This window comes from Bacillus sp. G402, from assembly GCF_051172515.1.
GTDB lineage: Bacteria > Bacillota > Bacilli > Bacillales > Bacillaceae > Bacillus > Bacillus altitudinis.
This window is the reverse complement of record NZ_JBPIZC010000001.1, coordinates 1,429,816-1,487,486: the sequence shown is the minus strand read 5'-3', so window position 1 is coordinate 1,487,486 and position 57,671 is coordinate 1,429,816. Positions and strand designations below refer to the sequence as shown.

The 57,671-nt window shown below is 41.1% G+C and carries 52 protein-coding genes (2 of these 52 only partly in view); 35 read left to right on the top strand and 17 right to left on the bottom strand.

Annotation, left to right across the window (positions count from 1 at the left end; genetic code table 11):
• Together serC and ACSBQP_RS07780 are read right to left on the bottom strand one after the other, a co-directional pair.
• Positions 1-498, bottom strand: partial view of a 3-phosphoserine/phosphohydroxythreonine transaminase gene (gene serC, locus ACSBQP_RS07785; RefSeq protein ID WP_435028301.1) — the start only. Its footprint begins 582 nt before the window's first position; 498 of the gene's 1,080 nt are visible here — the first part of the coding sequence; the start codon lies at positions 496-498; its stop codon lies off the left edge, out of view.
• 158 nt (positions 499-656) lie between these two features.
• On the bottom strand, positions 657-1,085 hold the full coding sequence (locus ACSBQP_RS07780) for an HIT family protein (protein ID WP_008348883.1): 429 nt from the start codon (positions 1,083-1,085) through the stop codon (positions 657-659).
• Between the two features lie 487 nt (positions 1,086-1,572).
• Here ACSBQP_RS07780 and ACSBQP_RS07775 point away from each other — a divergent pair, with 487 nt between their 5' ends.
• From ACSBQP_RS07775 to ACSBQP_RS07765, 3 genes are read left to right on the top strand one after another with little or no spacing between them, the layout of a single operon-like run.
• The gene (locus tag ACSBQP_RS07775; RefSeq protein ID WP_074042126.1) at positions 1,573-2,313 is read left to right on the top strand and encodes an ABC transporter ATP-binding protein; all 741 of its coding nucleotides are present in this window, start codon (positions 1,573-1,575) and stop codon (positions 2,311-2,313) included.
• Entirely contained in the window at positions 2,306-3,526 is a 1,221-nt protein-coding gene (locus ACSBQP_RS07770; RefSeq protein WP_113747676.1) for an ABC transporter permease, read from the top strand. Before ACSBQP_RS07775 ends, ACSBQP_RS07770 begins: the two co-directional genes overlap by 8 nt.
• A 46-nt stretch (positions 3,527-3,572) precedes the next feature.
• The gene (locus tag ACSBQP_RS07765; protein WP_024719995.1) at positions 3,573-4,280 is read left to right on the top strand and encodes an EcsC family protein; all 708 of its coding nucleotides are present in this window, start codon (positions 3,573-3,575) and stop codon (positions 4,278-4,280) included.
• Between the two features lie 29 nt (positions 4,281-4,309).
• Here ACSBQP_RS07765 and ACSBQP_RS07760 read toward each other — a convergent pair whose 3' ends face one another.
• Positions 4,310-5,497: a M20 family metallopeptidase gene (locus ACSBQP_RS07760; RefSeq protein ID WP_008348870.1), complete on the bottom strand. Its 1,188-nt coding sequence runs from the start codon at positions 5,495-5,497 to the stop codon at positions 4,310-4,312.
• A gap of 80 nt (positions 5,498-5,577) precedes the next feature.
• Between ACSBQP_RS07760 and ACSBQP_RS07755 the strand changes: the two genes are divergently transcribed.
• Entirely contained in the window at positions 5,578-5,934 is a 357-nt protein-coding gene (locus tag ACSBQP_RS07755; protein ID WP_017360309.1) for a hypothetical protein, read from the top strand.
• Between the two features lie 57 nt (positions 5,935-5,991).
• On the opposite strand, the gene ACSBQP_RS07750 is transcribed toward ACSBQP_RS07755, so the two are convergent.
• Positions 5,992-6,477, bottom strand: a complete 486-nt coding sequence (locus tag ACSBQP_RS07750; RefSeq protein ID WP_007497177.1) for an antibiotic biosynthesis monooxygenase family protein — start codon at positions 6,475-6,477, stop codon at positions 5,992-5,994.
• A gap of 127 nt (positions 6,478-6,604) precedes the next feature.
• Between ACSBQP_RS07750 and ACSBQP_RS07745 the strand changes: the two genes are divergently transcribed.
• From ACSBQP_RS07745 to ACSBQP_RS07715, 7 genes are all read left to right on the top strand, one after another.
• Positions 6,605-8,740: a transglycosylase domain-containing protein gene (locus ACSBQP_RS07745; protein ID WP_017360307.1), complete on the top strand. Its 2,136-nt coding sequence runs from the start codon at positions 6,605-6,607 to the stop codon at positions 8,738-8,740.
• Between the two features lie 124 nt (positions 8,741-8,864).
• Positions 8,865-9,923: a uroporphyrinogen decarboxylase gene (gene hemE / locus ACSBQP_RS07740; protein WP_342498915.1), complete on the top strand. Its 1,059-nt coding sequence runs from the start codon at positions 8,865-8,867 to the stop codon at positions 9,921-9,923.
• A 32-nt stretch (positions 9,924-9,955) separates the two neighbouring features.
• Positions 9,956-10,894, top strand: coding sequence for a ferrochelatase (gene hemH / locus ACSBQP_RS07735; RefSeq protein ID WP_035703469.1), 939 nt, complete (start codon positions 9,956-9,958; stop codon positions 10,892-10,894).
• Between the two features lie 22 nt (positions 10,895-10,916).
• Complete coding sequence (gene hemY / locus ACSBQP_RS07730; RefSeq protein ID WP_008348859.1) at positions 10,917-12,329, top strand: protoporphyrinogen oxidase; 1,413 nt, start codon at positions 10,917-10,919, stop codon at positions 12,327-12,329.
• Positions 12,330-12,504: 175 nt separating this feature from the next.
• Entirely contained in the window at positions 12,505-13,083 is a 579-nt protein-coding gene (locus tag ACSBQP_RS07725; RefSeq protein WP_026050070.1) for a TetR/AcrR family transcriptional regulator, read from the top strand.
• 70 nt (positions 13,084-13,153) lie between these two features.
• On the top strand, positions 13,154-15,463 hold the full coding sequence (locus tag ACSBQP_RS07720) for a YhgE/Pip family protein (RefSeq protein WP_435028300.1): 2,310 nt from the start codon (positions 13,154-13,156) through the stop codon (positions 15,461-15,463).
• Between the two features lie 347 nt (positions 15,464-15,810).
• Positions 15,811-16,860: a M42 family metallopeptidase gene (locus ACSBQP_RS07715; RefSeq protein ID WP_435028299.1), complete on the top strand. Its 1,050-nt coding sequence runs from the start codon at positions 15,811-15,813 to the stop codon at positions 16,858-16,860.
• A 32-nt stretch (positions 16,861-16,892) separates the two neighbouring features.
• Here the strand turns inward: ACSBQP_RS07715 and ACSBQP_RS07710 are convergent, their stop codons facing one another.
• The gene (locus tag ACSBQP_RS07710; protein ID WP_008348850.1) at positions 16,893-18,182 is read right to left on the bottom strand and encodes a cation:dicarboxylate symporter family transporter; all 1,290 of its coding nucleotides are present in this window, start codon (positions 18,180-18,182) and stop codon (positions 16,893-16,895) included.
• A gap of 339 nt (positions 18,183-18,521) precedes the next feature.
• On the bottom strand, positions 18,522-18,659 hold the full coding sequence (yhfH, locus tag ACSBQP_RS07705; RefSeq protein WP_008359029.1) for a protein YhfH: 138 nt from the start codon (positions 18,657-18,659) through the stop codon (positions 18,522-18,524).
• 155 nt (positions 18,660-18,814) lie between these two features.
• On the opposite strand from yhfH, the gene ACSBQP_RS07700 reads away from it, so the two are divergent.
• From ACSBQP_RS07700 to ACSBQP_RS07690, 3 genes are all read left to right on the top strand, one after another.
• Positions 18,815-19,558, top strand: coding sequence for an MBL fold metallo-hydrolase (locus ACSBQP_RS07700; RefSeq protein ID WP_048002572.1), 744 nt, complete (start codon positions 18,815-18,817; stop codon positions 19,556-19,558).
• A 2-nt stretch (positions 19,559-19,560) separates the two neighbouring features.
• Positions 19,561-20,550, top strand: coding sequence for a lipoate--protein ligase LplJ (gene lplJ / locus ACSBQP_RS07695; RefSeq protein WP_035392513.1), 990 nt, complete (start codon positions 19,561-19,563; stop codon positions 20,548-20,550).
• Between the two features lie 172 nt (positions 20,551-20,722).
• Positions 20,723-22,276, top strand: coding sequence for a fatty acid--CoA ligase family protein (locus tag ACSBQP_RS07690; protein ID WP_255233729.1), 1,554 nt, complete (start codon positions 20,723-20,725; stop codon positions 22,274-22,276).
• Between the two features lie 210 nt (positions 22,277-22,486).
• On the opposite strand, the gene ACSBQP_RS07685 is transcribed toward ACSBQP_RS07690, so the two are convergent.
• A complete protein-coding gene (locus ACSBQP_RS07685; protein WP_008348821.1) occupies positions 22,487-22,903 on the bottom strand; it encodes a hypothetical protein in 417 nt (138 codons plus the stop codon).
• Positions 22,904-23,080: 177 nt separating this feature from the next.
• On the opposite strand from ACSBQP_RS07685, the gene ACSBQP_RS07680 reads away from it, so the two are divergent.
• A complete protein-coding gene (locus tag ACSBQP_RS07680) occupies positions 23,081-24,364 on the top strand; it encodes a M48 family metallopeptidase (RefSeq protein WP_025207046.1) in 1,284 nt (427 codons plus the stop codon).
• A 46-nt stretch (positions 24,365-24,410) separates the two neighbouring features.
• Here ACSBQP_RS07680 and ACSBQP_RS07675 read toward each other — a convergent pair whose 3' ends face one another.
• The 4 genes from ACSBQP_RS07675 to ACSBQP_RS07660 all read right to left on the bottom strand — a co-directional run bounded on the left by ACSBQP_RS07675 (position 24,411) and on the right by ACSBQP_RS07660 (position 29,508).
• Positions 24,411-25,556, bottom strand: a complete 1,146-nt coding sequence (locus ACSBQP_RS07675; RefSeq protein WP_026050071.1) for a serine alkaline protease SapB — start codon at positions 25,554-25,556, stop codon at positions 24,411-24,413.
• Positions 25,557-25,942: 386 nt separating this feature from the next.
• Positions 25,943-26,527, bottom strand: coding sequence for a histidine phosphatase family protein (locus tag ACSBQP_RS07670; protein ID WP_017360298.1), 585 nt, complete (start codon positions 26,525-26,527; stop codon positions 25,943-25,945).
• A gap of 61 nt (positions 26,528-26,588) precedes the next feature.
• Positions 26,589-27,950 (bottom strand): globin-coupled sensor protein, encoded by a 1,362-nt coding sequence (locus ACSBQP_RS07665; protein ID WP_370539267.1) that lies wholly within the window; start codon positions 27,948-27,950, stop codon positions 26,589-26,591.
• A gap of 25 nt (positions 27,951-27,975) precedes the next feature.
• Positions 27,976-29,508, bottom strand: a complete 1,533-nt coding sequence (locus ACSBQP_RS07660) for an FAD-dependent oxidoreductase (protein WP_065460080.1) — start codon at positions 29,506-29,508, stop codon at positions 27,976-27,978.
• Between the two features lie 142 nt (positions 29,509-29,650).
• Here ACSBQP_RS07660 and ACSBQP_RS07655 point away from each other — a divergent pair, with 142 nt between their 5' ends.
• On the top strand, positions 29,651-30,511 hold the full coding sequence (locus tag ACSBQP_RS07655) for an SDR family oxidoreductase (protein WP_046343106.1): 861 nt from the start codon (positions 29,651-29,653) through the stop codon (positions 30,509-30,511).
• 58 nt (positions 30,512-30,569) lie between these two features.
• Here the strand turns inward: ACSBQP_RS07655 and ACSBQP_RS07650 are convergent, their stop codons facing one another.
• Positions 30,570-30,806 (bottom strand): IDEAL domain-containing protein, encoded by a 237-nt coding sequence (locus ACSBQP_RS07650; RefSeq protein WP_008348804.1) that lies wholly within the window; start codon positions 30,804-30,806, stop codon positions 30,570-30,572.
• 289 nt (positions 30,807-31,095) lie between these two features.
• Here ACSBQP_RS07650 and ACSBQP_RS07645 point away from each other — a divergent pair, with 289 nt between their 5' ends.
• The 3 genes from ACSBQP_RS07645 (at position 31,096) to ACSBQP_RS07635 (ending at position 33,708) form a co-directional block, all read left to right on the top strand.
• On the top strand, positions 31,096-31,674 hold the full coding sequence (locus ACSBQP_RS07645) for a competence protein ComK (protein WP_017366958.1): 579 nt from the start codon (positions 31,096-31,098) through the stop codon (positions 31,672-31,674).
• Positions 31,675-31,817: 143 nt separating this feature from the next.
• Complete coding sequence (locus ACSBQP_RS07640) at positions 31,818-32,924, top strand: D-TA family PLP-dependent enzyme (RefSeq protein WP_065460082.1); 1,107 nt, start codon at positions 31,818-31,820, stop codon at positions 32,922-32,924.
• 301 nt (positions 32,925-33,225) lie between these two features.
• Complete coding sequence (locus ACSBQP_RS07635) at positions 33,226-33,708, top strand: hypothetical protein (protein WP_017366960.1); 483 nt, start codon at positions 33,226-33,228, stop codon at positions 33,706-33,708.
• Positions 33,709-33,738: 30 nt separating this feature from the next.
• Here ACSBQP_RS07635 and ACSBQP_RS07630 read toward each other — a convergent pair whose 3' ends face one another.
• Positions 33,739-35,178, bottom strand: a complete 1,440-nt coding sequence (locus tag ACSBQP_RS07630; RefSeq protein ID WP_255233732.1) for a PLP-dependent aminotransferase family protein — start codon at positions 35,176-35,178, stop codon at positions 33,739-33,741.
• 143 nt (positions 35,179-35,321) lie between these two features.
• Here ACSBQP_RS07630 and ACSBQP_RS07625 point away from each other — a divergent pair, with 143 nt between their 5' ends.
• The 7 genes from ACSBQP_RS07625 (at position 35,322) to ACSBQP_RS07595 (ending at position 41,696) form a co-directional block, all read left to right on the top strand.
• Positions 35,322-36,491, top strand: coding sequence for an MFS transporter (locus ACSBQP_RS07625; protein ID WP_025207100.1), 1,170 nt, complete (start codon positions 35,322-35,324; stop codon positions 36,489-36,491).
• Between the two features lie 62 nt (positions 36,492-36,553).
• Complete coding sequence (locus ACSBQP_RS07620; RefSeq protein ID WP_017360231.1) at positions 36,554-36,832, top strand: barstar family protein; 279 nt, start codon at positions 36,554-36,556, stop codon at positions 36,830-36,832.
• A gap of 158 nt (positions 36,833-36,990) precedes the next feature.
• Positions 36,991-37,941, top strand: a complete 951-nt coding sequence (locus tag ACSBQP_RS07615; RefSeq protein WP_435028298.1) for an ABC transporter permease — start codon at positions 36,991-36,993, stop codon at positions 37,939-37,941.
• Complete coding sequence (locus ACSBQP_RS07610) at positions 37,934-38,884, top strand: iron chelate uptake ABC transporter family permease subunit (protein WP_019743340.1); 951 nt, start codon at positions 37,934-37,936, stop codon at positions 38,882-38,884. The genes ACSBQP_RS07615 and ACSBQP_RS07610 overlap by 8 nt, the downstream gene beginning before the upstream one ends.
• Entirely contained in the window at positions 38,875-39,633 is a 759-nt protein-coding gene (locus tag ACSBQP_RS07605; RefSeq protein ID WP_057079732.1) for an iron ABC transporter ATP-binding protein, read from the top strand. The genes ACSBQP_RS07610 and ACSBQP_RS07605 overlap by 10 nt, the downstream gene beginning before the upstream one ends.
• A gap of 22 nt (positions 39,634-39,655) precedes the next feature.
• Positions 39,656-40,600, top strand: a complete 945-nt coding sequence (locus tag ACSBQP_RS07600; protein ID WP_058213981.1) for a siderophore ABC transporter substrate-binding protein — start codon at positions 39,656-39,658, stop codon at positions 40,598-40,600.
• Between the two features lie 139 nt (positions 40,601-40,739).
• Positions 40,740-41,696 (top strand): LCP family protein, encoded by a 957-nt coding sequence (locus ACSBQP_RS07595; protein ID WP_007499147.1) that lies wholly within the window; start codon positions 40,740-40,742, stop codon positions 41,694-41,696.
• Positions 41,697-41,730: 34 nt separating this feature from the next.
• On the opposite strand, the gene ACSBQP_RS07590 is transcribed toward ACSBQP_RS07595, so the two are convergent.
• Both ACSBQP_RS07590 and ACSBQP_RS07585 read right to left on the bottom strand, forming a co-directional pair.
• Positions 41,731-42,165, bottom strand: coding sequence for a hypothetical protein (locus ACSBQP_RS07590; RefSeq protein ID WP_035700181.1), 435 nt, complete (start codon positions 42,163-42,165; stop codon positions 41,731-41,733).
• A gap of 85 nt (positions 42,166-42,250) precedes the next feature.
• Positions 42,251-42,613, bottom strand: a complete 363-nt coding sequence (locus ACSBQP_RS07585) for a hypothetical protein (protein WP_008348633.1) — start codon at positions 42,611-42,613, stop codon at positions 42,251-42,253.
• Positions 42,614-42,773: 160 nt separating this feature from the next.
• Here ACSBQP_RS07585 and ACSBQP_RS07580 point away from each other — a divergent pair, with 160 nt between their 5' ends.
• Both ACSBQP_RS07580 and lepB read left to right on the top strand, forming a co-directional pair.
• Positions 42,774-43,391 carry a TVP38/TMEM64 family protein gene (locus ACSBQP_RS07580; RefSeq protein WP_081298145.1) on the top strand — a complete coding sequence of 206 codons (618 nt, stop codon included), beginning with the start codon at positions 42,774-42,776 and terminating at the stop codon, positions 43,389-43,391.
• The gene (gene lepB, locus ACSBQP_RS07575; RefSeq protein ID WP_007499139.1) at positions 43,391-43,903 is read left to right on the top strand and encodes a signal peptidase I; all 513 of its coding nucleotides are present in this window, start codon (positions 43,391-43,393) and stop codon (positions 43,901-43,903) included. The genes ACSBQP_RS07580 and lepB overlap by 1 nt, the downstream gene beginning before the upstream one ends.
• Before the next feature lie 35 nt (positions 43,904-43,938).
• On the opposite strand, the gene ACSBQP_RS07570 is transcribed toward lepB, so the two are convergent.
• Positions 43,939-45,081, bottom strand: a complete 1,143-nt coding sequence (locus ACSBQP_RS07570) for an AbrB family transcriptional regulator (RefSeq protein WP_019743342.1) — start codon at positions 45,079-45,081, stop codon at positions 43,939-43,941.
• A gap of 276 nt (positions 45,082-45,357) precedes the next feature.
• Here ACSBQP_RS07570 and ACSBQP_RS07565 point away from each other — a divergent pair, with 276 nt between their 5' ends.
• From ACSBQP_RS07565 to ACSBQP_RS07555, 3 genes are read left to right on the top strand one after another with little or no spacing between them, the layout of a single operon-like run.
• The gene (locus tag ACSBQP_RS07565; protein WP_007499135.1) at positions 45,358-45,780 is read left to right on the top strand and encodes a BlaI/MecI/CopY family transcriptional regulator; all 423 of its coding nucleotides are present in this window, start codon (positions 45,358-45,360) and stop codon (positions 45,778-45,780) included.
• A complete protein-coding gene (locus tag ACSBQP_RS07560) occupies positions 45,773-46,612 on the top strand; it encodes a M56 family metallopeptidase (protein ID WP_017360221.1) in 840 nt (279 codons plus the stop codon). Before ACSBQP_RS07565 ends, ACSBQP_RS07560 begins: the two co-directional genes overlap by 8 nt.
• Before the next feature lie 57 nt (positions 46,613-46,669).
• Entirely contained in the window at positions 46,670-47,080 is a 411-nt protein-coding gene (locus ACSBQP_RS07555; protein WP_008348626.1) for a DoxX family protein, read from the top strand.
• 190 nt (positions 47,081-47,270) lie between these two features.
• Here the strand turns inward: ACSBQP_RS07555 and ACSBQP_RS07550 are convergent, their stop codons facing one another.
• Positions 47,271-47,717 carry a ferritin-like domain-containing protein gene (locus tag ACSBQP_RS07550; RefSeq protein WP_007499129.1) on the bottom strand — a complete coding sequence of 149 codons (447 nt, stop codon included), beginning with the start codon at positions 47,715-47,717 and terminating at the stop codon, positions 47,271-47,273.
• A gap of 166 nt (positions 47,718-47,883) precedes the next feature.
• Between ACSBQP_RS07550 and addB the strand changes: the two genes are divergently transcribed.
• The 4 genes in view from addB to sbcC are tightly spaced (at most 25 nt apart) and all read left to right on the top strand, a layout consistent with a single transcriptional unit that may run on beyond the window.
• Positions 47,884-51,393 (top strand): helicase-exonuclease AddAB subunit AddB, encoded by a 3,510-nt coding sequence (gene addB, locus ACSBQP_RS07545; protein WP_435028297.1) that lies wholly within the window; start codon positions 47,884-47,886, stop codon positions 51,391-51,393.
• On the top strand, positions 51,371-55,075 hold the full coding sequence (gene addA / locus ACSBQP_RS07540) for a helicase-exonuclease AddAB subunit AddA (RefSeq protein ID WP_435028296.1): 3,705 nt from the start codon (positions 51,371-51,373) through the stop codon (positions 55,073-55,075). The genes addB and addA overlap by 23 nt, the downstream gene beginning before the upstream one ends.
• Positions 55,076-55,100: 25 nt before the next feature.
• Positions 55,101-56,276, top strand: a complete 1,176-nt coding sequence (sbcD, locus tag ACSBQP_RS07535) for an exonuclease subunit SbcD (protein WP_060780952.1) — start codon at positions 55,101-55,103, stop codon at positions 56,274-56,276.
• Positions 56,273-57,671 carry the 5' end (the start) of an exonuclease subunit SbcC gene (gene sbcC, locus ACSBQP_RS07530; protein ID WP_435028295.1) on the top strand. Its footprint extends 1,997 nt past the window's final position, so only the first 1,399 of its 3,396 coding nucleotides appear in the window; the start codon lies at positions 56,273-56,275; the stop codon falls past the right edge of the window. Before sbcD ends, sbcC begins: the two co-directional genes overlap by 4 nt.

The window sequence follows — 57,671 nt, the reverse complement described above, 5'->3', positions numbered from 1 at the left end:
CGGGAGTGACGTGTTCGGGAACGTTTTCCACTGAGTACCGAAAATGGTATTGTTCGATGTGATGTGCAAGTAAGCACCGTCAGTTAAAACGGAAGCATCTACATCTGGAATATACGAATAGTTGTCGTCTTCACTTGAGGCAAACACTGATGTTTCACCAAACCCTTTTGCTTCTGACAAGGCTTTCTCTGACCAAGCACCTGTTTGGATGAAATGAGCCGTTTCGCCTTCATGTAAGAAGTTCATCGGAATCATTGCAAATTGAAGACTTGCCCCGCCTTGTAAAAAGAGGACCTCATAATCTTCTGGAATGTCCATCAATTCTACCAAGAGTGCTTTCGCTTTATTGTGGACTTCTTCATACTCACCGCTGCGATGAGAAAGTTCCATCACAGACATCCCGGTTTGTTTAAAATCAACAAGTTCTTCCTGTGCTTTTTGAAGCACTTCTAGCGGCAGCGCCGCCGGACCAGCATTAAAATTCGTCGTTCGCTTCATCACAATCTCTCCCTATTTCTCGCGTTAATGGATCAAAAGATAAAACCATCCTATCACAAATTTGAAGCATTTGGACAAAAAATTTGAATCGTCCTAAATATCTTACGATTCAGAGGATAAGCACAGAAAAGAAGTGGGAAAAAGAAAAACCTCATCAATTAAGATGAGGTAAGGCGCGTATGGATGGCAGAAGAAATGTCTTTTAAATCCTCTGATGTATATTGATCTTGGTGAGATTTCCATACGGCACCAAAGCCGTCGCCTTTACCATAACGTGGAATGATGTGCATATGGTAATGGAACACAGATTGCCCGGCTTTTTCACCGTTGTTGTTCAGAAGGTTTAAACCAATTGGTTCAAATTCTTGCTTAATCGCTCTAGCAATTTTCGGAATCGCTTGGAAGTAATGATTAGACACTTCTGGTGTCATGTCATAAATGTTTTCTTTATGTATTTTCGGGATTACAAGGGTATGTCCTTTTGTTACTTGGCTGATATCAAGAAAAGCTAATACATGCTCGTCTTCATATACTTTTGCACATGGAATGTCTCCATCAATGATCTTGCAAAAAATGCAGTCGCTCACGCCATGTCACTCCTCATTATTTTTCCTTTATCGTATCACAAAAAGAAGCAAAAAAGAAAACAGGACAAGCGAACTCCTTTGGTCGCTCATCCTGCTCCTGCAGAAGAAATGCTGATGCTTTCATTTGATATGCCTTTTGAATTCTCTATTTACTGAAATAAAGAATTCATATGCCTGCTATTTCTGCCGTAAACACCTCATTTGACGTTTTGGTTCGTCGTATACATATTTGTATAGGACACAAAAATCAAGAATCAGTGAAGCAAAACAGAAGCTAAGGTTTTTAGATGAAAAACCAATTTGTCATGCGGTTATTGCCTTTAACAAACACCTCATTTACGTATTGGTCATCAAGTTCATTTCTTCTACATACATTATGATGACCAGTATGCCGATGTTTTATTCATGAGTTGTCTATAGGTAAACATTTCAAATTGTCTTTCGTTTTTGGTACTATAAAGGAAAAAAGAAAGAAAGGAACGAACTGATGTCCCTTCTAACTGTAAAAGATGTAACGGGTGGATATACAAAGAATCCCGTTCTGAAAAATATTTCATTTGAATTAGAAAGAAACCAAATCGTTGGTCTCATTGGCTTAAACGGGGCGGGAAAAAGTACAACCATTCGTCATATTATTGGATTAATGAAACCTCATAAAGGGGTCATTGAGCTGAACGGACGAACCCTTCAAGAAGATCAAGAGTCGTATCGTTCACAATTTACGTTTATTCCAGAGACACCTGTCTTATATGAAGAATTAACGTTAAAAGAGCATTTAGAGCTGACAGCGATGGCTTACGGCCTTTCAAAAGAACAATTAGAAGAACGTCTGCCGTCTTTGCTGAAGGAATTCCGAATGGAGAAGCGATTGAAATGGTTCCCTGCTCATTTTTCTAAAGGGATGAAGCAGAAGGTGATGATTATGTGTGCGTTTCTTGTGGAGCCAGAGTTGTATATTATCGATGAGCCGTTTTTAGGGCTTGATCCGCTTGCGATCAACGCACTATTAGAACGTATGAATGCGGCGAAACAAAATGGCGCAAGTGTTCTGATGTCAACGCATATTTTAGCCACAGCGGAACGTTATTGTGATTCCTTTATTATTTTGCATGAAGGGGAAATTAGAGCGAAAGGAACACTGACAGAACTAAGAGAGCAGTTCAACATGAGAGATGCGACACTCGATGATCTTTATTTGGAATTAACAAAGGAAGAAAGCTATGAGTAAAACAACGCAAACCATTTGGAAATCACGATTAGAAGAACACGTGCAAGAAACAAGAAAATATTTAAAATATATGTTCAACGATCATCTTGTGATTGTGCTCATTTTTTTCCTTGCAGGCGGGGCGAGCTGGTACAGTAATTGGCTGAAGCATATTCCAGCTCACTTCCCATCCTATTGGGTGATGGCAGTTGTTTTCTCATTGGTACTGACTAGTTCTTACGTGCGAACGTTGATCAAAGAGGCAGATCTTGTGTTTATGCTTCCTTTGGAAGCTAAGATGGACCCTTATTTAAAACAAGCGTTTAACTTTAGCTTCATTTCTCAGTTATTTCCTTTGATTGCCGTGTCCATTATTGCACTTCCGCTATATTCGGCTGTCTCCACAGGCGATCTGATACTATATGTGCTCATTTTGGCGCAAATGATCTTAATAAAAGGTCTGAATACAGCGATTCAGTGGAGAATCACTTATTTTCAAGGGAAACATGTGAGATGGATTGATGCAGTGATTCGTTTTCTGCTCAATACAATGTTAATGTATACCGTTTTACAAGCAGCTTATGCCATTGCCATCGTCTTTTATCTTTTATATGCTGTCTATCTCATTTATCTAACAAATGCAGTAAAAAAACAGCCTTTTCAATGGGAATTGCATATTTCTGATGAGTTAAAACGAAAACAGCGTTTTTACCGCTTGGCAAACTTATTTACGGATGTCCCTCATTTAAAGAAACAAGTGAAAAGAAGGGCGTATATGGACTGGGTCTTGCAGTTTGTCCCTTATGAACAGCGTAAAGCTTTTTCTTATATGTATGTGAGGGCGTTTTTACGTTCAAATGACTATTTTGGTCTTGTGTTTAGGTTAACGGTCGTGTTTGTGCTCATCCTCTTGTATACAGGTGCAGCAGGCTGGGTGGGGGCATTACTTGTCTTGTTTACAGTCTTTATCACAGGTGTACAGCTTGTCCCGTTAACAAAGCACTTTGCTCATCTGTCGTTACAGGCACTTTATCCTGTGTCTCAGCAAGAAAAAGATCGAAGCTTTTTTGTTCTCGTACGAAATGTACTCATCATCCAGTCAATTGTACTGAGCTCCGCCGTTTTCCCAGCAGGTGGATGGAAGGGAAGCGGACTTGCTCTTCTCATTTCATTGGTATTTGTGCTTGTCCTATTCAAGCCTTACGTACAAAGCAGATTAAAAAAGATGAGATAAGCATTTTTTACAGCGTGTGTATGATGTCACCAAGGAGGGAACTGGGATGAATGCAGCTGAACGGGAACTGTATGAAGAGGCCATTTTTTTTCAAATGCGTTTTTTAAGAAAACCATCCAAGATCGAGCGGTTTTCAAAAGGTGTTCAGCAGCAAGTGAATCGCCGAATCCCTGCTCGATTTCATCAAGTCATCACAAGTGCGGTGAAAACAATGGTTGAATCCACCGTATCAGGAAGCCATTTTACTTCATTTACAGTCATTGATGAACAATTGTCTATTGTAGAGCGAAATGAGCTGGCAAAGGAAAAGGTGACATATTATCAAAAGGCCGCTGCGATTGAAGGAATTGGCACAGGTGCGGGTGGATTGTTTCTCGGAATGGCGGATTTCCCTCTCCTTTTAAGTATCAAGATGAAATGTCTTTATGAGCTTGCCTGTATATATGGATTTGATTTGTCTCAAAAAGAGGAAAGGCTCTTTTTGCTTTGTATTTTTCAACTCGCCTTTTCAAGCAGTGCACATCGTCAAAAAATGATGAAACTCATTGAAGAATGGGAAACAACCCGGGAAGAAATGGATTGGTATAGCTTTCAGCAGGAATATCGAGATTATATTGACCTTGTGAAGCTGTTTCAATTAATGCCTGTGGTCGGTGCCGCTGTTGGTGGGGTGGCAAATCATCAGCTGACTGGACAGCTTGGTGAAGTCGCACGCCATGTGTTTCACTTGAGAGTGTTGAAAGAATCGAAATAGAAAAGCCGCTGTTGGGCAGCGGCTTTTTTTCATTCATCGTAGGAAAGGACGGCATGAGCGAGTACCTTTGCTGCGACAGGCATTGCGTTTTCGTTAATATCAAATTTCGGATGGTGATGTGGATACACATCTTGGCTGTTTTCTGGCATAGCGCCTGTATAGAAGAAAGTACCAGGAACATGCTGAAGGTAGTAAGCAAAGTCTTCTCCGCCCATTTGGGTTTCGGCTTCTTTTACTTCTGTGACTCCTTCTGTCTGTTTGGCTATTTCTGCTATATATTCAGTTGGTGCAGGGTGATTTTTGACTGCAGGATAGCCTCTTACATATTCATAAGTATAAGAGGCATCGTGCATGTGGCAGACACCTTTCACCACCTGTTCAATTTCACGTTCAATGATATGGCGTGCACTCTCTTCAAAGGAACGTGCAGTACCTGTCAGCACGGCCGAATCTGCAATGACGTTAAAGGCATTTTCAGCGACAAATCCCCCTACAGATACCACCGCAGAATCAATCGGGTTGACTTTTCGGGCCACGACCTGCTGAAGATTGGCTACAATTTGTGAACCGATGAGTACGGCATCTTTCGTCAGATGCGGCTGTGCGCCATGTCCGCCTTTCCCTTGCACTTGAATAGAGAAACGATCGGCGGCTGCCATAAAGTTCCCGCTTTTATAAAGAACAGTGCCGCATGGCTCTGAGGACCAAAGGTGGGTGCCGAAAATGACGTCAACACCGTCTAAACAGCCATCTTCAATCATTGGTTTCGCACCGCCGGGGGCATATTCTTCAGCGTGTTGATGAATGAGGACGATTTTTCCTTTTAATTGATCTCGGTGCTCATGTAAGATCTTCGCTAAGACGAGAAGTGTTGCTGTGTGGCCATCGTGACCGCATGCGTGCATGACGCCAGGTTTTGTTGAACGGTAAGGTACATCCTTTTCATCATGAATGGGAAGTGCATCAAAATCAGCTCTCAGTGCAATGGTCGGTCCAGGGGAAGCTCCTTCAATAAAAGCGAGTACACCATGTCCGCCTACATGTGTACGTGTTGGGATATGTAATCTGTCATAATATTGAGCGATGTAAGCAGCTGTTTCCTCTTCCTGAAAAGAAAGTTCTGGATTCATATGGAGATGGCGTCTAATTTCAACCATTTCCTCATAATGTTCATCAAGACGTTCATTGATCCTTTTGTGTAAAGTGGATACTGTCATTGATCCGAAAACCTCCTTTAGGCTCTTTTACTGATTGTATGGTAATTGTTAGAATCTTTCAACAGAAGAGGATGTCGAGAATGACAGAAAAGGTCATTTTACATAAAAGTCGAAGGTTAAGTATGAAGCTTGAAAAAGGGGGAGTGGCATTGGGAAGCTGTCCAAATTGTTCAAAAGCATTTTCTTTCGTCGAAAAATTTCATTTATCGCATACGAGAATGATGCTTTGTCCAAGCTGCCGGCATCAAATCAAAGAAACGTTCGTTTCAAAGATGAGCTTTTTGATGATTTGTTTGATTCCACTGTTGGTACTACTTATTCAGATGAAAGGTGCTTCACCTATGCTCAAATGGCCCATCTTATTAGGATGGATCTTGCTGAATTTTTATGTACTTCAGCCAATCATTCATCGGTACGAGCTTAGAGATAAGCGTTGAAAGCCCAGCAGAAGGGCTTTTTTTTATAAAAAAAGAAGTGCGAAAAGCAGCACTTCCTTAATGGTCTATGACGGCATGATAGGATGTCAGATAGGCAGGACGAGAGAAGATGGAGCCAGTATCCTCGTGCGGCTGAAAGAACGCTTCTGACTCTTGAAAGTCTTGAAATAAGTCTTCAGATTCCCAAAGTGTCAAAATCAAGTACACCTCTTCATCCTTTTTTGGTCTTAACACACGAAGCGCCTGAAAGCCGCGCTGGTGTTCTGACATGTTTGTTTTTTTCTGAAAGGTGGATTCAAAAAGTGCTCTGCTTTCGAGCTTTACAGGGATATGATTCAGCGTGACAAAGCCAGATTGGACGAGCTCACCTTTTGTATAAATCACATCATAGGCATGGGGTGCTTTAAAGACTGTCTCACCCTCCGTTTCATGAAAAAGAGCCGCTTGTTCCTTACCGACCGTATAAAGCAGATTTTCAAGATGATGTTTTTTTGCGATTTTTTGCAAAAAGTCTGCTGTTCCATATGTAATATAGAAATTCATCTAAACCGCCTCCTGCTTGATAGTATAACAAAAGAATGATATATAATTCTTTGGTAGTCAATCCATAAAACATATTATGAAGCAATACATCCCATACTATCCGTATAAAGGAATGAGGTGACCTAATTTGAAGAAAAAGAAGATAATCATTCCATTAGTCATTGCAGGAAGTACAATCGTGCTTTCATTTATTGGCTATCTGACCATTTTATTTTTAGGACATTATGTCATAGATGAGAAGAAGCTCGTTTTTCACGCTTCCTCGAAAATCATTGATCAGAATGGAAAAGAACTCACAAGCATGTATTCAGAAAATCGGGACCCTGTGTCATTAAAAGAGGTCCCAGATAAAGTGGCGAAAGCTTTTGTTGCTGTAGAGGACAAGCGCTTTTATGAGCACCACGGAATTGATGCACAATCGATTTCAAGGGCGGTTTATCGAGATATATTAGCAGGTGGAAAGGTAGAAGGCGGCAGTACCATCACCCAGCAGCTCGCCAAAAATATCTTTCTCACAAATGATAAAACGTTTCTTCGAAAAACAAAAGAAGTCATTATTGCGATCAATTTAGAAAGAGATTATTCAAAGGACAAGCTGCTTGAAATGTATTTAAATCAGCTTTACTTTGGTCATGGCGTCTATGGGATCCAAGCAGCGGCCAATTACTATTTTAGTAAAGATGTAAAAGATCTCACTGTCAGTGAAGGAGCTACACTTGCTGCCATGCCAAAGGCACCTTCAACGTATTCCCCTGTTCTACACCCAGATAAAAATAAACAAAGACGGGATACCATCCTGAATTTAATGAATGAACAAGGATATTTGTCTTCTACAGAAACAGTTGAAGCAAAAGGAAGAACACTTGGTATTCATTTAAAAAAGAAATCAGAAACCCCTTGGGTGGACAGTTATGTAGATCTCATGATTAAAGAAGCAGAATCACAGTATTCGATTTCGCATGAACAATTGCTTCAAGGCGGCTATACCATTACGGTACCAATCGATATGAATTTGCAAAAAGTTGCCTATGATGCGATGAAAAACAATCGTTATTTCCCGGGAAAAAGCGGGTCACCTGAAGGCAGCGCTGTGTTTATTGACAACGCATCTGGTGGTGTAAAAGCAGCAATAGGCGGACGAGAATATCAGGCAAGAGGCTATAACAGAGTCACAGCTGTTAGACAGCCTGGTTCTGTCTTTAAGCCGATCGCAGTATATGGTCCAGCGATGCAGGAGAAAAAATTCAGACCGTATTCACTGCTTGAGGACAAGGAAAAAAGCTATGACGGCTATTCTCCAAAGAACTACGATGGACAGTACGAAGGCAGGGTCACGATGGTAGAGGCTCTCATGAAAAGTAAAAATACATCTGCCGTATGGACGTTAAGCCAGCTTGGCATCGATACGTCTAAATCCTATCTTGAGAAAATGGGAATGGATATTTCGGATAAAGGACTTGCCATAGCGCTTGGCGGTTTAGAAAAAGGGGTTTCTCCGTTGCAGATAGCTGGAGCATTTCATACATTTGCAAATGAAGGCGTCTATAAAAAGCCGTTCTTCATTCAGAAAATCACGAATGATGATGGTGAAACCGTTGAAAAAAATCGAAACAAAGAAGAACGAGTGTTTAGCGTACAAAATGCTTGGAATATGACAAGAATGCTTCAACAGGTCGTCAAAGGCGGAACCGCTCAGAGCGGATCATACGCTGGAGATTTGGCTGGTAAAACAGGCACAACTACGTATTCCGGTGTCAAAGGGGCAACGAAAGATGCTTGGTTTGCTGGCTACACGCCTAGTACAACAGGGGCAATCTGGATGGGGTATGACAAAACGGATAACAGTCATTATTTAACTGGCGGCAGTCAGTATCCAGTGCAGTTAATGAAAGATATTTTAACGACAGCCCAAATAACCAATGAAACATTCCAAAAACCAGAGGGAATTAAAGAACTTCAATCGCCAATCCATTTAGAAGGACTGTCAGGCTTTGAAGCACGTTATGCATTTAAAATCAAAGGGCTCTTTACATTGGAGCTGTCATGGGATGAACAGGAAGACAAACGCGTTGAATATCGTATTTATGAAAAGAGAAATGGAAGCGAGACCCTGATCGATTCTGTAACAGGAACAAACAGCTACACAATGCCGTATGCAAATGTGTTTTCAGATGCGCAGTATAAGGTTGTTCCATACAATACTCAAACACAAGAAGAAGGCGAAGGTAGTGCTTATATCAAGCCAGAGGCTTTTGGACGTTAATATTCGGCGATTTTTTGAACATTGAGCCGCTTTAGTATACCGAGCCCTGAAAAAGCGGTATAGTAAAAGCAGTGTTTGAGCCTTATACAAAGAGAGTGTGAGGCGAAAGGTGGAATGAAAGGTAATGGGAAAAACGAAGGCTTTTAATGACACGTTCTTAAAGGCGTGCAAAGGGGAAAAAACAGACCATGTACCGGTTTGGTATATGAGACAGGCAGGACGCTCGCAGCCTGAATATCGTGCCCTTAAAGAAAAATACGGGCTATTTGAAATTACGCATCAGCCAGAGCTATGTGCTTACGTAACAAGACTTCCTGTAGAACAATATGGTGTAGATGCCGCTATTTTATATAAAGATATTATGACTCCGCTTCCAGCTATTGGAGTGGACGTTGAAATTAAAAATGGAATTGGACCAGTGATTGACTCGCCTATTCGGACAAAGGCAGATATCCAGCGTCTTGGAGAGCTTCATCCTGAAGAAGACCTGCCGTATGTGCTTGATACGATCAAGCTGTTAACAGAGGAGCAGTTGAATGTTCCGCTGATTGGTTTCGCAGGTGCACCTTTTACGATGGCAAGCTATATGATCGAAGGCGGTCCATCTAAAAATTATCATAAAACAAAGGCGCTCATGTACAGTGAGCCAGAGACATGGATGCTTTTGATGAATAAATTAGCCGATATGACGATCACATACATACGCGCTCAGGTAAAAGCAGGCGTCCGAGCATTTCAAATCTTCGACTCTTGGGTTGGCGCTTTAAATGCAGCAGATTACCGGACCTTCATTAAGCCTGTCATGCAGCGTATTTTCACAGAGCTGAAGTCTGAAAACGTACCAATGATTATGTATGGTGTCGGTGCGAGCCATCTGGCGATAGATTGGCATGACTTGCCGCTTGATGTCGTTGGACTGGATTGGCGTATGAGTATAGACGAAGCGCGAAAAGAAGGCTTAACAAAAACGTTACAAGGAAACCTTGATCCAACGATATTACTTTCTCCTTGGGAAGTGATTGAAGAAAGAGCAACAGCGATTTTAGATCAAGGGATGAAATCAGATCAATTCATCTTTAACTTAGGTCACGGGGTATTTCCTGATGTCTCACCAGACACGTTAAAGAAGCTGACAGATTTTATTCACGATTATTCAGCTAAACATAAAAAGACATCCATCTAAATGATTTCAAATGATCTGAAGGAGTGTTGGTTGTGGAGAAAAAGAAAATGGGGCTACTTGTCATGGCATATGGCACCCCATATAAAGAAGAAGACATTGAACGTTACTATACACATATTCGTAGAGGCAGAAAGCCAGAGCCGGAGATGCTGCAAGATTTAAAGGACCGCTACAAGGCAATTGGCGGCATTTCTCCTTTATCAAAAATTACAGAACAGCAGGCAAATGGCTTGTGTGAACATTTGAATGAGATCCAAGACGAGATTGAATTTCATGTATACATTGGGTTAAAACACATCGAGCCTTTCATTGAAGATGCGGTCGCTGATATGCACCGAGATGGCATCACAGAAGCGGTGAGTATTGTCCTAGCACCGCACTTCTCCACATTTAGTGTGAAATCGTATAACAAACGTGCACAAGATGAAGCAGAAAAGCTTGGCCAGTTAAATATCACTTCTGTTGAAAGCTGGTATGATGAGCCGAAGTTTGTGGACTATTGGGTGAAACAAGTGAAAGAGACGTATGCATCCATGAGTCAGGAAGAAAGAGATTCAGCAGTACTGATTGTGTCTGCGCACAGTCTTCCTGAAAAAATTATTGCAGCAGGGGACCCATACCCTGATCAGCTTGCACAATCTGCAAAAATGATTGCTGAAGGTGCAGGAATTGAGCATTATGAAATTGGCTGGCAAAGTGAAGGCAATACGCCTGATCCGTGGCTCGGACCAGACGTACAGGATCTCACACGTGACCTATTTGAACAAAAAGGCTATAAAACATTTGTATACGTGCCTGTTGGATTTGTCGCTGATCACCTTGAAGTGTTATACGACAATGATTATGAATGTAAAGTCGTCACGGATGAAATTGGCGCAGCCTACTATCGTCCAGAAATGCCAAATGCGAAACCAGCATTTATTGATGCACTGGCAGCAGTCGTATTAAAGAAACTGAATGAAAGCAAGTAATCATATAAAAGAAGGCGATCCTATGCATGACAATCAAAAACACCTTGTCATCATTGGCGGTGGCATCACGGGTTTGGCCGCCGCCTTCTATTTGGAAAAGGAAATTGAAGAAAAAGGCCTTCCTATCCAAATATCTCTTATTGAAGCGAGTCCTAGGCTAGGTGGAAAAATTCAAACATTATATAAAGACGGTTATATCATTGAACGTGGACCCGATTCATTTTTAGAAAGAAAGGTCAGTGGACCCCAGCTGGCAAAAGATGTTGGGCTATCTGATCAGCTCGTCAATAATGAAACAGGGCAAGCGTATGTATTAGTCAATGAAACCCTTCATCCGATGCCAAAGGGCGCTGTCATGGGCATTCCAACTCAAATCAGTCCTTTCATTACTACTGGGCTTTTTTCAGTTGCCGGAAAAGCACGTGCAGCGATGGATTTCGTTTTGCCAAAAAGCAAACAGACAGAAGATCAATCTCTTGGGGAATTTTTTAGAAGACGTGTGGGTGATGAAGTGGTGGAGAATTTAATTGAACCGCTACTATCAGGCATTTATGCTGGTGACATTGATCGCCTGAGCTTAATGTCTACCTTCCCGCAGTTCTATCAAACAGAACAGAAGCATCGCAGTTTGATTCTTGGGATGAAAAAATCACAGCAGCATGCAAAAGCGCAACAAGTGACAGCGAAAAAGCAAGGACAGTTCCAGACAATCAATCAAGGGCTGCAAGCACTTGTTGAAGCGGTCGAAAGTAAACTCAAGCTGACGAAGATTTACAAAGGGACAAAAGTGACCCAGATCGAAAAAGCCGAGGGAGGCTATGGCGTTCAATTAGACAGCGGTCAAACGCTTTTTGCAGATTCTGCCATTGTGACAACTCCTCACCAATCGATCTATTCCATGTTTCCAAAAGAAGCAGGGCTTGAGTACTTGCATGACATGACATCGACTTCTGTTGCAACAGTTGCACTCGGATTTAAAGAAGAGGATGTTCACAATGAATATGATGGTACTGGTTTTGTCATCTCAAGAAATAGTGATTTCTCCATTACAGCATGTACGTGGACAAATAAGAAATGGCCTCACACTGCACCTAAAGGAAAAACATTGCTCCGTGCATACGTTGGGAAAGCTGGCGATGAATCAATTGTCGAACAGTCTGATCATCAAATCGTGAGCATCGTGCTGGAGGATTTGAAGAAAATCATGGATATTAAAGCAGATCCAGAGCTGACGACAGTGACTCGCTGGAAAACAAGCATGCCGCAATATCATGTGGGTCATCAAAAACAGATTTCGACGATGAGAGAAACGTTTAAGCAATCATATCCTGGTATTTATATCACGGGTGCTGCATTTGAAGGTGTTGGAATTCCTGATTGTATTGATCAAGGAAAAGCTGCCATCTCAGAAGCTGTATCTTATCTATTTTCATAAAAAACAAACTCCCTTTTCTGTCATGGAAAGGGAGTTTTTCATGTTCGTATGTTTAGAAAAGAGTGGTGAATAATAAAATTGAACAAAGTTGTTGCATCTGAGGAAAAGGATGTGGTATATTACTTTCTGTACTTAATGACCGAAACGTTCAAATAGTCATTTTGGGAGTGAGATCATGAGTGTTGATAGGAGACAAATGATTTTAGATGGAGCAACAAAGGCATTTACCCAGTTCGGGTATAAAGCCACGACAATGGACCTTGTAGCAAAGCTTGCCAACGTCGGAAAAGGAACAATTTATACCTTTTTCAAAAACAAAGAAGAGCTGTTCGATGAAATTTTCACATCACTGTTAATGGAGATGAAGAAAATTGCAGATGAAGCAATAGATGAGAAGAATAGTTTCTCAGAAAACCTTCATTTAGCACTCTTTGCAATATTAGAATTTCGAAAAAACCACCAGCTTACAATTAAAATCTTTCAGGAAAATGCGGAGCTTGGCACGTCAGCAGTGAAAGAAATGATTGAAAAAATGGAGCAGATGATCATTCGCTATATTAAAACAAAAGTAAAAGAAGCGATTGAAAAAGGCGACATTAAGCCCTGTGATCCTGAATTGACGGCATTTGTGATGGTGAAACTATATATTGCACTTATTTTCGACTGGGAAAAGCGATATGAGCCTTTAACAAAAGAAGAGGTCGCTGAATCGCTCGAGCTTTATGTACTAAAAGGACTGTCTGCAACAACATAATTTTTTTTGAGTTCAAATGACCGAATTCTTAATTTAGTCATAGTCATTCATCAATGGGAGGAAAACAGCAATGAATGTAATTCGGAATCAATGGAAAGACATTGTGACGAGCAAAAAACTACTGATCCCGATTTTAGCTGTCTTATTTATTCCACTGATTTATAGTGGTGTATTTTTAAAAGCTTACTGGGATCCATATGGTACAGTTGATCAATTACCTGTAGCGGTTGTCAACTTGGATGAAGGCAGTCATTATGACGGCAAAACCCTTCAAGTGGGCGATGATTTAGTGAAGGAATTGAAGAAAAACGATAGTTTTAAATGGCATTTTGTTGATAGTGAAGAAAAGGCCATCAAAGGGTTAAATAACGAAGACTATTATCTCGTCGTCGAGATTCCGAAAGATTTCTCGAAAAATGCGAGTACAGTACTAGACAAACATCCGAAAAAATCGAATCTGAAATATTATACGAATCCAGGCGCAAACTATGCTGCGTCTCAAATTGCGAATAACGCCATTATCAAATTAAAAGATTCGGTTTCAAAGGAAGTCACAGAAAATTATGCAGAGGTCATCTTTGATAACTTCAAAACGATTGCAAAAGGATTAGATCAAGCAAGCGATGGAGCGAAGAAAATTGATGACGGAACAAAAAGCGCAAAAGACGGTAGCCAAAAGTTAAAAGACAATCTGGCGAAATTGGCAGAAGGAACGTTAACGTATAGCGAAGGTGTTCATCAGTTTGCAGGAAAAATGGGTGAACTGAACACTGGAATTCAATCTCTTGATAGCGGTCTTGGTCAGCTCTTAACAGGCTATCAAACGATTGATCAGAAATTTGGTGAACTTGGTACAGGGATTGATACATTGACCGAAGGGTTAAACACAAGCCGTGAAGGACATGAGCAGCTTTCTTCTAAAATGCCGCAATTCACAGCAGGCATTGAGCAGCTGAACAATAAAGCACAGTCATTTTCAGAAAAAATCGCTGCTGTGGAGAAAGTATTGTCTTCACCTGAATTAGCGAATCTTGAAAAGATGGCGCCTAAGATTGATCAGGTGAAAAAAGATGCAAAAACGTTTAGTACCAAACTTGCTTCTTTAAAAGAAGCATTATCTAATCGAGATGCAAAAGTAAAAAGTATCATTCAAAACAGCTCGATGACAGATGAAGAGAAAAAGGCGGCAATGGATCAGCTAGACAGTCTGCCTACAATCGAACTGCCTGATTTGTCTGGTCTTGAGCAAAGCTTAGCGGCGCTGCAGGAACTGCCTGACGCAAGTGAAGTTCAGTCTGCGGTTGCATCTGCAAAAGCACAGCTACAGCAAGTCAAGCAGCTGCCAGAGAAAACAGAACAGCTGTATACATCGACAGTCACCATACAAAATGCGATTGATCAAATGACATCCGGTACGAATAAATTGTATCAAGGTGCACTGAAGCTTCAAACGGGCCAAGGGAAATTACAAGATGGCCTGCAAACAGCAAATGGAAAGCTTGATACAGCGAAAAGTGGTGCGGATAAACTGGCAAACGGATCAAGTCAGCTTAGTGCAGCATTGAATAAACTAGAAAGTGGATCAGCGAGTATCCAAAGCAACTCTTCTAAACTAGCTGAAGGGTCAAAATCCCTTGATAAAGGATTAGGTGACTTAAAAAGTGGGACTGGAAAGCTTTCTGATAAGCTAAAAAGCGCTGCAGATGAAACAGGAGACATTGATGCGGGGCAGGACAACTACAATATGATTGCAAGCCCAGTCAAAACAGAGAATGATACAGCGAAAAAAATTGATAACTATGGAACAGGGCTCACACCATATATTTTATCAATGGGACTCTTTGTTGGAGCTCTTATGCTGACTGTTGTATTCCCAATGAAAGATCCTGCAGGACGCCCTAGAAATGCGTTTGAATGGTTTGTCAGCAAATATAGTGTGCTTCTCTTAGTCGGTATCTTGCAGGCAGTGATTGCAAGCACCATGCTGATCTTTGGGCTTGGACTTGAAGTGGAAAGCCTCTGGCGCTTCTATCTCTTTGCAATCATCGTCAGTCTGACATTCCTAGCGATCATTCAACTTCTTGCGACGACGATGGGGAATCCAGGACGCTTCATTGCCGTCATTATCTTGGTTCTTCAGCTTGCAGCAAGTGCGGGTACATTCCCGCTTGAGCTTGTACCAAAATTCTTCCAAGTCATTCACAGTCTGCTTCCAATGACGTATACCATCAACGGATTTAGAACGATCATTGCAAGCGGTGATAACAGTTATTTATGGCACCAAGCAGCGATTCTTGGAACAGTAGCCATCATCATGATGGCTGCAACAACAGCATACTTTGCTTGGAACATAAGAAAAATGAAACAAGAAGAAGCATAATCAAAAAAACCTTTCTCTTTCATGAGAAAGGTTTTCAGCGTGTAGACAAACCCTCGCATGCGGTGTCAGTCCTGCGCTTCGGTGCTCACGAATGTTAAATTCGCTCCGCCCCGATGCTCGTCCTTCCTAGCATGCAAAGGTTTTCTATCACGCTGAAAAGAAGACAAAGGGCTAAAATCAAGTTCATTTTAGCCCTTTGTCAACAATCTGAAACCTTTCTCTTCCATGAGAAAGGTTTTTTTGATTAGAAATTAGACATCAGGAACCCGAAGCGATATATTTTAAGAAGGATGCTGAAAAAAGGCATGCTTGGAAAGAATTCTTTTAGATGAAGGAGGATATGCCGAATGACAACGGAAGTAAATGAAACGGTTCAGCTTATTCAAAAGCTTGTGTCAATCCCAAGTCCATCAGGAAATACTGAGAAAGTGATTGGCTTTGTCGAACGTTTTTTACAAGATTTACATATTGAAACGAAGCGAAATCGAAAAGGCGGATTAATTGCCACCCTAAAAGGAACAGATGACAAGGAACACCGCATGCTGACAGCACATGTCGATACGCTCGGTGCGATGGTCAAAGAAATTAAATCAAATGGCCGGCTGCGTCTTGCACTCATTGGAGGCTTTCAATATAACTCGATAGAAGGCGAGTATTGTGAAATTGAAACACTAACAGGCCGTACATACACAGGTACCATTCTGATGCATCAAACGTCCGTTCACGTATATGAGGATGCTGGAAAAGCGAAGCGAAATCAAGAAAATATGGAGATTCGCTTAGATGAGAAAGTGAAAAATGCAGACGATGTGCAAGCACTCGGCATTCAAGTAGGAGACTTTATCTCATTTGATCCTAGAGTGGAAGTGACGTCTTCAGGTTTTATTAAATCAAGACACCTTGATGATAAGGCAAGTGTGGCGTTGTTGCTGAGATTGATTCACCGCATTCAAACAGAGAACATCACATTGCCGCATACGACACATTTCTTAATTTCAAATAATGAAGAAATCGGATACGGTGGGAACTCGAATATCCCGGAAGAAACGGTAGAATATTTGGCTGTTGATATGGGAGCCATCGGTGACGGCCAATCAACCGATGAATACAGTGTGTCGATATGTGTGAAGGATTCTAGCGGTCCTTATCACTATGGTCTCCGCAAACATCTAGCAGCATTAGCTGAGGCAAATAAAATCGATTACCGCCTTGATATATACCCTTATTATGGCTCAGATGCGTCAGCAGCGATTCGAGCAGGGCATGATATCATTCATGGACTGATTGGACCTGGCATTGACTCTTCGCATGCCTTTGAAAGAACCCATGAAGACTCCTTGATTCATACAGCCAATCTTCTGTACCACTATGTTCAAAGCAAATTAATCACAGTATAAAAAAAGAACCCCATGATCGGGGTTCTTTTTGATTAGCTTGAAAGTTGTGTTGGCTCAGGTACATCTTGTCCAGTCATCACGCGGTGTCCTTTTTCAGGGTCATATTGCCCTTCCCATTTAGACATCACGACAGCTGCAAGTGCATTACCAGTTAAGTTGACAACGGTTCTTGCCATATCCATGATACGATCAACACCTGCAATAAAGGCTAGACCTTCAGCAGGAACACCGATCGTTCCAAGTGTTGCAAGTAATACAACAAAGGATGTACCAGGAACGGCAGCCATTCCTTTTGATGTCACCATCAGTACAAGGATTAGTGTGAGTTGCTGTACGATTGTGAGGTCAATGCCATATACCTGCGCTAGGAAAAGCGCCGCAATGGCTTGATACAAGACGGAGCCGTCTAGATTAAACGTATAACCAATTGGGATAACAAAAGAAACAATTCCTTTTGGACACCCGATGCGCTCCATTTTATCCATGACTCTCGGTAAAACTGTTTCAGAGCTGGATGTACTAAAGGCGAGAAGCATTTCGTCTTTCATGTAAGCAAGAAATCTGAAAATATTGACGCCAATCATCTTTCCAATAATTCCGAATACAACGATAAGGAAGAGAGCGAGCGCAAAATAAACAAGACCTACGAGCTTACCTAATGAAACGAGAGATTCAAGACCAAATTTTGATACTGTCACACCAATGAGCGCGAACACACCAAATGGTGCAGCTTTCATCACAACATTGACGACATGGAACATCGCATGTGACACACCTTCAAAGAAGGCGAGCACTGGTTTGCCGCGTTCACCAATCGCTGAAACGCCAAGTGCGAATAATACAGTGAAGAAAATAATCGCAAGCAAATCACCTTCCGCCAATGATTGGAAGAAGTTCGTCGGAACGATATGAAGGAACGTATCAGCAACTGATTTACTGCTTTGTTCTTTTTCCGTTTCAACATACTGGCTAATATCCTGTTTTTCTGTATGTCCAAAGTCAACGCCTGCACCTGGTTGAACAAAGTTCGCAAGCACAAGACCAAGGATGATCGCAAACGTTGTGATAATTTCAAAATAAAGAATGGTTCTAAAACCAAGCTTCCCTACTTTTTTACCATCACCCGCACCTGCAACACCTAAAATTAAGCTAGATACGACAATCGGAATGACAATCATCTTAATGAGTCGTAAGAAGAAGTCTCCAATTGGTTTTAAATATGTCTCAACACCAGGGTTACCGAAAAAGATCGCACCAACCACGACACCGAGAATAAGACCGATTAGGATTTGAGTAGCTAATCCAAATTTTAATTTTTTCATAGATTTCCTCCCTAACTTATTCATTAAAGGAATATTCCCATTATATTAAGTTTTAATATATGAATTAAAGTATAACTAAAATTAAAGAGGTTCGTCCACGATTAAATTATATTAAGAAAATACAAAATTATTTGAAAAAATGGACACTTTGAACCCCCTTCGTTGTTTTAAGTCAATAAAAAGTGCCTTCCGAACTAAAAGTCATCATATGAAAATACTAAAAAACCCTTTTGTACCAAGGGTTTTACCTTTTTACCTATTTTTCAGAAAAAATAAAAAGCACTTTTGACTCCAACTGACGAAGGAGGAAAAAAGTGCTTTTTTATTCTATTTATTACCTTATTTAAGATAACTTACTTGTGAGCATTCCTCACATTCATTACCGTAACACTCGTGCTGTTCCATTAAATCATTTCCACATTTTGTGCATTTTTTTGAAGGCAAATTTCTAAAAAACTCAGTGATTTTTCCTAGCATTTGTCATCCTCCAATACGTTTTATTGCTATCATTGTATTATAACAGATTAATAATTGTCAATCTGTTTTGTAACAATAGGCAAGAAGAATGCTTTTTTTATGAAAAATGGGTATATTGTAAGAAGGGGATTTTTTGAAAAGGAGGAAATATGACGATGAAATTAACCGTGATTGGCTGCTACGGAGGATTTCCAGCAGCTGGTGAAGCCACATCAGGTTATCTTTTTGAATCAGATGGTTTTCGTCTGCTTGTCGACTGCGGGAGCGGAGTTCTGTCAAAGCTTCAGCAATACATTGATATAGAAGAACTAGATGCTGTACTCCTTTCTCATTATCATCACGATCATATTGCAGATATCGGACCTCTCCAATATGCGAAGCTAGTGGGTTATCATTTAGGAAAAAGCAGTGGTCCGCTGACGATCTACGGACATACCGGGGATCAAGCAGCATTTCAGCGGCTCTCTGATGATGTACATACAAAGGCAAAACCTTATCAGCCGGAAGAGGGCATTCAAATCGGACCATTTCAAATTGATTTTTTGAAAACGGTTCATCCGGCAGAATGCTATGCGATGAAAATTCAGGCAAATGAGGCTGTGGTGGTGTATACAGCTGATTCCAGCTATCAAGATGCATTTATCCCTTTTAGCAAGGATGCAGACTTACTTATTGCCGAAAGCAACTTTTACGCCGGACAAGACGGATCGGGTGCAGGACATATGAACAGCACTGAAGTAGGGAAGCTGGCAAGTGAAGCAAATGTTGGAGAGCTCATCATCACCCATCTCCCTCATTTCGGCCGGCATAAAGACCTAGTCAATGAAGCACAGGCGTTATATACTGGCAATATACAGCTTGCCCAATCAGGGCTTAGATGGAACAAGGAAGGAAGATAGAGATGCTGTTTATCGATAACGAGCAACATTATGACCCAATGATTAATTTAGCCATTGAAGAGTATTGCTTAAAATATTTAGATCCAGAAGAAACGTATTTGCTGTTTTACATCAACCAGCCGTCCATTATTATTGGAAAAAACCAAAATACAATAGAAGAAATCAATACAAAATATGTGGAAGACAATGGCATCAAAGTCGTTCGCAGGTTATCTGGCGGTGGTGCGGTTTACCATGACAAAGGAAACTTGAACTTCAGTTTTATTACAAAAGACGATGGGGACAGCTTTCATAACTTTAAAAAATTCACCGAGCCAGTCATCAAAGCGCTTGAAAAGCTTGGCGTCAAAGCGGAATTAAGCGGCAGAAATGACATCATGGCAGATGGGCGTAAAATTTCTGGGAATGCTCAATTTGCTACACGAGGACGTATCTTCAGTCATGGCACCCTATTATTTGATTCAGAAATCGAACATGTTGTCTCGGCATTAAATGTGAAGAAAGAAAAGATCGAATCAAAAGGCATCAAATCCATTAGAAGCAGGGTTGCGAATATTAGTGAACTGATGGATCAAAAAATGACAACAGAAGAATTTAGAAAAATTCTTTTAAGCTATATTTTTGACACGAACGGAGACGTGCCTGAGTATAAGCTGACAGAAAAAGATTGGGAGAAGATTCATGAGATTTCTCGTGATCGATACCAAAAATGGGAATGGAACTACGGCCGTTCACCTAAGTTTAACTTGCAGCACTCTAAGCGTTTTCCAGCTGGATCGATTGATCTTCGATTAGAAGTGAAAAAAGGCATCATTCAAGACTGCAAAATTTTTGGTGACTTCTTCGGTGTAGGAGATATTGCTGATATTGAGAAACGACTCATTGGGCAGCAATATGATCGCAAAACCATTAGTGATGTATTAGAAGACATGGATATGCGCCATTATTTTGGGAACGTATCAAAAGAAGATTTTCTGGATTTGATTTATTAAGCAAGGACAAGCACGGCTAGAGATAGCGGTGCTTTTTCTAATGAAAGAGATGAAAGCGGTTTACATTTGATCTTGTGAATTTTTTCGATTGTCTATTATAATAGAAAGGAGGAATGTTTGGTCATAAAATGAATGGCTATTCATTCATTGATGAAGTATAAGGGGTGGGAGAATGGATTTGATCAAAAATCTTGAGCAGACTGCGATGACCAAGGGAGAGAACGTCGCACTGATCTTTGAAGGGAACAAGTGGACCTATCAAGAACTGATGACAAGTATCGAACGTTTTGCAGATGGTTTAGTGAGCGAAGGGTTTCAAGCGGGAGATCATATCGCGCTGATTTTAGGAAATTCACCGCATTTTGTGATTTCATTTTTTGGTGCATTAAAGGCAGGACTTGTTGTTGTACCTGTCAATCCAACATATACGCCAAGTGAAATCGGCTACATGCTGGTCACTGGTGATGTAAAAGGGATTGTTGCACCGGATCAGCTTCTGCCGATATACGAGCAGGTGTATGAACAGCTTCCAGCGATTGAACGAGTCATTATTTGTGCTCAAAATGAATCTGCGTGCAGGTCAAGTTTAAAAGAAGTATCTGATCGTCTTGTTTTCTTCGGAAAGCTTGTATCTGGAGGTGCACCAGAAGCTGAGCATCCTTCCATACAACCTGACGATACGGCTGTTATTTTATTTACATCTGGCACAACAGGAAAACCAAAAGGGGCAATGCTCACTCATGTTAACCTTTATTCAAATGCAAGAGACATTGCGGAGTACCTGTCAATTGATGAGAAGGACAAGGTGATTGCTGCTTTGCCGATGTTCCATGTGTTTTGTTTGACCGTCTGTATGAATGCCCCCTTGATTCATGGAGCGACCATCTATGTCCTGCCGCATTTCAGCCCATCAGAGCTTTTACGAATGATGGAGAAAGAAAAACCAACGTTATTTGTTGGTGTTCCAACCATGTATAACTATTTATACCGCCAGGACGGTCATGAGGAAGCGATGAAGTCGGTGAGGATTTGTATATCAGGCGGTGCGTCCATGCCTGTTGCTTTACTTCACGGTTTTGAAGAAAAGTTCGGTGTCACGGTGCTAGAGGGTTACGGATTATCAGAGGCTTCCCCAGTGACGGCATTCAATCCCCTTGATGGAAAAAGAAAACCAGGCTCGGTCGGCACTGATATTATGAATGTGAAAAATAAGATTGTGAATGAACTTGGAGAGGAAGTTGGACCAAACGAAGTCGGAGAACTCATCGCAAAAGGGCCAAACATTATGAAAGGCTATTATCAAATGCCAGAAGACACAGAGGCGGCCCTGAAAGACGGCTGGCTGTACACAGGAGATTTGGCGAGAAGAGATGAAGACGGATATATTTATATCGTCGATCGAAAAAAGGATATGATTCTCGTTGGTGGGTATAATGTCTATCCAAGAGAAGTAGAAGAAGTGCTTTATCAACATGAAGCTGTAGCAGAAGCCGTTGTCATCGGTGTGCCAGATCCAAACACAGGAGAGGCTGTTGTCTGTTACATTTCCCCTAAGAAACATGCTCACATCAATCAAGAAGACATCATCACACATTGTTCACGCTATTTGGCGAAATATAAGCAGCCCCAAACGATCCATTTCATTGATGATATTCCAAAAAACACGACTGGTAAAATTTTAAGAAGAGCGCTAAAAGACAAGTACCAAGCAGAAACAAGTAAATAAAAAGGGAGCCTCTTGAAGAGGCTCCTCAGATTGTTGACAAAGGGCTAAAATGTTGTTTATTTTAGCCCTTTGTCTTCTTTTCAGTGTGATAGAAAACCTTTGAAGTTTAGGAAGGACGAGTACTGGCGCGGAGCGAATTTCACATTCGTGAGCACCAGCACGCAGGACTGACAAAGAATGCGAGGGTTTGTCTACACGCTGGGGAGTCTCCTATGAAGAGTCTCCTTTTTGAATCGCTTCTTGTACCTGTTTTCGAAAGGAATTTGACTGTTTTTGATTTAATTCATAATAGGTGCCGTCTACTAAAAAAACAACTTGAGAGCGGTTGGTCCATAGCTGAAAAGAAGTGCCATTTGTCCGTCCGAACATGACCTTGGCGATATAATCTGGCTTCTTTACATTCTTTTTGAGATGGCTGCTTGTTTGTTTCCCTTTGTTTAATTGTTCAATTAGATCCTCAGTTGTATCTTTATCATCTATTTCATAAGAAATAGACTGGTTCGTCGGTGAAAGCAATAATTTCTCTGCTCGATTTTCATCGAAGATGTCACTTGTCCGGCTGAACACATAAAAGAAGGTAATCAGTAAAAGCCCAAAGATCACAATTCCTGCAAGGATTTTCTTCATGATGAACCTCCAACTCACTTTTTTATGGTTAGTTTCTCCGATTTTTGAACAGCATAATCATTTTTTTCACTCAAGCTTTTTCAGATAGGGCATGCTATGATGGAGCCACATGAGACAGGTTCTAAACAAAAACGTGCGTGATTACAATAGAGAGAGAAATGGAAAGGAGGCTGACCAGTGCGAGTACGCAAATGGGTAGCTCTTGCAACGGTAGCATACATATTGTACGGTCTTTTTATTTATTCTTACTTATTTCTAATGGGGGATTCATCTGTCCCTGACAGTGTGAAAGGGACAAGTGCAGACCCGCATACATTTATGACAAGCCATGAGCTTTTGATCAGTGGAAATTACTCGAACATTCGTAACCTGTTGTACTTTATGACAATTCCTTTAGATTGGTATGTCTTTTTCCTTTTGCTCATTTCAGGGTTTTCAAGGAAATTAGCAGATTGGAGCTTGGCAGCAGCTCGTTTTGACCTTTTGAGCAAACTTGTGTATGTGTTTGTGCTGTCATTTTTGACGATGCTGATCACATTGCCGGTCAAGTGGGTGAGCTACCAGTTGTCCTTGAACTACGGTGTTTCAGCACAAAGCACGGCAAGTTGGCTAAAAGACCAAACGCTTGATTTTTGGATTCAATATCCACTGCTTGTTCTATGCGCGATTGTGTTCTTTTGGCTCATTCAAAAGAAAAGGAAGTATTGGTGGCTGTATGCTTGGTGTTTAACCGTTCCAGTTACTCTATTTCTCTTCTTTATACAGCCGGTCGTTATTGATCCACTCTACAATGATTTTTACCCATTGAAGGATCAAGCGCTTGAGAAAAAGATATTAACTCTTGCAGAGAAAGCACACATTCCAGCAGATCATGTATATGAAGTCAACATGTCAGAGAAAACAAACACGATGAATGCTTACGTCACAGGAATTGGTGAAAATAAGCGTATTGTTTTGTGGGATACGACACTTCAAAAGCTGAAAGACCGTGAAATCTTATTTATCATGGCGCATGAGATGGGACATTACGTGATGAAGCATGTGTATATCGGTTTAGCAGGATATTTAGTGCTGTCTCTGGTTGGATTTTTTGCCATTGACCGTCTTTATTTTTACCTTTACCAAAAAGGCGCTTCTCCATTTCGTCTGAAGGCACCACATGACGTTGCTGCTCTTCCGCTTCTGTTGATCATTGTATCTATGCTGTCATTTGTTGCTTCTCCTTTTACAAATGCTGTGTCAAGGCATCAAGAACGTGCAGCTGATGAATACGCCGTGAACTTGACGAAAGATGGAGAGGCGGGGGTGACGTCATTTCAAAAGCTTGCAAAATCAGGGCTTTCCCAAGTCAATCCGCCACTTTTAGTGAAAATCTTCCGCTATGGACACCCGACGATGATGGAGAGAATCTTCGATATGGAAAAAGCCGCAAAAAAAGAGGAAACATCGAAAAAGCAATAAATAAAAAATCCGGCTCAGTTCGCCGGATTTTTTTGTCACACTTATTTTAGTTAGAAGCCGCTTGAACGTTAATTAATCCTTTTCCATAATAGAACGAATTACCAAGCGGTGTTGCCGTATTTTCTAAGCGCTGACGAACCTGAGACGTTGATAGATTCGGATACTTAGAAAGGATAAGCGCTGCTGCTCCTGCTACATGAGGAGATGCCATTGATGTTCCCGTATAAGACGTATATCCACTGCTTGGTACTGTACTTAAAATCGATGTACCAGGTGCAGAAACATCTAATTCAGGACCTGCGCTAGAAGACGAGTTTCTGACATTGTTGCTGTTCACGTTGGCAACAGCAATTGTAGAGTCGTATTTTGCAGGATAGCCAACGGTGCTAGTAGAGCCAGTTGAACCTGAATTCCCTGCTGCGGCAACGACAACTACTCCGCGGTTATTCGCTGTGTCTACAGCATTTTTAAGCGCTGTGGAGCCGTTTGGTCCGCCTAAGCTCATATTGATGACATCCATGTTATTGGCAACAGCCCATTCAATACCGCTGATAATCCAGCTGTATTGTCCATCGCCGTAACGATCTAATACTTTAACGGCATACAAGGAGGCGCTTGGCGCAACCCCAAGAACACCAATCGTGTTATCAAGGGCAGCAATGGTTCCGGCTACGTGAGTTCCGTGTGATTGAAAGTCTTGTGTGGCATTTGGCTCTGAAGGGACGAAGCTAGCACCGCCTGCAACATTTAAGTCAGGGTGTGCGGCGTGGATTCCAGTATCAAGGACAGCTACTTTGACGTTAGCACCTTTATAACCTTGAGCGTGTACGGCTGGAGCTTTGATTTGAGGGATACCATAAGGGACGGTTTGGGCATATGCTTCTGCTTTGTGGTCTTCTTCTACATAAGCAATGCTAGGGTCGTGTTCAAGTTTTTTTGCGGCTTGTTCAGACATCTTCACTTGTGCAGCATTAATGAGGCGGTATTGTTTTTCTAATTTCCCACCATTTTGTGTCACTGCTTGTTTCTTAGAGCTGTTTGTGGTGGCAGAAGCTTTAAAGCCAACGATATAGCTTTTTTCGCTTTCTGACTTTGAGGCAGTCTCGGCATTTGCTATCGAGCCTCCAAACCCTGCTGAAAACAGAAGAGGGACAGCCAATAAAACACTTGTCATCACATTTTTCTTTTTCACGCACATTCCACATCCCTTTTTCTTATTTCAGAATAATCATCCGTAGTCTATTAGAATGATCCGTTTGATTATTCTGTATTTTCAGTTTAATAGAGATAGGCAAATAAGAGTAGACCTGAATTTTTGTGGAAGTCCTAGCGAAAAATAGGGAATTAAGTCGCTTGGAATTGATGGTAAAATATGTTTATTTTATATTTCTAACGGTTTTCTATTAAAAAGGAATCGTGCTTTTTTTCTCATGATCCATTTGAGGATAAACATTCGATACCCGAAATGCCATAAAATAGGTAGAAAAGGCTATCATCTATTTCGAATTTCGATATAAAAAAATATTATTTTATCATTGTTTTTGACATGAAAAAGAACCTGTTATGAAAACAGGTTCTTTAAGAAGGAGCAGATTGTGTTAAGTGGTTGACCACGTTGTAATCGTTCACCTTCCATTGACCATCTGTCCATTCCACATAATTTAAGCAGGCATTCTCAAGTCTTGTATCCTTAATACCCATATGTTCGTCAGCTAGTGAGGTGAGTAAGGCATGGATGGCAGCACCATGTGCTACGATTAGTACCCGTTGATCTGGGTAGGTTGCTCTCACTTTTTCGATACCTTCTAGCATTCGATCTTGAAGTGCCGATAGTGGTTCCATATTTGGATACTGTTTATTTGGAAACAGTTTCTGACGTTCCTCAAATGACATGCCTTCAGCGTCGCCATAGTCACGTTCAATAAAATCGTCCATGATCACGAGCGGTGCATGTACATGCTGTAAAATTAAATGAGCTGTTTCTTTTGCCCTTGATAGCGGACTGGAAATGACAACATCCCAGTGGGCATCTTTTAAGTAAAGACCGGTTTGTTCCGCTTGCCATTTACCAGTGTCATTTAAAGGGATATCTGTTCGTCCTTGAATTCGTTTTGCTGCATTCCAATCGGTTTCTCCGTGTCTGACTAGGCAAATTGCTGTCAATCAAATCCCGCCTTTTCTATCTTTTCCTCTATTATACTAAAACTGAAGAAGAATGACTGGATCAGTGATTTGTCAGACTCGTTAAGGACTCGACCGAACTTGCCACTTGGGACACTGTTTGTTTGACTTCTTTCAATTCGTTTAGGAATGTTTGCAAATCTATTTCAATTTTTCCGTTTTGGTTTTTGCTTAAGTTCATGCTGCTGACGATATCATCGAATAGCGAGTTGATTTGGGTCATTTTTTCTTTACTGTCTGTCACAAGTAAATTCACATCAGCAATATGCTGTGACACAATGGCGATTTGTGAATTTGTGTTGTTGACGAGCTCAGATACAGTTGAAACCGTTTTCTTTGTATCCTCTGATAATTTGCGAACCTCGTTTGCAACGACAGCAAAGCCTTTGCCATGTTCACCTGCTCGAGCTGATTCGATTGAAGCGTTTAAAGATAGTAAATTCGTTTGCTCCGCAATACCTGTGACGATCCCAAAAATTTGTTCAATTTGTTTCGCAATTTCTTCTAAGCGTTTAATTTCTGTTTCAATCTTTGTCATACTGCCGTCAATTTGGTTCATTTGCGTCTGCTGAATTTCTAACTCTTTTTTACCGCCAATTGATTTCTCTTCAACTTGTGCTGAAATCTTTGTGCCAGCCTGTGACATATCCGCCATCTCATCAGATTTTGATACAAGTTTGTCCACTGCATTTGTTGTGTTTGAGAAGAGAGATGCAAGTGAATTAGATGTTTCTGTAATTTTTGTATGAAGCTCTTTTTGCTGTAGTTCTGCTTCATCACGAACTTTAGAGTATTCATTTTGGAACGTATCTAGGACAAGCTGCTGCTCTAGATTTAAAATTTTCGTCGTCGCCTTCACTGCCGTCTGATATTCTTTGAAATCTTGGATATGCTGGGCAAATAAATCCATTATGGATAGCAATAGGTCTTGGAAGGCTGCCATATACCATTTAGGTTGAAGTCCAATTCTTAAATGAACTTGTGCAATTTTAATTCTTTTGGCCACATAAGATTCGTCAATCACACCGGCAAACATTTCACTAATATGAATGCGTAGTGTTTTCTTTAGACGCTCGACTGAGCTGTTATCTTGAATGATGTGCATCAAGGAAGACTCGACTTCTAGGTTTTTATAAAATTTATCGACGATATGTTCAATTTCATCTTGAACGATTGGATTCAGCTGTTTCAAGATAAAAAGGTCTTGCTGCGTCAAATCAATCATTTTAATTTGTTTGGCAATGTCCGTATTCTCCGGAAAATTGATTCGTTTTATCCCATCATCCTGCTGTGTGAAAAAAGCAGTGTTTTTCTTTTTACTCTCTTTTTTAAATAACAATGTGTTTGTCCCCCCATGATCATCAAAAATATCAGACTTTATGTTTTTTATCGGATAATATTGGATTTTTTAAAGGGGAAACAGTGAAATTTTACTGTTCTTTATATGACCTTTTTAGTGGTTTTTTCGCCGGACCTTCTACTACTTCTCCCGTAATGGAGAAACGAGACCCGTGACAAGGACAGTCCCACGTGCGGTCACTATTATTCCACGCGACTTCGCAGCCTAAGTGAGTACAGGTTGTATCGACAAGAAAGAGATCGCCGTCCTCTGACTTAAAAGCGCCACATTTTTTGTGCTCATAAGATACAATGCCGCCTTCACCCGGTTTTAAATCATCAATTGTTTGATCAGCTCGCTTTAATTTACCGCTGATCAGCTTTGCTGCAACATTGGTGTTTTCTTTGATAAAGTCTTTTACGAATGCGTCTGACACGAGTCTTGATGGAGTAAAGAGGGATTCGTAAGGATTCGATTTTCCTTCGATCAAATCTCCGATCAGTGTCGCTGCTACGTGGCTTGTGGTCATGCCCCATTTTCTAAAGCCTGTTGCCACAAAAATATTCGAATGATGTGATGTCAGGCGGCCAATGTAAGGGATTTGATCCATTGTGACCATATCATGAGTGGACCAGCGGTAAAGGACTTCCGTTATACCAAGGGTCGCTTCACCAAACTTTTCTAGTGCTTCATAGTGTGCGGATTCATCTCCGCCTTGTCCGGTTTTATGACCTTGTCCACCGATGAGCACGACATCTTCTCCATGGAATCTCGCCGTTCTTAATGAATGGGCAGGCTGATCAATTCCTAAGTACATGCCGTCTGGGAGCGGTTTTTTTGTTTTGGCTGCGACGACATAAGATTGCTCAGGATGGATTCGAGTGAAATACAGTCCTTTGCCATCGTAAAAAGGAAAGTGTGAGCATGAAATGATAGAGCGCCCCATCAGATGATGGCCACTTTTTGTGATGACAGCAGGGTGTTTTCCTTCTTTTACATCGACTGCCGTTGTCTGTTCAAATATGCGCACGCCTCGGTCAATGAGCTGATCGATCAGTGCATGAAGATAATGAAGAGGATGAAATTGTGCTTGCTGCGTCATGGCGAGGGCTGCCTTGATGCCAGCATCAAACGGGAGCTCTGTTTTCCATTCGCGATCGATACCGAGCTGTTTATACGCATCTAATTCCTTCTTTAACTTTTTGACGCCGTTTTCTTCTGTTGTATAAAGGTAAGCATCTTTTACCTCAAGCTGACAATCAATGTCATACTCTTTCACACGTGCTTGGATGAGCTCCTTTGCTTTTTCATTTGCTTCTACATATAAACGGGCTTTCGGCATACCAATATGCTGAATCAGCTCATGATAGTAAACATCATGCTGGGAGGTAATTTTCGCTGTCGTATGTCCAGTGGTTCCTTGCAATACTTGATCAGCATCTATGATGATGACATCCAGCCCGCGTTCTATCATCTCAAATGCAGTAGCGATACCTGTAATACCGGCACCGACAATGATGACATCTGCTGTAAGATCTTCGCTGACAGTAGGAAAAGAGGGCTTCTCACTATCAGCTAGCCATAACGACTTTGCTTGTTCCGATCCTTTATGTTCTTGTTCCATGTTGTCGCCTCCAGTCACTTGTTGTGTATAATTTTTCCACGATGCTGAAAATCATACATTTTAATGGAAACAAGAGCGAGATACATAAAAAAATGAGCAACACATAAAAATAAACGAGATAAAAAGGAAGGAGTGGACTGACGTGTCAACAAAGCAGCCAAAGAAAACGTTACCGCCTCAGCATCAGAACGAACGTCCAGGACTTGAATATAAAATGAACCCTAGACCTATCTTTGATCGAGAGGTGCAAGGCAAAAAGCTGACAGGGAAAACGGCGATTGTCACAGGTGGAGACAGCGGGATTGGAAGAGCAGTATCTGTCTTATTTGCGAAAGAAGGAGCCAATGTAGCAATTGTTTATTTGAATGAACATCGCGATGCGGAAGAAACGAAGGACTATATTGAAAAGATGGGAGGACGCGTCATTTTAATAGCAGGTGACCTAGGGGATGAAGCTTTTTCACACGAGGTCGTGAAACAAACAAAAGATGCTTTCGGTTCGATTGATATTTTGGTCAACAACGCAGGTGAACAGCATCCGCAAAAAAGCATTGAACAGATTACTTCTCACCAGCTTCTTCGGACATTTCAAACGAATATATTTGCCATGTTCTATTTAACAAAAGCGGTGCTCCCTCATTTAAAGAAAGGAAGCAGTATTATTAATACAGCATCGGTCACTGCTTATAAAGGTCATGAAACCTTAATTGATTATTCATCGACAAAAGGGGCGGTTGTAACGTTTACAAGATCATTATCTCTATCTCTTATCAAACAAGGGATTCGGGTAAATGGGGTAGCGCCTGGACCGATTTGGACACCGCTGATTCCATCCACATTTACGGAAAAGGAAGTGTCTGAATTTGGTGGAGATGTCCCAATGGAGCGGCCTGGTGAACCAGTAGAGTTAGCGCCGAGTTATTTATTTTTAGCGAGCGAAGACTCTTCTTATATGAATGGACAAATGATTCATGTGAATGGCGGAACCATATTAAATGGATAAAAACAAAAAACTTGCGGTAAAGAGACAAGTTTCTGTCTCTCTGCCGCAAGTAAAATCATCATGATTGATGTAAGCAATGTTCTGCATATTGAGCTGACAGGTCATTAAAACGCTTTTCATCACGCTGATCTAGAGCCTTGTCAATCTCTTCTCTAAGGAAGGTTAAGCGCTGTTTATAAAGCGCCTCATCTAAAACCATTTGAATATAAATGTCTAAAATAGTAACGCCATTCTCTTCGGTTTTTTGGGTGTTGCGGGACTTCATGAGCTCAGCATACGTTTTTTTCTCTTTCATAAAGAATCCCCCCGATGCCTTTTTTATAGTATATGGATTGGCGGAGAAAAAATCAACAAGAATTTATAATTTTTAGACAATTTATTTTTGAGCCATATCGACACCCCTTGTCCAGTCGACAAGATACGATATATCTTTAAAAATGGCTTTTAGATAGATCGAATGTACTAAAAAATATGATAAAAAGATAATTTTAAATAAATATTGAAAAAATCCTGTCGTTTCTTATACGTTGGTGATAGATTAATAGTATCTAAAATAACCAAAAATTAACACAGGAGGAAATGAAGTGTCAGGAATTAGTGAAACACCATTAGATTCATACGTCATTAATCAAACAACAATGGCGGTCCTTCCGGTTGAAGAAGGAAAACGAGTATATTCAAAAGTGATCGAAAGAGAGACAAGCTTTTACGTTGAATTAAAGCCGCTGCAAATAATAGAACGCAGTTGCAGGTTCTTTGGCTCAAGCTATGCAGGCAGAAAAGCGGGAACATACGAAGTAACAGGAATATCTCATAAGCCTCCCATCGTGATTGACTCATCCAATCATCTGTATTTCTTCCCAACCTATTCATCCAACCGCCCTCAATGCGGATGGATCTCCCACAAATACATTCATATCTTTCAGGAATCATCCCTCGGAGACACGGTTGTTACTTTTACAAATGAGCAATCGGTCAAACTAGATGTCTCATATAAGTCATTTGAGAGTCAGGTACACCGAACAGCGTATCTCCGAACGAAATTTCAAGATCGACTTGATGGAGGTCTTCCTAAGAAACAAGAATTTATGCTGTATCCAAAGGAACAGCAGCTCAACCTTGTGTATGATTTTATCTTAAGAGAACTTCGTAATCGTTATTAGTGAGAGACCAGCGGCAGACAGCCGCTGGACTGCTTACTCATTGCCATCACTTTTTTGCAGAAAAAACCATTGATTATCGTATAAAAAAATATATAATTTATCTATATCGTATAATTTTTTATACAATGAAAGGGGTCATGGGGATGATGTATGAAGAGCTGGATACGCCGGCACTACTCATTGATAAAAGGGTGATGATGGAGAATGTAGCGGCGATGCAGCAATACGCAGACCGTCAGCATGTCAAATTGCGCCCTCATACGAAAACGCATAAAACGCCTGCACTTGCCAAGCTGCAGGAAGAGAAAGGTGCATCTGGCATTACGGTGGCGAAAGTAGGAGAGGCTGAAGTAATGGCAGCCCATGGGCTCAAGGATATTTTTATCGCCAATCAAATTGTAGGTGAGACTAAACTCAAGCGGATTCGCAAACTGGCAGAGTCGATACAGATTTCATTCGGTATAGATTGTGTTGAGCATGTGAAGCAGATTGAGCAAGTCTTTCGTGAATCAGAGAACAAAGCGGAGGTTTTAATTGAGATAGAGGTTGGAGAGGGGAGGTCTGGTGTCATTGAAGAACGTGATTTCTGCCACATATTAGAGGCGATTCAAACAAGTGATGCCGTTCATTTAAAGGGGATTTTTTCTCATGATGGTCATACGTATCAAGCCGAAAGTAAAGCACATTGCCATACATTATACAATGAGGCTGTAAATCGAACGCTCCGTTTTGCGCAGATTGCAGAAGAAGCTGGTATGCCGATAGAGGTCGTCAGTATTGGATCAACACCGCCATTTTTATTTCAATTTGATATTCCAGAAGGAGTCACAGAAATACGGCCAGGCACATACATCTTGATGGATGCTTCCCAGTCCAATGTAATCGGCACATATTCACATTGTGCAGCATCTGTGCTGACGACGGTCATTAGTAAACCGACAGAGCGCCGGGTGATTACAGATGTAGGGGCCAAGGGGCTTACGGCACAAACACGTACAAAAGGGCTGACCAAAACAGAGGGCTTAGGCAAAGTGAAAGAATATGATGATGTATTTGTTTCAAGCGTATTTGACGAGCATGCCATTATCTATCATGAAGGCTTTCGTCAAAGTGTACAGATCGGTGAGAAGGTGCAAATTATTCCGAATCACATCTGTCCTGCTGTGAATCTTCATGAAAAAGCATACCTCATTCAAGATGGCGAAGTGGTAGAAGAGCTGGAGATTGCTTGTAAAGGAAAGCTGCAATAAATTGGTAGGGTCATAAAAGGCGCCGAAAGGGGTCTTTTTTATTTGAGAAAAAATGACGACGATGAAATAGATTGAAACCAAACGTGCCTCTCTCGTCGTCTATTGACTGTATCATCATGAAATGGCAGGGAAATGTGAACCATTAGAAGGATTTTCATTCATTTCCGCATAAATCACAGAAGTGATACATGCGGTCTGTTACAATAAAAACAAGTCATTTCTTGCAATGTGTTCGTATGAGGTAAAAGTTGATCATATTTGACCGATATGAACAAATGGGAAAGAGAAATGGGGGCCCTGTATGAAAAAACGATGGCATTTGATGCTGCTATTTACCGTGACAGTGACACTACTCACGGCCTGCAATCAAGCAGGTCAGCCGCCTTCAAAACAAAACACAAAAGAAGATGCGTATGAACAATGGGTTCAGCGTTATATGGATGAGTTAAATGAAGCATATGAAAACATGACCGATCAATTTATTTCAGATGGACATGGAAAAATTCAAGTCAATGAAAAATTGACAAAAGCGACGAAAGCATTCGACCGTGTCATTCAAAAAGGGCTTACTCATCAAGAAGTGCCAGCTGTGTATCAAAAGGCAGACAAACAATTAAAGACAGGTCTTGCTTCATTTGAAAAAGGAATGAGCAAGGTAGAGCAGCTGTTGAAGCGTCCTGATCAAGAAAAGCTGTTTATGTCAGCCACTCAATATTTTCAAGATGGATTGCAAGAGACAGCCTCTTTCATTGAAGAAGTAGGAAACGTTCAGCAATCACAATGAAAAGCCTGGAAGAGAGACTTCCAGGCTTTTTCAGATGTGCAGTGTTTGCTTTAATCGGCGTACACCTTCTTGAATCATGGCTTCATCCGTACAGGCAAAACCAAGCAGCAACCCTTTCCTTTTGCTTTCATAACAATAGGGGCTTAATGGATAAATGCCGACACCTGCCGCTTTTGCGGCCTCAATCGTACCTTTTTCATCAAAGTCTGATGTTCCTTCCAAAAAGACGTGAAGGCCTGTATCAGTTCCATATAAACGGAAGTGTTTGTCAAAGTGATGTGTCAAAAGAGCATCCATCATCGCTGCCTGCCGTTTTTTATACACCTGTCTCATCCGCCTGACATATCGCGTAAACTCGCCTTCTCTGAAAAAAGAGGCAAGAGTGATTTGCTCCATGATCGGCAGCTGTCTTTGAATAAGTGATTGCAGTGCAGCGATTTCTTTGATGACTGCTTTGGAGCCGATGATGGCAGCAAGGCGGATGCCTGGAGCAAGTACCTTGGAAAAACTGACAATATAGATCACATGATCGGGTGCTTCTGAAAATAAAGAAGGAAGCGGTCCGCCATGATAACGATAATCCCCATCAAAATCATCTTCTAATATGTAAGATTGAGCCTTCGCAGCAAACTGCAACAGCTCCCGTCTTCTATTGACGCTCATACAGACACCGGTTGGCCGCTGATGAGAGGGCGTTACAGCGATCAGCTTTGTACGTTCTGGCAATGTATTCACCATCATTCCTTCTTCATCGACTGGTGCGGGGTAAATAGTCATTTCGCGATGTAAAAAGGACAACCTAGCTCCAGGAAAACCAGGATCTTCAACAGCGACTGTATCTCCTTTTTTGAGCATGACTTGTGAAATTAAGTCAATGGCTTGCTGTGTGCCCCCTGTTAACACCATTTGGTCTTCTTCTATATCAATGCCGCGTTCAACCGATAAGTATTGGCGAATTTCTGAACGCACTTCCCATAATCCATGCGGAGAAGAATAGCCCCAATCCTTCATATTTAAGCGCTGTAGTGCTTTTAGAAGCGAGCGTTTCCATATGTTTTGAAAATGGTCGTCGATGGCTGGTTCTTGATGGCGGAAATCAATCTCAAGTGTGTCATGAAATTGATTGGCCGAGAGCCAGTGATCCATTTGTTTTTCAGCCTCGTCAAAGTGAGGTCTTGTCGGAAGTGCAAAAGGCGGTTCGTTTTGATGTGGGGGAGAAGCAGCATAGTGATTACTTGAAATGACCTTTGTCCCGCCTCTTCTAGAGGTGCTGACATAGCCTCTTGCTAGCAGTTCATCATAGGCAAGCTGTACGGTGGATCGAGATACGTTGAGCTCTTGTGCTAATACTCTTGTCGGAGTCAACTGATCATCAGGATTCAGTGTGTTTGTATGAATTTTTTGAATGATGCCATTGACGATTTGCTGCCAGAGCGGGGTAGAGCTGGAACGGTCTAAATGAATGTACACAGTGCACCTTCTTTCCTTTGTCATGTCATCATTGATGATGACATGGAATTATGGACTGGTCAATAGCTTCATTTTTGGATGTGGGAAGAAATCCAAATGATGTGTACACTGGTTCATATCATTTACACAGAGGAGAGAGTCCCATGATTCCTGCATCAAAAGAAGAAACAGCACAGCTATCTATGATTCCGTTTGTGTTCGTTTTATTTAGCCTTTTTATGATTACAACAGCAGTGAACCTGCAAGTCCCTCTTTATACGGAATATGCAGAGCAGGCAGGATACGGAAAGGCGTCAACAGCCCTTGTGTTTGCTGCGTATGTTTTCGGACTGATTCCAGTATTATTGTTACTTGGCGGCATGTCTGACCGGGCTGGACGAAAACCGATTTTATTGATCGCTCTTTGCTTTTCATTATGTGCCACCCTGCTCATGATCGTGCAGCCGACCATACAAATGCTCTTTGTCGCCCGGCTGCTGCAAGGAGTGGGACTTGGGTTAAGTGTTGGCACATGTACTGCCTACTTGATTGCTTTATATCCAGAGAAATCGGGCTGGATCCCAACGTTTATCGCATTATGCAGTTCAATTGGATTTGGAGGAGGTGCTCTTTTTACAGCGATTCTTTCTTTTGAGCGAGTGTCACTGACGCCTCTTAGCTATTGGATTGTGTTGGTCTTGATCATGTTGACGATTGTTGCTGTATTCTTTTTGGTGCCGCCTGTACAAGGGGATGCAAGTAAACCGCTAATGAACATGCCGAGGTTTCCAAAAGGGACAATGCCTGCGAACATAGCCATTGCTATCGCATGGTCTGTGTGCGGTCTTGTCATTTCGATTTTGCCAGCACAGCTTAAATTAAATGGCTATGAATTGTGGGTAGGCCCGGCGCTGTTTTTTATTAATATGGCAGGTGTTCTGATGCAGCCTTTTGTCCGAAAGATGAATAGCAGTGCAGCGCTTCGTATCGGTTTTATTTGTCTTCCGTGCGGATATGGCCTGCTGTTATTCGGTGCTAATAGCGGGTCTATATTCCTTGTCCTTGCTGGAACTCTTTTAGCGGGCACAGCTTGCTATGGATTTACTTACTTAGGCGGTCTCCAGCTGATTGTTGAGAAAGGGAAGAAGGAAGCGGCTAGAGCCGTTGCTGGATATTACTTGTTTGCGTATCTAGGTCTTGGCATACCAAGTGTGTTCGTTGGTCTCTTTGCTGATATGTACGGTACTCAGACAGTGTTAACGCTCTTTTTCATGCTCGTGCTGGCAGCCTGTCTGATCTTGTTTAGTTTAAGTTTCAGAGAGAGGCAAAAGTGAAATGGATTCTTTCTCTTTCCTCTCCAATTCGTTTAAAATAAAGACAGAAGAGGGGGAGGGAAATGAAAAAAGTACAGCTAAATGGTGCGATGTGCAGATCACAAGAGGAGCTTCATGATCAACTAAAAACAGTGTTACAACTTCCTGATCATTACGGGAAAAATCTTGATGCCCTTTGGGACTGTTTAACAGGAGAAGTGAGCTTGCCTGTAGAGCTTACATGGATTCATTATCAAGCAAGCAAAGACGAGCTTGGTGATTATGCAGAGAATTTGCGGCAGTTATTTCAAGAGGCTGAAGAGGAATTGCAAGGGCAGTTTCAATTGAATATTGAAGCGTAAAAAAGCAGCTGATCCTAAAAGCTGTTTTTTTATGCGGTTTTCACCCTTTCTCATTCTACTATTGAATATTTCACTAAATATGATAATATATGAACTGCCGTTAATTGATAATGATAATCATTTGTGGCAGAGAGCTTGATAGAAAGTGTGAACCCTGTATGAAGTTGTACCAATTAAGTTTGTTGTTTGTGTGTTTGGCATGTGCGTCGCTGTTTGTCGGAGTACAGGACCTGTCTCTTTTACATTTGTTTCATCTATCAGATGAACAAATGAACACCTTATTTTCAAGTCGCATCCCGCGGCTGATGAGTATTGTGCTTGCTGGCATGAGCCTGAGCTTATGCGGTTTTATCATGCAAAGCATGACGAGAAATAAATTTGTCTCTCCAACGACTGCAGGAACAATGGATTGGGCCAAGCTGGGTATTTTAACCGCTATGCTTGTTTTTACACAGGCAAGCCCGCTGATGAAAATGGCGATTGCGTTTTTATTTACGTTAGCTGGCAATCTATTATTCTTAAAAATTCTACGCCATATTAAGGTGAACGATACGATCTACGTACCGTTAGTCGGCTTAATGTTTGGCGGAATTGTTAGTTCAATTTCCACGTTTATAGCCTATAAATATGATTTGATCCAAAACGTATCCGCATGGCTGCAAGGGGATTTTTCTCTTATTGTTCAGGGGCGTTATGAACTGCTCTATGTAAGTGTTCCTCTATTGATCATCGCGTATTTATATGCTGACCGCTTTACAGTGGCTGGTATGGGTGAGAGCTTTGCCGTCAATTTAGGTTTAACGTATAAACGTGTCATGGCAGTTGGTTTGGTGATTGTTTCGATGATTACTTCTGTAACGATTTTGACTGTTGGCATGCTACCTTTCCTCGGCTTAATCATTCCGAATATTGTATCGATCTACCGAGGGGATCACTTGAAAAAGAGCCTTCCGCATACGGCTTTATTAGGGGCCATTTTTGTGCTCATATGTGACGTGCTCGGACGAGTGATCATTTATCCATATGAAATATCTGTCGGGCTTATGGTCGGCATCATTGGAAGTGCGATCTTCCTGTACATGTTATTAAGGAGGAAGCGCTATGCATAAGAAACGAACATTATTTCTCATTGCAGCCATTGCAGCCGTATTCGTTGTCATCTTCGTCACCTTTCAAATGGGGTACTGGGAGTACACAGTGCCGAGCCGTTTAAAAAAGGTGCTTGCCATGACTTTGACAGGAGGCGCGATTGCCTTTTCCTCTGTTGTGTTTCAAACATTGACCAATAACCGAATCTTAACGCCAAGCATTTTAGGGTTAGACGCGCTTTACTTGTTTTTGCAAACGGCAATTATTTATCTTTTTGGATCGACCAATTTGATGATCGCGAATAAGAACCTGAATTTCTTTCTCTGCGTTGGATTGATGATTCTTTTTTCTGTGCTGCTCTATACGGTGATGTTCAAGCGCAAAAACAAGCATATTTTCTTACTCCTGCTTGTCGGGATTGTGTTTGGAACATTGTTCAAAAGTCTTTCTTCCTTTATGGAAATGCTCATTGACCCGAATGAATACCAAGTCGTACAGGACAAGTCCTTTGCCAGCTTTAATCACATGAACACAGATATTTTACTCTTCGCTTCTCTTTTATTTGCGGCACTTTGTCTTTATATATGGACCTTCCGCGCGAAATTAGATGTCATGTCGTTAGGAAAGGAACAGGCTGTGAATCTCGGGATTGACTATGACGGGATCACAAAAAAGATGCTGATCGTCATTGCCGTCCTTGTTTCTATTGCGACGGCCCTCGTCGGCCCGATTACGTTTCTTGGCTTACTCGTTGTGAATGTGGCAAGAGAGCTGTTTCGTACATATCGGCACACGTACTTGCTATTAGGCTCGTTTTTCATTAGTGTCATTGCGCTTGTAGGCGGGGAATTTCTTGTGGAAAAGGTATTTACGTTTCAAACACCGCTTAGTGTGCTAATTGATTTAGTCGGCGGACTGTATTTTATTTATCTACTTTTAAAGGAGAGTCGTTCATGGTCGTGATGAAGGGAGTCAGTAAGACATATAACGGAAAAACAGTGCTTCACGAAACAACTGTCAGTGTAAAAAAAGGACAGCTGACCTCTCTCATTGGTCCAAATGGTGCAGGCAAAAGTACGCTTTTGTCCATCATGAGCCGCCTGATTCAACCTGATACTGGGGAAGCTTATTTAGAGGATAAACCTTATCGAGCGTACGCTCCTCAGGAGCTTGCGAAAAAAATGAGCATCTTGAAGCAGTCGAACCACATGAGTGTGCGTCTGACCGTTCGTGAGCTTGTCAGCTTTGGCCGCTTTCCTTACTCTCAAGGCCGCTTGACAAAAGAAGATGAGAACATGATTGATGTGTCGCTTCAATACATGAGACTCGTCGAAATCCAGCATCAATATTTAGATGAACTAAGCGGCGGACAAAGGCAGAGAGCCTTTATTGCCATGGTGCTGGCTCAGGATACGGATTATATTTTCTTAGATGAGCCTTTAAATAATTTAGATATGAACCATTCAGTTGAAATGATGAAGCTGTTTCAGCAGCTCGTGAAAGATCTTGGAAAAACGATTGTTGTTGTTCTCCATGATATTAACTTTGCATCTGTCTATTCAGATCACATCGTCGCCTTAAAAGAGGGTCAGGTAATCAAAGAAGGAAGCGTTGATGAAGTGATTCAAACAGAAGCACTTGAACACATTTATGACATGCGCATACCGATCGAAGTCATTCGTGGTGAGCGTATTTGCTTATATTTTTCTTGAAAAAATGAAGAGGTGATCAATCATGAAAAAATGGATTTGGATGATAACAGTATTAACAGCGATTGCTGTCCTTGCTGCCTGTGGTAACCAAGGAAAAACAGCGGGAACGAATGAGGAAACCGTAACAGTAAAGGATATGTTGAATAAAGACGGTGTGAAGATCAAGAAAAACCCGAAAAAAGTCGTCGTTTTTGATATGGGAAGTCTCGATACACTTGATAAGCTTGGTGTCAACGTGACAGCTTTACCAAAACAAGTGATTCCTCACTATTTATCTAAATATGAAAGTGACAAATATGAGAATGTCGGCGGGTTAAAAGAGCCAAACTTTGAGAAAATTGCAGAGATGAAGCCTGACTTGATCATTATTCAGCACCGTCAAGCAGATGCATTTGATGAATTTTCTAAATTTGCTCCGACGATTTATATGGATGTAGATAACGCAAACTATATGGAATCATTTAAAAAGAATGCTGAAACATTAGGAAAGATTTTTGATAAGGAAGACAAAGTCAAAAAAGAACTTTCTGCCATTGACCAAAAAGTGGCTTCATTAAAGAAACAAGCCAAAGAGTTAAAGAAAAATGGACTCGTCATTATGGCGAACGACAGCAAAATGACGGCATTTGGTCCTAAGTCAAGATATGGTCTGATTCATGATGTATTTGGCATCACACCAGCAGATCAAAAGCTAGAGCCATCTGATAAACATGGACAAAGCATTTCGTATGAGTATATGGTCAAAACGAACCCAGATTACTTATTTGTCGTGGATCGCGGCGCGGCAATTGGAGAAGAAACGTCTGCGAAACAGCTTGTTGAAAATGATTATGTGAAATCAGTCAAAGCGGTTAAAAACAATCATGTGGTGTATTTAAACTCTGACATGTGGTATTTAGCAGGCGGCGGCCTTGAATCATTGAATGCGATGATTGATGAAGTGAAAAAAGGAATTGAACAAAAGTAATGGATGAAAAGCTGCTCCTATCGAGCAGCTTTTTTATTGTGGATACATAAAAATATGTTGCGTGCAGGAAACTTTCATCAAAATATGTTATAGTGGAACCTACATTGTGAGACTAAGATAGAGTGAGGGTTCGGAAAGGATGAAGGAGAAAACAAGATCAAAAAGAAGGCTAAGACCTTGGGTGAAAGTCGTGCTGTTTATCATGGCATTTGTCATGATCATGGCAGTATCTGTCACAGGATACGCATACTATAAAATTTCAAAAGCGTCGAATAAAGCGCAAGTATCTTTAGAAAGAGGAGAGACCTCGCAAAAGCGTGTGAAAGCTTTTGATCCAGGAAAGGATAGTTTTTCGGTGCTGCTCTTAGGGATTGACAGCCGTCCAGGTGAAACGGTAGACGAAGCAAGAAGTGATGCGGTCTTACTGGCGACGGTGAATCGAACAGACAAAACGATCAAGCTCCTAAGTATTCCTCGTGATTCTTATGTTGATATACCGGGGAGAGGATATGATAAAATTGCTCACGCCCATGCGTTTGGGAGTGCAGATTTATCAGTCAAAACGGTAGAGAATTTGTTAAACATCCCGGTAGACTATGTGATTGCAGGAAACTTTAAGGCGTTTCAAGACATTGTCGATGAGCTAAATGGAATTGACGTAACGATTGAAGATGAAGGCATTGCAAAACAAATGGAGAAGGATTCAAAAGGAAAAGTTCATGTGGAAACAGGCACGCATACGCTCAGTGGTGAAGAAGCATTAGCGTTTGTGAGAACGAGAAAGGCAGATAGTGATCTCATGCGCGGAAAGCGCCAAATGGAAGCACTTCAAGCCATCTTTGAAAAATCCAAATCCATTTCGTCCATACCGTCTTATGACAACATCATTGATACACTTGGAGATAACGTCTCCACCAATTTATCCATGAAACAGTTGATCGGTCTATTCCCTTTACTGAGTTCATTAAAATCAGTGGATACCATCCAGTTAAAAGGGCACGATTACCAGCCTGGGAATGTGTATTACTTTGAGTTAGATGGACCAGGATTAGAAGAAGTGAGACAAGAGCTGAGAAAACAGCTCGAATTATCATAATGGAGAAAGAGCCTGCCGCTGTGGCAGGCTTTTTTTAATAATAGAGGGTTGCAGGCATCGTTGGGTACCACACACCATTTAAAGCAAGCGCCCAGCCATACACCTTTTGACCTGATTCAATCTTGTCCTTTACCGAAGTGAGCGCTTCGTATGAAAAGACTTGATAAGACTGTCCGGTTTTTTTAGCGACAATGACCGATAGAATATTGTCATTGAATACACTTGGCTCTTCGTCCGTACTCGTCCAAGCAATTCGATTATAGTAATTCATGTTGAAAGGATTTTCGAGTGCTTTCACTTCAAACTTTACTCGTTTTCCAACGATAGAAACCGTTGTATAGGCTACACTTGTTATTTGTGTAGATGCTGCTGGGGCTTGTTTTCCTGTTTGCAGTGGTTCTAATGCTGACACTGTGCTTGGCACAAGTAATCCTGCTGCTAAGGTAAGTGCTGTTATTTTTTTGAACATGAGTTGAAACCTCCTAATTTTTGGTATAATAATCAATTCGCCAAAAAGTGAAGAGTTCCTTCTATAAATGTAAAATATAACCATATTATTTTCCTGAATGGAGGAAATAATGGGTGAGCATTTCCTCTACACGATGACGTATACGGGGATTAAAATATTTATGCTTTTCTTCATAGCCATTGATCAGAAATAAATATGTCGTAAATCCTTCATCGTGTTCAATTTGCTGTACGTTCATTTTTTCTTTACGTAACTGTTGTTTCAGTTGATAAAGGGCTTTTTGTGCTTCTTTTAATGAAGAGGTGACTAGCTGAATATATGGTTCATTTAGTTTGAATGTTTGATGTTTTTTAAGGTGCGTCAAATCACGATTGAGGATGGAGATGACCATTGGAAGAAAGATGGCTTGTTCCATCATCTGAAGTTGTACGCTTGATAATCTCGTCATGTCCATGCCTGCTTTCTTTATTTATAGAACATTTGTTCTTATTTATTATATCGGATGAGTTAAAAAATCTCAAGGGGGGGGCTGAGAGGGATTCATTTGTATATTTTTATGTTTTCCATGTAAAATGAAAGATAGACAAACCTTGAAGGAGTCAAACAAGTTGCCATTATTTCTTTCTATATTTACTCATGAAAATATCACATCATTTTTTGAAAGCTACAAGGCTTTTGGACCCATTGTGGCTATATTACTCCCTTTAATAGAAGCATTTCTACCGTTTTTACCTCTCGTGGCATTTGCGGTGGCCAATGCAAATGCTTTTGGGCTATGGGAAGGCTTTTTATTGACCTGGATTGGTGCAAGTGCAGGGTCTATCCTTGTCTTTTTACTGATCAGAAAATTTGGACAGATGAGGATGTTGAACTTTATTAGCAGACACCCTTCTATTCAAAAGCTAATGCTTTGGGTTGAAAAGCGGGGATTTGGTCCGTTGTTTATTTTACTCTGCTTTCCTTTTACACCTTCTGCTGCCGTTAATGTCGTAGCAGGTCTATCAAGAATCAGCGTCTGGCAGTTCTCATTAGCTGCTTTATCAGGGAAGTGTGTCATGCTCTTTATTATTAGTTTTATCGGCTATGACATTTCAGCTTTAGTAAAGAATCCGTTAAGAAGTATTTTTGCGGTTCTAGTCATTGCTTTATTATGGTATGTTGGAAAGAGAGTAGAAAATAGGTTGAATATTCGGATGAGTCAGCGTGAGGACAAAGGAGGCTCTTAATGAAAAAGAAGCCATTGCTATGGTTCATGATTATTACATGCATCGTCTTGTTGTTCCAAGTAAAGAATTTCATGTTTGTCACGTACAAAGTAGAAGGGGTTAGTATGGACCCGACATTTACAGATGGAACAGAATTATTAATTAACAAGTTCTCGCCAAAACTCACGAAAATTAGCCGGTTTGACTATGTATTATTTCATGGCCCTAAAAATCAAATCTTGATCAAACGGGTCATTGGGCTTCCAGGAGAAACAATCAAATATGAAGATGATCAACTGTTTGTTGATGGTGTAAAGTGGAAAGAGCCGTATTTAAAAGAGCAGAAAAAACATAAAATGGGCAACGTCCTAACAGGTGATTTTCAGCTGAAAGCCATCACCGGTCGTCAGAACATACAAAACAATCATTACTTCGTGATCGGAGATAATCGAATACATAGCTTTGACAGCCGGCATTTTGGAACGATCTCAAAGGATCAAGTAGTCGGTGTAAAAAGGAATCATGATGAATAAAAAAGAGCCGCTCTGCATAAGTAGAGCGGCTCTTTCTATTTAGCGGTTTTATAATCAGTCTGTCTTTTTGCCCAGACATGATGTAAGAAACGAAAAAACGGTGGCAGCATGGCGATGACCAAAATAATTCTGACGACTTGTACAGCCACAACAAATGTGGAATCCTCATGAAGTGTAACAGCTGTTGTGGCCATTTCTGCAATACCGCCAGGCGAAAAAGCAAGAATGGCTGTAATGACAGAAATACCTGTTATTTCTGCAATGGCAATTGAACTGAGAACGGTCGCAGCAATCAATCCGGCTGAGCTGACGACGGCCACAATCAAGGTATTTTTTAACCCGACAAACATTTGTTTATTCATTTTTGACCCGATGGTTGCCCCTAGAAATACTTGTGACGCAATATTCGCTTGGGCTGGCCAGTAAGGAATCAAATCATGACCTGTCAAGGCGCCTGCCCCTACTTGGAGAGCCGCCACACCTAACATACTGCCGATCAGCCAAGGGGCGGGAAAGTGAAGACGCACAGCTAGGCGTGACATCAGCCATGCCCCTAAAATGAGTGCAGCAGTCCAAGAAATGTTTGATATTGTGAAAACGCCTGATGAGAAGGCGCTGCCTTGGGCGACTACCGCATCTGATTGGCTTTTTGTATTTAAATAAAATACCGTAAATGGAATGGTCAGTACGACCATTAACACACGTATCGTTTGTACGAGACTCACTACAGCTGTATTTGCTCCAACCTCTTGGGCGATGCCCGGCATAGCGGAAAGACCGCCGGGGGCAGTGCCGACAAAGCTAGTCAGCATATCTGTTTTACTCAGCTTCCATAAGACAAACCCGGAGAGCATGGCTAATAAAATAGAAAAGACGAGCATGAAACTCACGGGAAGCCAATTTTCAGCGAAAATGTGAAGGACTTTCATGTTCATTTTTTGTCCTAGTTCGATTCCGAGAATGAATTGACCAAGGAGTAGCCATCTGCTGTGAATACGTAAGGTATTCTTTCCTTTACGCTGAAACAGGGCGGGACGGCGCAGGGCAATAAATGCAGCTGTCATTAATGTGCCAATCATCCAGCCGATAGACATCCCTGTTAGAGACAAAAGGAATCCACCTAAACCGCTTACCGCAATCAAAATGAGATCGGTTCGAAGGCTGTTTCCTTGCTTCATCACGTATAAACCTTCTTCCTGTATATTTGTTCAGTAAGTGAAATGTTGTTATCTTCACTATAATACAAAAGTCTCTATAAATAAAATACGAATTTTTTTAGTATTTTCATAAGATTATCTTATGGTTAACTCTGTTAGAAAAAAGATTGTTTTTGATATAAATGACATATAATTTTTGTCAAAAACAAATACAATATACAACGATTTTCCCCTATTTTTGTTATCGGTTGACTATCATTTTCAATTACACTACAATGCTTAGTGTGAGGTGATGACATGAAAATTCCTTCTTTTAAATATAACGAAAAGGGATTGAACCGCTTTTTCGGTCCTTTAGAAGGAAGGATTATGGAGATCCTTTATCAAGGTGAGGATATGCCGATTAAAGAGGTACAGCAGAAGCTGTCAGATGAGAAGCCAATTAATTTCAACACGGTCATGACGGTACTCAATCGATTAACCGAAAAAGGAATTGTGGAAAAGAAAACAAAAGGGCGTTCATCTATCTATAACCCTGTTTTAACAAAAGAAGAATTTCTAAATGAGCAAACGAAATGGATTACTCAAGGACTGATGGATGATTTCGGCCCCCTTGCAGTCAATCATATGGTGGACGCAATTGAAAGTGCTGATCCTGAATTACTGAAGGTACTCGAAGCAAGGCTTGCATCCAAAAAAGAGGAGAAACGACATGATTAAAATGAAGTCGAGTCTGCTGTTTTTAGGCGGTATATTGATTGGCTTAGTGATCTTTTACCAGATGGGCTATTATGTACTCTCAAGCTTTTTTGGCTGGAATCAAGCATATAACCTGATCCATGTATGTCAATCTGTTCTCGAATTTTATGGATTCACTCCTTTAAAGTATTTTCTGGATGCGTTCGTCTTGTATACGCTTGGTTTTGCCGTTTTCTATATGACAAAGCAGGTCAGAAAGTATCTTCATTTCAAAAGAAATATGATGATGGCAGTCGATCAACATTCAACGCAAAGTCTATCAGACAAGTATAGAAATGAGATCATTGTGTTTCATTGCCATGAACCGCTTGCTTTCGCAATGGGGATGCTTCGGCCAAAAGTGTATCTCTCAACAGCGCTTATAGACATGCTGGATGAAGGAGAAATCGATGCGGTTGTCTATCACGAATTACATCACAAATACAGCTACGATCCTTTAAAGACTTTCACTTTCTCTATGCTCACGAAAGTGATTTGGTACATTCCTGTGTTAAAGCATATGAGACAAAGTTACTCCGTTTTTCGTGAGGTCATTGCAGATGACTATGCCATTCAGCAGACAGGGACTGAGCTAGGAGTAGGGCAAGCCCTTTTGAAACTCATTAAAAATAGAACCCAGTTTCAAAAACAAACGAAATTTGCCGTGTCCTTTGGAGATCGAGCATTGAATTTAAGAATCCAAAAAATCTTAAACCCAACATACAACATACCGTTCAATGTACCACTTATCCCAATTGTGACATCAACCATCCTCATGTTGGTCTTAATGATTATGCTCAACTTAAATTACTAATTTTTTTTACGAATGAACATTACATGATGTAGTGTAAAAATGGGAGGAAATCACTATATGAAAACAAATCAAGAAATAGGAACACTTTTTGTACGCGTCATCTTAGGCATTATTTTCTTTTTACATGGACTTCAAGCATATCAAGGTGGACTAGGAGGCACTGCGGCATTTTTTGGTCAAATTGGTGTTCCTGAATTTATGGCCTATATTGTCAAAACAATTGAACTGGTTGGTGGAATTGCCCTGATTCTAGGTTTAGGCACACGTCTTTTCGCAGCTTTATTTGTGCCAATTATGGCTGTAGCCATTATCACAGTTGGTTTTGCAAGAGGATTTGTGGGCGGTTATGAATTTGAACTTTCTTTAATGGTCATGGCGCTTTACTTGACACTTAGTGGCAGCAAGATGCTTTCGATTGATGGATTGTTAAAACAACAGCAACAAAGCAATGAAGCAAAATTTCATTAAATAACAAAAAACTCCTTCTGCGATTTGTAGCAGAGGAGTTTTTTTATGGTCAAAAGGTCGTTTATCATTAAAAAAGGAAAAGCGAAGAGGCGTTTTGATGATGACAGCCCTTTATTTCACATATTGAATGAGCAAAAAAGCAATTTCATTTTTTGACGGAACATACGATCTCCTATTAAAATAGGGGTAACTAAGAAACATGGTGCGTTAAAAGATATAGAAACCAGACAGCATGCTGCTGTTCATCTTGAGCAATACGCTTCATTAATTCCTTTGTTCCTTGATCACGGACATAGTCTGATACCGTTAAGTAAAAATCGACTGTTTTTTGTTCGTCTTTAAAGGCAAATAAGAGACCTTCCCTAAATTGGTCAGGACAAGGCTCTGTTATGCTTGGTTTGTGGTTTTTACCAGTCAAAGAATAGTATAGCTTTGTAAATAGCTGATAATGTCTGACTTCATCCTGACGTATTTCTTGAATGATTTTTTTCGCTTCAGGATTTTTTGCTTTTTGTGCAAGTTTTTCATAGCATTGGATCGCAGAATATTCGCCATTGATGGCCTTTTCAAGGTCTGCAATGATCCTTGTGTTTTGGCGCATGTCATATGGCGAGTAGTCATAATAACCGTAATACATGATATTGCCAGCCTCCTTTTAGATCATGATGGTTTATGATATGAAAAGAGTCGGGAAAGGTGCCTATTTTCTTTTCAATCGGAGGAGAAAGGGAAGGTGATAGGAAAATAGCTATTTACCTTTATTTTCGCTAGAATATGAGTACATAAGAAAGGTGTTGTGGAACGTGGAGATTCAGTTTTTAGCAGGCAGATCGGGGAGTGGAAAAACGACTGCAATTCTAGAAGAAATCAAAGAACAACTGCGGCTTGATCCGCTGGGTCCGCCAATCATTTTTTTAGTCCCGGATCAAATGACATTTTTAATGGAATATGAGCTTGCAAAAACGTCTGAAGCTGGTGGAATGATCAGGGCCAAAGTCTTTAGTTTTACTCGGCTTGCCTGGTCTATATTACAGCAGACTGGCGGTGCGAACCGTCAATTTGTCACAAGCACAGGGATTCAAATGCTCTTAAGAAAAGTAATAGAAGAACAGAAAGACAAGTTTAAGGTATTCAAAAAGGCGAGTGATAAACCGGGATTTGTTGAGCAAATAGAAAAGACGATGGCTGAATTCAAAAGGTACTGTATGATGCCGGAGGATATTGAAAAAATCTCGGCATCCAGTATGCATTCAGAGTATACAGAAGAAAGACGTGCGGCGGAAAAATTGCATGATCTTCATGTTCTTTATCAGCAGATGGAGCAGCATCTGCAAGATGAGTATGTGCATTCAGAGGATTACTTGACACTTCTGGCTCAGCAAATTCCTTTATCAGAAGAATTGAGAGGGGCACACATTTATATAGATGGTTTTTATCAGTTTACCCCCCAGCAGCTTCTTGTCATTGAACAGCTTTTGCTACATGCCGAAAAAATAACAGCTGCATTCACAGTGGATCGTTCCTATCATGACACGCAGCCAAATGAACTTGATTTATTTCGCATGACAGGTAAGACATATTCCCAGCTTTATCAGTTGGCCAAAGAGTGCGGAGCGGCTATTTCTGAGAACATTTTGGAGAAAAATAAACGGCATCTTCATACCCCAGATCTAGCTTATTTAGAAAATCAATATGAACAGAGACCTTTGCAGCCGTATCAAGAAGAAACGCCTCACCTTACCGTATCGAAAAGTGCAAATAAACGAGCTGAAATTGAGGGAGTAGCGAGAGATATTCTTGATTTAGTAAGAGGTGAAGGTCTTAGGTTACGAGACATCTCAATTGTTGCAAGACATGTAGACGACTATAAAGATACGTTAAAAGAGGTGTTTCGAGATTACGATATTCCTTTCTTTATTGATGGAAATGAATCGATGCAGTATCATCCGCTCATTGAGTTCATTCGTTCGAGCCTCGATGTCATAAAAGGGAACTGGCGGTATGAGGCGGTGTTTCGCTGCGTGAAAACGGAGTTCTTATTTCCGCTTGAACTCGCTAAAAACAAAGCAAGAGAACAGGCGGATCAGCTTGAAAACTATTGTATTGCTTACGGTGTAAAAGGTGAACGCTGGACGAATGGTTCACGATTTCATTATCGCCGCTTCCAATCACTAGATGAAGATTTTGGACAAACCGATCAAGAAATAGAAATGGAGCAAATGCTGAATGATGTAAAAGAATGGATTGTTCCGCCTCTCTTTCAATTGCAAAAAAGATTGAAAAAAGCGCAAAAGCTAAGAGACATGGTGGAGGCAGTGTATGTCTTTCTAGAAGAAGCCCAAGTGCCAGAAAAGCTTGAAAAGGCAAGGCTTGAGGCAGAAGAAGCAGGCAGGTTAGCTGAAGCGATGCAGCATGGGCAAGTGTGGGATGCTGTCATTCAATTGATGGATGAATTTGTTGAAATGCTGGGCGAGGAGGAGCTCTCATTTCCATTATTTCAACAGATGATAGATACAGGACTGTCCTCTCTTAAGTTCGCTTTGATTCCCCCTTCACTTGATCAAGTGTTTATCGGAAGTATGGATTTATCCAGAATGTATCAAGCAAAGTGTACGTTTGTCATTGGAGTAAATGATGGGGTTATACCTGCACGGCCCTCTGATGAAAGTGTATTGTCTGAAGACGACCGGGAATGGTTAAAACGGGCAGGAGCAGAGCTGGCAGAGACAGGGAAGGAACGGCTGCTGGATGAACAATTTTTGATATATCAAGCGCTGTCCAGTCCATCGCACTACCTGTATGTATCCTATTCAGCTTCAGATACGGAAGGGCGGTCTCTTTTGCCTTCGACCCTCATCAAGTATTGTGAGGAACTGATGCCAAACCATCAGCAAGCCCTCTATGTGTTAGATCCAGAGCAGTTGGAAGATCAGCAGCAATTAAAATTTGTAACAAACGAGCATGTCTCGTTATCCTATACCGTTTCGCAGCTGCAACAATGGCTCAATCAATATCCGATCAGCGGCGTATGGTGGAGTGTATATAATCATTTGATGACCTCGTCCAACCGCGACGTATCAAAAAAAATCATGTCCAGCTTGTTCTTTACAAATAGAGCGAAACGTTTAAAGCCGAATGTCACAAAAGAACTTTACGGTGACCATATTCAGGGCAGTGTTTCAAGAATGGAGAAATTCAATGCATGTGCATTTTCTCATTTTGCTTCCCACGGGTTAAAACTAAAAGATCGACAATTTTACAAATTAGAAGCACCTGATATCGGTCAGCTCTTTCACTCAGCTTTAAAACTGATTTCAGATACGCTTGTTGAACAAAAAAAGGATTGGAAAAACTTAACGAAGGAAGATTGTGTGACCTACTCAAGGCATGCAATTGAACAGCTAGCTCCACGTCTGCAAAAAGAAATTTTATTAAGCTCTAATCGGCATGCTTATATAAAAGAAAAGCTTCAAAAAATCCTCATCAGGGTGTCTTCTATATTAAGCGAACATGCAAAAGTGAGCGGATTCTCTCCGGTTGGACTTGAGTTAGGTTTTGGAGGTCAAGGACCTCTGCCGCCGTTTACTTTTCAATTAAAAAACGGCTGCACGATGGAGCTTGTTGGAAGGATTGACCGAGTGGATAAAGCAGAAGGATCAAAAGGACTTCTTTTAAGAATTGTCGACTATAAGTCCAGTGAGAAGGGGCTTGATCTAGCAGAAGTTTACTACGGTTTAGCCTTGCAAATGCTCACTTATTTAGACCTGACCATTACGTATTCTAAAGAATGGCTTGGCATGGAAGCGACACCGGCAGGAATTTTATACTTCCATATTCATGACCCGCTGATTCAAGCGCCTATTCCGCTCGCAGAAGATGCGATTGAGCAGGAAATATTGAAGAAATTTAAAATGAAGGGTCTATTGCTCGAAGATGTGGAAGCAGTGAAGTTGATGGATCAAACACTCGAATCAGGAAGATCACAAGTCATCCAAGCTGGTTTGAAAAAGGATGGTTCTTTCCGATCTGACTCTGCGGTATTAAGTGAAGATCATTTTCACATTCTCACAAAACACGTTCGGCGAACCTTTGAAGAGGCAGGAGAAAGAATTACAAGCGGTGAGGTAGAGATAAACCCATATAAATTAAAGGATCAAACCCCTTGCCGCTTTTGCTCCTTTAAGTCTATTTGCCAATTTGATGAATCAATAGAAGATAATGAATTTAGGGTGCTCACCTCTGAGAAGGATGATGTCATGTTAGACCGGATCAAAAAAGAAGGGGATCAGTATGCAAATACCAAAACCGAATAACAGTACTTGGACAGATGACCAATGGAACGCCATCGTTTCAGAAGGACAAGATATTCTTGTTGCTGCGGCGGCAGGGTCAGGGAAAACAGCGGTCTTGGTTGAACGGCTCATTCGAAAAATGACTCGGCCGGAGCAGCCAGTTGATGTGGACAGGCTGCTCGTAGTGACTTTTACCAATGCTTCAGCAGCAGAAATGAAGCACCGGATCACTGAAGCACTTGAAAAAGAACTATCTAAAAACCCTGGTTCCCTTCATATGCGGAGACAGCTGTCACTTATGAATCGTGCCAATATTTCTACCTTGCACTCCTTTTGTTTGCAAGTTCTCCGTACCTTTTATTATGAGATTGACCTTGATCCAGGTTTTCGTTTGGCTGATCAAACAGAAGGAGAATTATTAGGAGATGAAGTGTTAGATGAACTGTTTGAGGATGAGTATAAGGCTGGAAAGCCGTCATTCTTTGAACTCGTTGATCGTTACACATCTGATCGGCATGATTTAGATCTTCAATGGCTTGTCAAAAGAATTTATGAGTTTTCTAGGTCACATCCAGCGCCCGAACAATGGATGCGGGCATTCCTTTCTCTTTATGATGTGGATACACAGACAAAGGTAGAAGAGTTACCCTTTTATCCATATATCAAAGAGGACCTTTCTCTCGTTTTAAGAAGCTGTCAGGAACTGCTGGAACAAGCGCTCACTTTATCAAAAGAGCCGGGCGGTCCAGCACCGAGAGCAGAGAATTTTATAGATGATTTAGAGCAAGTAAATGAATTAATAAGGCATCAAGATGATTTTGGGACACTTTATGAGCTTTTGCCAAACATCAATTTTAAAAGGTTAAAGACTTGCAAAGGGGATGACTATGACCCAGCTCTGTTAGAAAAAGCAACAGATGCACGCAATCAAGCCAAAAAACAATTAGAAAAGCTAAAAGATGAATACTTTATGCGCAGTCCCGATCAGCATTTAAAAAGCTTGGCTGAAATGAAGCCAGTTGTAGAGACACTTGTGGAGCTTGTGATTCAATATGGAGAGCGTTTCGAAAGAGCAAAACAAGAAAAATCAATCGTAGACTTTTCTGATCTAGAACATTATTGTTTGCGCATTTTAGCGAAGCAGGACGCAGAAGGAAATCTCATTGAAACAGAAGCGGCTAAGTACTATCAACAGCAATTTGAAGAAGTACTCGTGGATGAATACCAGGATACAAACCTTGTCCAAGAAACGATTTTAAAGCTCGTGTCTAAAGGAAAACATCCTGCCGAAGGCAACCGCTTTATGGTTGGTGATGTGAAGCAGTCCATTTATCGCTTTAGACTTGCAGAGCCGATGCTCTTTTTAAATAAATATAAACAATTTAAAGAAGACAGCAATGAAACAGGTAAAAGAATTGATCTAAATAAAAACTTCCGCAGCCGGGCTGATGTTTTAGACAGTACCAACTTTCTGTTCAAACAGCTGATGGGAGAAACGGTTGGAGAAATTGAATATGATGAACAAGCTGAATTAAAGCTTGGAGCGAGTTATCCGCAAAGCGAAGACACGTCGACAGAAATGCTTCTTGTTCATTTAGATCAGCACGACACAGAAAGCGATGAAGAACGAGAAGAGCTAGAGACGGTTCAATTTGAGGCGAGAGTGATTGCAAAGAAAATAAAAGAATTGGTAGAACAGCCTTTTCAAGTGTACGATGCAAAACAGCAGCTGACCCGCAACTTGCAGTATCGAGACATTGTGATCTTGCTTCGATCAATGCCGTGGGCTCCGCAAATGATGGAAGAGTTGAAGAAGCAGGGAATCCCTGTTTATGCGAATCTTTCCTCAGGTTATTTTGAAGCTACAGAAGTATCTGTCATTCTTTCTTTGTTAAAAGTGATTGATAATCCATATCAAGATATTCCGCTCGCTGCTGTTTTAAGGTCACCTCTTGTTCATTTAGACGAAAATGAGATGGCACTGATTAGAACAAGTGATAAAAAAGGCACTTATTATGACGCTGTGAAGGCATTTATGAGTGTGACACACTCTGATCATCCGACATGCAGAAAGCTGGAGCGTTTCTTCCTTCAATTACGCAAATGGCGTGATTTTTCGATTCAGCATTCGGTAGCAGAACTGATTTGGGAAGTGTACCGAGATACACAATATCTAGATTATGTCGGCGGGATGCCAGGAGGTAAGCAAAGACAGGCAAACCTTCGGGCTTTATATGATCGAGCGAACCAGTATGAAAAGGCTGCATTTAGAGGGCTGTTTCGATTTCTTCGATTTATTGAAAGAATGCAAGAGCGTGGAGATGATCTTGGAGCGGCAAAAACGTTCAGTGAAACAGAGGATGTTGTCCGCATGATGACCATTCATAGCAGTAAAGGACTCGAATTCCCTGTTGTATTTACTGCAGGACTTGGCAGGAACTTTAACATGATGGATTTAAACCAGTCCTACTTGCTCGATAAAGAATTAGGCTTTGGCAGCAAATATATTCATCCTGAGCTGAGAATTAGTTATGCAACATTACCGCTGATCGCGATGAAAAAAAAGATGAGAAAAGAGTTATTATCTGAAGAACTGAGGGTTCTATATGTGGCGCTCACAAGGGCGAAGGAAAAATTATTTTTAGTCGGCTCTGTCAAAAATCAAGTGAAAGCTTTAAGCAAGTGGCAAAATGCCGCAAACGGAGACGACTGGCTCCTCCCTGACTTTGAACGATATCAAGCGAGAACATACTTAGATTTTATTGGCCCTGCTCTTATCCGTCATCAAGCGATGTCTTCTCTTTTAGAAGAATCGAGAGAAGTCGTTCTCTCGCATCCATCATCATTTTCTATCACCTTTCATCAAGCGTCCGATCTTCTACAAGAAGACATGTCACTTGAAAAACAAAAACAAGACGAAGTGGTACGAGCATTAATGGAAGGTGTGCCTGTTCAAGGATATGGCGATTACGAGGAGGAAGTAAAAGAAAGACTTTCATGGAGTTATCCATATTTAGCGGCCTCCCAAGTAGGGACAAAGCAGTCAGTTTCTGAGATCAAAAGAATGAAAGAAATACAGGATGAATACAGTGTGCCTTCTTCCGTTCGAAAAGCTCGTGCGACACTGTACGAACGACCGGCTTTTATGAAGAAAAAAACACTCACAGCGGCAGAACAAGGGACGGCCATGCATACAGTCATGCAGCATATCCCTCTTCCTTCAAATGAACCATATGATGAATCTCGTGTAGAAGAGCTGCTCCATTCTTTAAAAGAGAAAGACTTACTAACAGATGAACAAATCCAGTCCATCAATCGAGAAGGAATTGTGGCCTTCTTTTCTACTGCTATTGGTCAAAAACTGCGGAAAGCGGACTGGGTGAAACGAGAAGTATCGTTTAGTATGGTTTTACCGGTTAAAGAGGTATACAGCCATATTGATGCGGAAGGTGAGCCTGTCCTCATTCAAGGAATGATTGATTGTTTATTTGAAGCAGATGGCAAGCTCTATTTACTTGATTATAAAACAGATCGAGTGACTGGCAGATTCTCAGGTGGATTAGAGGAAGCTGAAGCGATGTTAAAAAAACGCTATGAAACGCAATTGGCGTTATATACAGCAGCGGTAGAACGTTTAACAAACAGAACATTAGAGGAGAAAATCCTTTATTTCTTTGATGGAAATTTAGAAATTTCTTTATAGGTGGAATGAATGAGAGGTGAATCACATGAGGATTCTGCATACAGCGGATTGGCATCTAGGGAAAACCCTTGAAGGCCGAAGCCGGCTTGAGGAGCAAGCGGAGTTTTTAGATGAATTAAATCAAATCGTCAAGGATGAACACATTGATGTCATTGTGATGGCTGGAGATGCCTTTGATACAGTGAACCCTCCTGCTCGCGCAGAACAGCTTTTTTATGAAAGTCTGTCTGCATTATCTGATAAAGGAAAGCGTCAGGTGGTTGTGATCTCTGGCAACCATGATAACCCAGACCGTTTATCAGCCGCATCTCCTTTAACGAATGAGCAGGGGATTCATTTAATTGGATATCCGACAAATGATTTAATTCATGTCGATGTTTCTTCTGCAAGTGAACGTCTATCTATTGCCGCACTCGCTTACCCGTCTGAAGCAAGGCTAAACGAGGTGCTGGCTGAAACATTTGAAGAGAAACTGCTTCGTGATCAGTACAATTTAAAAATACAACAAATGTTTCAACATTTAAGCAGCCAATTTCAGGCGGATACGGTCAATATCGCAACAAGTCATATTTATGTGGCAGGTGGTAGTCAAACGGATTCGGAAAGGCCGATTGAAGTGGGAGGCGCATATACCGTTGCGGCCGAAAGTCTGCCTGAGGCGGCTTGTTATGTCGCATTGGGGCATTTGCATCGCCCCCAAACCATTAAACGTGCCAAAACGATTGCCCGCTATTCTGGATCTCCACTTGCATACAGCTTTTCTGAAGCAGGCTACGCCAAATCAGTCACCATTGTGGATGCAAAACCGAATGAAACAGCAAGCTGGAAAGAAGTGTTTTTATCAAGCGGTAAACCACTTATGAAGTGGAAGGCGACTGAAGGGCTGAGCCAAGTACACAGTTGGCTGGATGAAAAGCGGGATCTTCAAGCCTGGATTGATTTAGAGATTCACTTAACAGATCAGCTGTCGATCGAACAAATTCATCAGCTGAGAAAACAGCATAGTGGATTTGTCCATATTAGACCAAAGTTTAAAGAGTTACAGCAAAAAGAAGAACAAAAACAAGTGGAAAAGCTCTCGATTGAAGAGCGGTTCGTGAAATTTTATGAGCGTCAGACAGGTGGAGGTCTACCTGATGAAAAAACTGTCAAGCTATTTTTAGAGCTTGCCAATGACATGCAAGAGGAGGAAGCGAATTGAAGCCGATCACGCTAACCATTAAAGGACTTCATAGCTTCAGAGAAGAGCAAACCATTGACTTTAGCTCCCTATGTGATGCAGGTGTGTTTGGTATTTTTGGACCGACTGGAAGCGGAAAATCGTCCATATTAGATGCCATGACACTCGCACTCTATGGCAAGGTCGAACGTGCACTCAATAATACGCATGGTATTTTGAACCAAGCTGAAGAAAAGCTGTCTGTCTCCTTTACGTTCGCTTTGCAAAGGGAACACCATATTTCTTATAAAGTGGAACGTGCCTTTAAACGGGCAGATGAAATGAAGGTTAGAACGACGTTATGCCGATTGATTGAAATTGGTGATACGCAGACAGTTCTTGCAGATAAAGCAAGTGAGGTTAATCGTAAAATAGAAGAATTACTTGGTTTAACCATTGACGATTTTACGAGAGCGGTTGTTTTACCCCAAGGAAAGTTTGCGGAATTCCTTTCATTGAAAGGAGCCGACAGACGCCAAATGCTGCAGCGTTTGTTTAATTTGGAGAAATATGGTGATCAGCTCGTCAAACGTTTACGCGCAAAGGCTCAAAATCACTATGGACAGAAAAACGAACTGCTGGCTGAACTGACTGGATTAGGAGAAGCTGGTCCAGAGGCATTAGTGAAAGCTAAAGAAGCAGCTGCGCAGGCGCAAGCTATTTTTCATGAGAAAAAACAAACGCGGGACGAAGCGTTCACTGCTTTTACAAAAGCGCAAGCCATCTGGCAGTATCAACAGGAACAAGAAGCGTACGAGAAGGAACAACACAACCTCAATCTGCTGGCATCCACAATGGAAGAGAAAAAGAATCAACTTTACATTGCAGAGCAGGCAGAGACATTAAAGCCTTATGCGGATGCATTAACAAAGGCTGAAAAGCAGCTCTCTCAAGCATCAAAAGAGAAGCAGGAAGCAGAAAAACATTTACTTCATCAACGAACGATCTATGATCAAATGACGCAGGAGTATGAGCAAACGCGGCAAAAGAAAATGGAAAATGAGCCAGAGCTTCTTCAAAAGAAAGAGCAGCTTATTCAATTAAAAGAAATTGAACGAAAAAAAGAAACAGCTCTTCAGGAAAAGACCGTACTAGAGCAGCAAAACAATGAAAAAGCGCAGCAATTGACTCAAAAAAAAGCGGAAGCCGAAAACCTGCAATCTTTATTAGAGCGTGCGCTTGCGAAACAAACACAGTTGAAGCATGAGCTGGAACAATTACAAGTCTCTGTCAAAGAGCGGAAACTTGTACAAGACGCACTTCGTTTCAGTGAAAATGTTCAAAGAATGAATGTGAGCATTCAAAAGGAAGAACAAAAGATTGAGGAGCTAAGACAGCGTTCAGCACAGGCGACACAATCGTATGAAAAGCTTCAAA

Bases quoted from the DNA above. Each gene is read 5' to 3' on its own strand.
- ACSBQP_RS07660 (WP_065460080.1), bottom strand. From the start codon at position 29,508: ATGGAACAAGAACATAAAGGATCGGAACAAGCAAAGTCGTTATGGCTA.
- ACSBQP_RS07640 (WP_065460082.1), top strand. From the start codon at position 31,818: ATGATGTATGAAGAGCTGGATACGCCGGCACTACTCATTGATAAAAGG.
- ACSBQP_RS07715 (WP_435028299.1), top strand. From the start codon at position 15,811: ATGACAACGGAAGTAAATGAAACGGTTCAGCTTATTCAAAAGCTTGTG.
- sbcD (WP_060780952.1), top strand. From the start codon at position 55,101: ATGAGGATTCTGCATACAGCGGATTGGCATCTAGGGAAAACCCTTGAA.
- ACSBQP_RS07620 (WP_017360231.1), top strand. From the start codon at position 36,554: ATGAAAAAAGTACAGCTAAATGGTGCGATGTGCAGATCACAAGAGGAG.
- ACSBQP_RS07610 (WP_019743340.1), top strand. From the start codon at position 37,934: ATGCATAAGAAACGAACATTATTTCTCATTGCAGCCATTGCAGCCGTA.
- ACSBQP_RS07600 (WP_058213981.1), top strand. From the start codon at position 39,656: ATGAAAAAATGGATTTGGATGATAACAGTATTAACAGCGATTGCTGTC.
- ACSBQP_RS07570 (WP_019743342.1), bottom strand. From the start codon at position 45,081: ATGAAGCAAGGAAACAGCCTTCGAACCGATCTCATTTTGATTGCGGTA.
- ACSBQP_RS07650 (WP_008348804.1), bottom strand. From the start codon at position 30,806: ATGAAAGAGAAAAAAACGTATGCTGAGCTCATGAAGTCCCGCAACACC.
- ACSBQP_RS07685 (WP_008348821.1), bottom strand. From the start codon at position 22,903: ATGAAGAAAATCCTTGCAGGAATTGTGATCTTTGGGCTTTTACTGATT.
- hemE (WP_342498915.1), top strand. From the start codon at position 8,865: ATGGGAAAAACGAAGGCTTTTAATGACACGTTCTTAAAGGCGTGCAAA.
- ACSBQP_RS07760 (WP_008348870.1), bottom strand. From the start codon at position 5,497: ATGACAGTATCCACTTTACACAAAAGGATCAATGAACGTCTTGATGAA.
- ACSBQP_RS07710 (WP_008348850.1), bottom strand. From the start codon at position 18,182: ATGAAAAAATTAAAATTTGGATTAGCTACTCAAATCCTAATCGGTCTT.
- ACSBQP_RS07590 (WP_035700181.1), bottom strand. From the start codon at position 42,165: ATGTTCAAAAAAATAACAGCACTTACCTTAGCAGCAGGATTACTTGTG.
- ACSBQP_RS07750 (WP_007497177.1), bottom strand. From the start codon at position 6,477: ATGAATTTCTATATTACATATGGAACAGCAGACTTTTTGCAAAAAATC.
- ACSBQP_RS07595 (WP_007499147.1), top strand. From the start codon at position 40,740: ATGAAGGAGAAAACAAGATCAAAAAGAAGGCTAAGACCTTGGGTGAAA.
- ACSBQP_RS07615 (WP_435028298.1), top strand. From the start codon at position 36,991: ATGAAGTTGTACCAATTAAGTTTGTTGTTTGTGTGTTTGGCATGTGCG.
- ACSBQP_RS07550 (WP_007499129.1), bottom strand. From the start codon at position 47,717: ATGTATTACGGTTATTATGACTACTCGCCATATGACATGCGCCAAAAC.
- ACSBQP_RS07635 (WP_017366960.1), top strand. From the start codon at position 33,226: ATGAAAAAACGATGGCATTTGATGCTGCTATTTACCGTGACAGTGACA.
- ACSBQP_RS07775 (WP_074042126.1), top strand. From the start codon at position 1,573: ATGTCCCTTCTAACTGTAAAAGATGTAACGGGTGGATATACAAAGAAT.
- ACSBQP_RS07770 (WP_113747676.1), top strand. From the start codon at position 2,306: ATGAGTAAAACAACGCAAACCATTTGGAAATCACGATTAGAAGAACAC.
- ACSBQP_RS07625 (WP_025207100.1), top strand. From the start codon at position 35,322: ATGATTCCTGCATCAAAAGAAGAAACAGCACAGCTATCTATGATTCCG.
- lplJ (WP_035392513.1), top strand. From the start codon at position 19,561: ATGCTGTTTATCGATAACGAGCAACATTATGACCCAATGATTAATTTA.
- ACSBQP_RS07585 (WP_008348633.1), bottom strand. From the start codon at position 42,613: ATGACGAGATTATCAAGCGTACAACTTCAGATGATGGAACAAGCCATC.
- ACSBQP_RS07560 (WP_017360221.1), top strand. From the start codon at position 45,773: ATGATTAAAATGAAGTCGAGTCTGCTGTTTTTAGGCGGTATATTGATT.
- ACSBQP_RS07555 (WP_008348626.1), top strand. From the start codon at position 46,670: ATGAAAACAAATCAAGAAATAGGAACACTTTTTGTACGCGTCATCTTA.
- yhfH (WP_008359029.1), bottom strand. From the start codon at position 18,659: ATGCTAGGAAAAATCACTGAGTTTTTTAGAAATTTGCCTTCAAAAAAA.
- ACSBQP_RS07765 (WP_024719995.1), top strand. From the start codon at position 3,573: ATGAATGCAGCTGAACGGGAACTGTATGAAGAGGCCATTTTTTTTCAA.
- ACSBQP_RS07565 (WP_007499135.1), top strand. From the start codon at position 45,358: ATGAAAATTCCTTCTTTTAAATATAACGAAAAGGGATTGAACCGCTTT.
- ACSBQP_RS07755 (WP_017360309.1), top strand. From the start codon at position 5,578: ATGACAGAAAAGGTCATTTTACATAAAAGTCGAAGGTTAAGTATGAAG.
- ACSBQP_RS07700 (WP_048002572.1), top strand. From the start codon at position 18,815: ATGAAATTAACCGTGATTGGCTGCTACGGAGGATTTCCAGCAGCTGGT.
- lepB (WP_007499139.1), top strand. From the start codon at position 43,391: ATGAAAAAGAAGCCATTGCTATGGTTCATGATTATTACATGCATCGTC.
- addA (WP_435028296.1), top strand. From the start codon at position 51,371: ATGCAAATACCAAAACCGAATAACAGTACTTGGACAGATGACCAATGG.
- ACSBQP_RS07725 (WP_026050070.1), top strand. From the start codon at position 12,505: ATGAGTGTTGATAGGAGACAAATGATTTTAGATGGAGCAACAAAGGCA.
- ACSBQP_RS07690 (WP_255233729.1), top strand. From the start codon at position 20,723: ATGGATTTGATCAAAAATCTTGAGCAGACTGCGATGACCAAGGGAGAG.
- ACSBQP_RS07720 (WP_435028300.1), top strand. From the start codon at position 13,154: ATGAATGTAATTCGGAATCAATGGAAAGACATTGTGACGAGCAAAAAA.
- hemY (WP_008348859.1), top strand. From the start codon at position 10,917: ATGCATGACAATCAAAAACACCTTGTCATCATTGGCGGTGGCATCACG.
- ACSBQP_RS07605 (WP_057079732.1), top strand. From the start codon at position 38,875: ATGGTCGTGATGAAGGGAGTCAGTAAGACATATAACGGAAAAACAGTG.